The 55519-nt window shown below is 72.1% G+C and carries 53 protein-coding genes and 8 tRNA genes (2 of these 61 cut by a window edge); 18 read left to right on the top strand and 43 right to left on the bottom strand.

Annotation, left to right across the window (positions count from 1 at the left end; genetic code table 11):
- The 3 genes in view from alaS to AB5J54_RS07820 are tightly spaced (at most 6 nt apart) and all read right to left on the bottom strand, a layout consistent with a single transcriptional unit that may run on beyond the window.
- On the bottom strand, positions 1-39 hold the beginning of the coding sequence (gene alaS / locus AB5J54_RS07810; RefSeq protein WP_369143163.1) for an alanine--tRNA ligase. 2631 nt of this gene lie to the left of the window's left edge; the window shows 39 of its 2670 coding nt (coding positions 1-39); the start codon lies at positions 37-39; the stop codon falls past the left edge of the window.
- Positions 39-392: a DUF6167 family protein gene (locus tag AB5J54_RS07815; protein WP_369143164.1), complete on the bottom strand. Its 354-nt coding sequence runs from the start codon at positions 390-392 to the stop codon at positions 39-41. The genes alaS and AB5J54_RS07815 overlap by 1 nt, the downstream gene beginning before the upstream one ends.
- A 6-nt stretch (positions 393-398) precedes the next feature.
- The gene (locus AB5J54_RS07820; RefSeq protein ID WP_369143165.1) at positions 399-836 is read right to left on the bottom strand and encodes a DUF948 domain-containing protein; all 438 of its coding nucleotides are present in this window, start codon (positions 834-836) and stop codon (positions 399-401) included.
- A gap of 157 nt (positions 837-993) precedes the next feature.
- Between AB5J54_RS07820 and AB5J54_RS07825 the strand changes: the two genes are divergently transcribed.
- Positions 994-3210, top strand: a complete 2217-nt coding sequence (locus AB5J54_RS07825; RefSeq protein ID WP_369143166.1) for an AAA family ATPase — start codon at positions 994-996, stop codon at positions 3208-3210.
- A gap of 34 nt (positions 3211-3244) precedes the next feature.
- Here AB5J54_RS07825 and rpsD read toward each other — a convergent pair whose 3' ends face one another.
- The 5 genes from rpsD to AB5J54_RS07850 form a co-directional block, all read right to left on the bottom strand.
- Positions 3245-3859, bottom strand: coding sequence for a 30S ribosomal protein S4 (gene rpsD / locus AB5J54_RS07830; RefSeq protein ID WP_015032311.1), 615 nt, complete (start codon positions 3857-3859; stop codon positions 3245-3247).
- A 373-nt stretch (positions 3860-4232) separates the two neighbouring features.
- Positions 4233-5585 carry a replication-associated recombination protein A gene (locus AB5J54_RS07835; RefSeq protein ID WP_369149256.1) on the bottom strand — a complete coding sequence of 451 codons (1353 nt, stop codon included), beginning with the start codon at positions 5583-5585 and terminating at the stop codon, positions 4233-4235.
- Between the two features lie 42 nt (positions 5586-5627).
- Positions 5628-6254, bottom strand: coding sequence for a vitamin K epoxide reductase family protein (locus AB5J54_RS07840; protein ID WP_352021688.1), 627 nt, complete (start codon positions 6252-6254; stop codon positions 5628-5630).
- A 132-nt stretch (positions 6255-6386) separates the two neighbouring features.
- A complete protein-coding gene (gene hisS / locus AB5J54_RS07845; protein WP_369143168.1) occupies positions 6387-7649 on the bottom strand; it encodes a histidine--tRNA ligase in 1263 nt (420 codons plus the stop codon).
- Between the two features lie 10 nt (positions 7650-7659).
- Positions 7660-8367, bottom strand: coding sequence for an MBL fold metallo-hydrolase (locus tag AB5J54_RS07850; protein WP_369143169.1), 708 nt, complete (start codon positions 8365-8367; stop codon positions 7660-7662).
- A gap of 162 nt (positions 8368-8529) precedes the next feature.
- On the opposite strand from AB5J54_RS07850, the gene AB5J54_RS07855 reads away from it, so the two are divergent.
- Complete coding sequence (locus AB5J54_RS07855; protein WP_369143170.1) at positions 8530-9324, top strand: peptidylprolyl isomerase; 795 nt, start codon at positions 8530-8532, stop codon at positions 9322-9324.
- A gap of 199 nt (positions 9325-9523) precedes the next feature.
- Positions 9524-10753: a DUF349 domain-containing protein gene (locus AB5J54_RS07860; RefSeq protein WP_369143171.1), complete on the top strand. Its 1230-nt coding sequence runs from the start codon at positions 9524-9526 to the stop codon at positions 10751-10753.
- Between the two features lie 64 nt (positions 10754-10817).
- Here AB5J54_RS07860 and AB5J54_RS07865 read toward each other — a convergent pair whose 3' ends face one another.
- From AB5J54_RS07865 to pgsA, 16 genes are all read right to left on the bottom strand, one after another.
- Positions 10818-13268, bottom strand: coding sequence for a bifunctional (p)ppGpp synthetase/guanosine-3',5'-bis(diphosphate) 3'-pyrophosphohydrolase (locus tag AB5J54_RS07865; RefSeq protein ID WP_369143172.1), 2451 nt, complete (start codon positions 13266-13268; stop codon positions 10818-10820).
- A 229-nt stretch (positions 13269-13497) separates the two neighbouring features.
- Positions 13498-14049: an adenine phosphoribosyltransferase gene (locus tag AB5J54_RS07870; protein WP_369143173.1), complete on the bottom strand. Its 552-nt coding sequence runs from the start codon at positions 14047-14049 to the stop codon at positions 13498-13500.
- Positions 14046-15116, bottom strand: coding sequence for a protein translocase subunit SecF (gene secF / locus AB5J54_RS07875; protein ID WP_369143174.1), 1071 nt, complete (start codon positions 15114-15116; stop codon positions 14046-14048). Before secF ends, AB5J54_RS07870 begins: the two co-directional genes overlap by 4 nt.
- 1 nt (position 15117) lies before the next feature.
- Positions 15118-16878, bottom strand: a complete 1761-nt coding sequence (gene secD, locus AB5J54_RS07880) for a protein translocase subunit SecD (RefSeq protein ID WP_369143175.1) — start codon at positions 16876-16878, stop codon at positions 15118-15120.
- A gap of 144 nt (positions 16879-17022) precedes the next feature.
- Positions 17023-17505 (bottom strand): preprotein translocase subunit YajC, encoded by a 483-nt coding sequence (gene yajC / locus AB5J54_RS07885; protein ID WP_369143176.1) that lies wholly within the window; start codon positions 17503-17505, stop codon positions 17023-17025.
- A 165-nt stretch (positions 17506-17670) separates the two neighbouring features.
- Entirely contained in the window at positions 17671-18762 is a 1092-nt protein-coding gene (gene ruvB, locus AB5J54_RS07890; RefSeq protein WP_369143177.1) for a Holliday junction branch migration DNA helicase RuvB, read from the bottom strand.
- A 32-nt stretch (positions 18763-18794) separates the two neighbouring features.
- Positions 18795-19427, bottom strand: coding sequence for a Holliday junction branch migration protein RuvA (gene ruvA / locus AB5J54_RS07895; RefSeq protein WP_369143178.1), 633 nt, complete (start codon positions 19425-19427; stop codon positions 18795-18797).
- Positions 19424-19975 carry a crossover junction endodeoxyribonuclease RuvC gene (ruvC, locus tag AB5J54_RS07900; protein WP_189804416.1) on the bottom strand — a complete coding sequence of 184 codons (552 nt, stop codon included), beginning with the start codon at positions 19973-19975 and terminating at the stop codon, positions 19424-19426. Before ruvC ends, ruvA begins: the two co-directional genes overlap by 4 nt.
- A 123-nt stretch (positions 19976-20098) precedes the next feature.
- Positions 20099-20851: a YebC/PmpR family DNA-binding transcriptional regulator gene (locus AB5J54_RS07905; RefSeq protein ID WP_030204558.1), complete on the bottom strand. Its 753-nt coding sequence runs from the start codon at positions 20849-20851 to the stop codon at positions 20099-20101.
- Positions 20852-20913: 62 nt separating this feature from the next.
- The gene (gene pdxT / locus AB5J54_RS07910; RefSeq protein ID WP_369143179.1) at positions 20914-21501 is read right to left on the bottom strand and encodes a pyridoxal 5'-phosphate synthase glutaminase subunit PdxT; all 588 of its coding nucleotides are present in this window, start codon (positions 21499-21501) and stop codon (positions 20914-20916) included.
- Positions 21502-21507: 6 nt separating this feature from the next.
- Positions 21508-22422, bottom strand: coding sequence for a pyridoxal 5'-phosphate synthase lyase subunit PdxS (gene pdxS, locus AB5J54_RS07915; RefSeq protein WP_184932491.1), 915 nt, complete (start codon positions 22420-22422; stop codon positions 21508-21510).
- A 114-nt stretch (positions 22423-22536) separates the two neighbouring features.
- Entirely contained in the window at positions 22537-23079 is a 543-nt protein-coding gene (locus AB5J54_RS07920) for a hypothetical protein (RefSeq protein WP_369143180.1), read from the bottom strand.
- 11 nt (positions 23080-23090) lie between these two features.
- Positions 23091-23726, bottom strand: a complete 636-nt coding sequence (locus AB5J54_RS07925; RefSeq protein ID WP_369143181.1) for an MBL fold metallo-hydrolase — start codon at positions 23724-23726, stop codon at positions 23091-23093.
- Between the two features lie 356 nt (positions 23727-24082).
- A complete protein-coding gene (locus AB5J54_RS07930; RefSeq protein WP_369143182.1) occupies positions 24083-25237 on the bottom strand; it encodes a glycosyltransferase family 4 protein in 1155 nt (384 codons plus the stop codon).
- Positions 25234-26148, bottom strand: coding sequence for a phosphatidylinositol mannoside acyltransferase (locus AB5J54_RS07935; protein ID WP_369143183.1), 915 nt, complete (start codon positions 26146-26148; stop codon positions 25234-25236). Before AB5J54_RS07935 ends, AB5J54_RS07930 begins: the two co-directional genes overlap by 4 nt.
- Positions 26145-26807, bottom strand: a complete 663-nt coding sequence (gene pgsA / locus AB5J54_RS07940) for a phosphatidylinositol phosphate synthase (RefSeq protein ID WP_369143184.1) — start codon at positions 26805-26807, stop codon at positions 26145-26147. Before pgsA ends, AB5J54_RS07935 begins: the two co-directional genes overlap by 4 nt.
- A gap of 269 nt (positions 26808-27076) precedes the next feature.
- Here pgsA and AB5J54_RS07945 point away from each other — a divergent pair, with 269 nt between their 5' ends.
- On the top strand, positions 27077-29293 hold the full coding sequence (locus tag AB5J54_RS07945; RefSeq protein WP_369143185.1) for an elongation factor G-like protein EF-G2: 2217 nt from the start codon (positions 27077-27079) through the stop codon (positions 29291-29293).
- A 176-nt stretch (positions 29294-29469) separates the two neighbouring features.
- On the top strand, positions 29470-31125 hold the full coding sequence (locus AB5J54_RS07950) for a hypothetical protein (protein WP_369143186.1): 1656 nt from the start codon (positions 29470-29472) through the stop codon (positions 31123-31125).
- 28 nt (positions 31126-31153) lie between these two features.
- On the opposite strand, the gene AB5J54_RS07955 is transcribed toward AB5J54_RS07950, so the two are convergent.
- A complete protein-coding gene (locus tag AB5J54_RS07955) occupies positions 31154-31717 on the bottom strand; it encodes an HIT domain-containing protein (RefSeq protein WP_369143187.1) in 564 nt (187 codons plus the stop codon).
- Between the two features lie 65 nt (positions 31718-31782).
- Here AB5J54_RS07955 and AB5J54_RS07960 point away from each other — a divergent pair, with 65 nt between their 5' ends.
- A complete protein-coding gene (locus tag AB5J54_RS07960) occupies positions 31783-32469 on the top strand; it encodes a potassium channel family protein (protein ID WP_369143188.1) in 687 nt (228 codons plus the stop codon).
- 12 nt (positions 32470-32481) lie between these two features.
- Here the strand turns inward: AB5J54_RS07960 and thrS are convergent, their stop codons facing one another.
- From thrS to AB5J54_RS07975, 3 genes are all read right to left on the bottom strand, one after another.
- A complete protein-coding gene (thrS, locus tag AB5J54_RS07965) occupies positions 32482-34458 on the bottom strand; it encodes a threonine--tRNA ligase (RefSeq protein ID WP_369143189.1) in 1977 nt (658 codons plus the stop codon).
- Between the two features lie 147 nt (positions 34459-34605).
- On the bottom strand, positions 34606-35919 hold the full coding sequence (locus tag AB5J54_RS07970) for a hypothetical protein (protein WP_369143190.1): 1314 nt from the start codon (positions 35917-35919) through the stop codon (positions 34606-34608).
- On the bottom strand, positions 35919-36485 hold the full coding sequence (locus AB5J54_RS07975) for a DUF4365 domain-containing protein (RefSeq protein WP_369143191.1): 567 nt from the start codon (positions 36483-36485) through the stop codon (positions 35919-35921). The genes AB5J54_RS07970 and AB5J54_RS07975 overlap by 1 nt, the downstream gene beginning before the upstream one ends.
- Before the next feature lie 121 nt (positions 36486-36606).
- On the opposite strand from AB5J54_RS07975, the gene AB5J54_RS07980 reads away from it, so the two are divergent.
- A complete protein-coding gene (locus AB5J54_RS07980) occupies positions 36607-37335 on the top strand; it encodes a 3'-5' exonuclease (RefSeq protein WP_369143192.1) in 729 nt (242 codons plus the stop codon).
- A 52-nt stretch (positions 37336-37387) separates the two neighbouring features.
- On the opposite strand, the gene AB5J54_RS07985 is transcribed toward AB5J54_RS07980, so the two are convergent.
- Both AB5J54_RS07985 and AB5J54_RS07990 read right to left on the bottom strand, forming a co-directional pair.
- Positions 37388-37459: transfer RNA gene (locus tag AB5J54_RS07985), tRNA-Val, on the bottom strand.
- Positions 37460-37498: 39 nt separating this feature from the next.
- Entirely contained in the window at positions 37499-37945 is a 447-nt protein-coding gene (locus tag AB5J54_RS07990) for an SRPBCC family protein (RefSeq protein WP_369143193.1), read from the bottom strand.
- A 93-nt stretch (positions 37946-38038) separates the two neighbouring features.
- Between AB5J54_RS07990 and AB5J54_RS07995 the strand changes: the two genes are divergently transcribed.
- Entirely contained in the window at positions 38039-40657 is a 2619-nt protein-coding gene (locus tag AB5J54_RS07995) for an SCO7613 C-terminal domain-containing membrane protein (protein WP_369143194.1), read from the top strand.
- 50 nt (positions 40658-40707) lie between these two features.
- On the opposite strand, the gene AB5J54_RS08000 is transcribed toward AB5J54_RS07995, so the two are convergent.
- Both AB5J54_RS08000 and AB5J54_RS08005 read right to left on the bottom strand, forming a co-directional pair.
- Positions 40708-40782, bottom strand: a tRNA-Val gene (locus tag AB5J54_RS08000).
- Positions 40783-40836: 54 nt separating this feature from the next.
- A complete protein-coding gene (locus AB5J54_RS08005; RefSeq protein ID WP_369143195.1) occupies positions 40837-41259 on the bottom strand; it encodes a TIGR02611 family protein in 423 nt (140 codons plus the stop codon).
- Positions 41260-41449: 190 nt separating this feature from the next.
- On the opposite strand from AB5J54_RS08005, the gene AB5J54_RS08010 reads away from it, so the two are divergent.
- Positions 41450-41863, top strand: coding sequence for an SsgA family sporulation/cell division regulator (locus AB5J54_RS08010; protein WP_015032345.1), 414 nt, complete (start codon positions 41450-41452; stop codon positions 41861-41863).
- A 189-nt stretch (positions 41864-42052) separates the two neighbouring features.
- Positions 42053-42610 (top strand): CGNR zinc finger domain-containing protein, encoded by a 558-nt coding sequence (locus AB5J54_RS08015; RefSeq protein WP_369143196.1) that lies wholly within the window; start codon positions 42053-42055, stop codon positions 42608-42610.
- A gap of 10 nt (positions 42611-42620) precedes the next feature.
- On the opposite strand, the gene AB5J54_RS08020 is transcribed toward AB5J54_RS08015, so the two are convergent.
- Together AB5J54_RS08020 and AB5J54_RS08025 are read right to left on the bottom strand one after the other, a co-directional pair.
- Positions 42621-42785: a hypothetical protein gene (locus AB5J54_RS08020; RefSeq protein WP_369143197.1), complete on the bottom strand. Its 165-nt coding sequence runs from the start codon at positions 42783-42785 to the stop codon at positions 42621-42623.
- A gap of 122 nt (positions 42786-42907) precedes the next feature.
- Positions 42908-43321: a hypothetical protein gene (locus tag AB5J54_RS08025; protein WP_369143198.1), complete on the bottom strand. Its 414-nt coding sequence runs from the start codon at positions 43319-43321 to the stop codon at positions 42908-42910.
- A 147-nt stretch (positions 43322-43468) separates the two neighbouring features.
- Here AB5J54_RS08025 and AB5J54_RS08030 point away from each other — a divergent pair, with 147 nt between their 5' ends.
- Positions 43469-43987 (top strand): DsbA family protein, encoded by a 519-nt coding sequence (locus tag AB5J54_RS08030; protein WP_369143199.1) that lies wholly within the window; start codon positions 43469-43471, stop codon positions 43985-43987.
- A gap of 3 nt (positions 43988-43990) precedes the next feature.
- Here the strand turns inward: AB5J54_RS08030 and AB5J54_RS08035 are convergent, their stop codons facing one another.
- The 3 genes from AB5J54_RS08035 to AB5J54_RS08045 are packed head-to-tail and all read right to left on the bottom strand — an operon-like array spanning position 43991 to position 46785.
- The gene (locus AB5J54_RS08035) at positions 43991-44830 is read right to left on the bottom strand and encodes a GNAT family N-acetyltransferase (protein ID WP_369143200.1); all 840 of its coding nucleotides are present in this window, start codon (positions 44828-44830) and stop codon (positions 43991-43993) included.
- Positions 44831-44872: 42 nt separating this feature from the next.
- The gene (locus AB5J54_RS08040) at positions 44873-45703 is read right to left on the bottom strand and encodes an aminotransferase class IV (protein WP_369143201.1); all 831 of its coding nucleotides are present in this window, start codon (positions 45701-45703) and stop codon (positions 44873-44875) included.
- Entirely contained in the window at positions 45700-46785 is a 1086-nt protein-coding gene (locus AB5J54_RS08045; protein ID WP_369143202.1) for a chorismate-binding protein, read from the bottom strand. The genes AB5J54_RS08040 and AB5J54_RS08045 overlap by 4 nt, the downstream gene beginning before the upstream one ends.
- Positions 46786-47041: 256 nt before the next feature.
- Here AB5J54_RS08045 and AB5J54_RS08050 point away from each other — a divergent pair.
- From AB5J54_RS08050 to AB5J54_RS08075, 6 genes are all read left to right on the top strand, one after another.
- Positions 47042-47114 (top strand) — tRNA-Gly (locus AB5J54_RS08050).
- Positions 47115-47153: 39 nt separating this feature from the next.
- Positions 47154-47227: transfer RNA gene (locus AB5J54_RS08055), tRNA-Cys, on the top strand.
- Position 47228: 1 nt separating this feature from the next.
- A tRNA-Val gene (locus AB5J54_RS08060) sits at positions 47229-47300 on the top strand.
- 39 nt (positions 47301-47339) lie between these two features.
- A tRNA-Val gene (locus tag AB5J54_RS08065) sits at positions 47340-47414 on the top strand.
- A gap of 27 nt (positions 47415-47441) precedes the next feature.
- Positions 47442-47513 (top strand) — tRNA-Val (locus AB5J54_RS08070).
- A 28-nt stretch (positions 47514-47541) separates the two neighbouring features.
- Positions 47542-47616 (top strand) — tRNA-Val (locus AB5J54_RS08075).
- A 91-nt stretch (positions 47617-47707) separates the two neighbouring features.
- Here the strand turns inward: AB5J54_RS08075 and AB5J54_RS08080 are convergent.
- The 3 genes from AB5J54_RS08080 to AB5J54_RS08090 all read right to left on the bottom strand — a co-directional run bounded on the left by AB5J54_RS08080 (position 47708) and on the right by AB5J54_RS08090 (position 49381).
- Positions 47708-48001: a zf-TFIIB domain-containing protein gene (locus AB5J54_RS08080; RefSeq protein ID WP_116161966.1), complete on the bottom strand. Its 294-nt coding sequence runs from the start codon at positions 47999-48001 to the stop codon at positions 47708-47710.
- 67 nt (positions 48002-48068) lie between these two features.
- Entirely contained in the window at positions 48069-49031 is a 963-nt protein-coding gene (locus tag AB5J54_RS08085) for a phosphotransferase family protein (RefSeq protein ID WP_369143203.1), read from the bottom strand.
- A gap of 182 nt (positions 49032-49213) precedes the next feature.
- The gene (locus tag AB5J54_RS08090) at positions 49214-49381 is read right to left on the bottom strand and encodes a hypothetical protein (RefSeq protein ID WP_369143204.1); all 168 of its coding nucleotides are present in this window, start codon (positions 49379-49381) and stop codon (positions 49214-49216) included.
- 501 nt (positions 49382-49882) lie between these two features.
- Here AB5J54_RS08090 and AB5J54_RS08095 point away from each other — a divergent pair.
- Positions 49883-51070: a serine/threonine-protein kinase gene (locus AB5J54_RS08095; RefSeq protein WP_369143205.1), complete on the top strand. Its 1188-nt coding sequence runs from the start codon at positions 49883-49885 to the stop codon at positions 51068-51070.
- 63 nt (positions 51071-51133) lie between these two features.
- Here the strand turns inward: AB5J54_RS08095 and AB5J54_RS08100 are convergent, their stop codons facing one another.
- From AB5J54_RS08100 to cobT, 3 genes are all read right to left on the bottom strand, one after another.
- Entirely contained in the window at positions 51134-51952 is an 819-nt protein-coding gene (locus AB5J54_RS08100) for a TrmH family RNA methyltransferase (RefSeq protein ID WP_369143206.1), read from the bottom strand.
- A gap of 62 nt (positions 51953-52014) precedes the next feature.
- Positions 52015-53271, bottom strand: a complete 1257-nt coding sequence (cobA, locus tag AB5J54_RS08105; protein WP_369143207.1) for a uroporphyrinogen-III C-methyltransferase — start codon at positions 53269-53271, stop codon at positions 52015-52017.
- A 183-nt stretch (positions 53272-53454) separates the two neighbouring features.
- Positions 53455-55519 carry the 3' portion of a nicotinate-nucleotide--dimethylbenzimidazole phosphoribosyltransferase gene (gene cobT / locus AB5J54_RS08110; protein WP_369143208.1) on the bottom strand. Its footprint extends 1340 nt past the window's final position, so only the last 2065 of its 3405 coding nucleotides appear in the window; its start codon lies beyond the right edge, outside the window; its stop codon occupies positions 53455-53457.

The following is a 55519-nucleotide window of genomic DNA, read 5'->3' on the forward strand; positions in this document are numbered from 1 at the left end:
GAAGCTCAGCCAGCGGCGGCGGATTTCAGCCGACTCCATCAGTGGTCCTCATTCCGGTTGTACGAACTCGTAGGCATCTTGGAAAACGAATAGGTGGTCGGGTGCGCGGCGGGGTCGAGCGCGGCCCTCCGGCGCGGCTCCGGGAGCTCCCGGACCTGGTCCACGGGGGCGTCCAGGCCGAGCGCCTCGCCCAGCTCGGCCTCCCGCTGGACCATGCCCGCACGGACGTCGAGGGCGAAGTCCTTGAGGCGGTGGCCGGTCTCGAGTGCCTTGTTCGCGGCCTGGGCCGCGAGGCTCTCGGGGGTCAGCTGCTTGAGCTTCCGGTTGACCTTGGTGGTGGCCCACACGCCGGCGGCTGCGCCGGCCGTGAACCAGAACGTGCGGCGGAACATCGCGGCTCAGCCCTTCTGCTTCCGGCGTCGCGAGGACGGCACGGTTCGGCCGACGATCACAGTACGGCGGACGGCCTCCCGCGGCGCGTCCTCCGCGTCACGGCCCCGGCCGAGCGCCTTGCGGACGCCGTAGCCGAAGGCGGCCACCTTGACGAGCGGGCCGCCGAAGGTGGAGGCGACGGTCGTGGACAGCGCGGAGGCGTTGGAGGTGACCTCCTGGACGTCCGAGGCGATGGCGTCGACCCGGTCGAGCTGGGTCTGCGCCGAGCGGACGGTCGCGGAGGCGTCGGCCAGCAGGGGAACGGCCTGTTCGGTCACGTCCGCCACCAGCTTGGTGGTCGCCCTGAGCGTCTGCGCCAGCCTCACCAGCACCACGGCGAGGAAGGAGACGAGGATCGCCCAGAACACGGCCACCAGGATCCCGGCAACCTCTCCACCGGTCACTGTGCACCGCTCTCTGCTGTCGTTGGGCCTTGTGAAAGTCGTCCCCCGACCCTATCGCGCCCGGGCTGTCCTGCCGTACCGCATTACCGCCCGTGGGACGGGAGTTACGGCAACCCGATTGTACGGAGCGCGCGCGGGTGAGTACGCTCCGTGTCCCATGCGACGGAGCAATCTCCCGGCGGAGCTGAACCGGTTCGTCGGACGGGCCGCCGAGCAGGCCGCACTGACGGCGCTCCTCGAGACATCCCGCCTGGTCACGGTCGTGGGCGTCGGCGGGGTCGGCAAGACACGCCTCGCGCTGCGGGCTGCCGCGGGAGCGCAGAATCGCTACGGCGAAGGGGTGCGCCTCGCCGAGCTGGCGCCGTTGCGCGACCCCGACCTGGTCGCGTACGCCCTGGTCGAGGCCCTCGGTCTCACCGACCACACGCCGAAGGCCCCGCGCGAGGTCCTGCTCGATCACCTCGCGGAGCGGCGGATGCTGCTGGTCGTGGACGGTTTCGAGCACCTGGTGGAGAGCTGCGCGCCGCTGGTGCGCGAGCTCCTCGCGCACGCGCCCGGTCTCACCGTGCTCGCGGTGGGCCGTCGGCCGCTGCGGGTGGCGGGCGAGGCGGTGTTCCCGCTGGCCCCGATGGACGAGGCGGACGCGGTGGCGCTGCTCGCCGAGCGGGCCGCGGAGGCGGGCGCGCCGGTGGTGCCGGTGAACCGGGCGGCGTCGCTCGTCCCGGGTACGGGGACGGTCCTGGCCCCGGAGCCCGGCGCGGCGGCCGTACGGGAACTGTGCCGACGGCTCGACGGCATCCCGCTCGCCCTCGAACTCGCGGCCGGCCGCCTCCCCCTCCTCTCCGTGGAGCAGATGCTGCACCGTCTCGACGACCGCTTCCGGCTGCTGACGGACGGCGAGCGCGGGGCCCTCCCCCGCCATCAGACGCTGCGGACCGCGATCGGCTGGAGCCACGAGCTGTGCACCCCCGAGGAGCGGCTGCTGTGGGCGCGCCTCTCGGTGTTCGCCGGGCCCTTCGACCTGGAGGCGGTGGAGTACGTGTGCGGGAGCAGGGAGCTGCCGCCCGAGCGGATCCTCGACCGTCTCGGGGGCCTGCTCGCGCAGTCGCTGGTGTCCCGGGAGGACACGCCCGCGGGCCCGGCCTACCGGCTCCTGGACACGGTCGCCGCGTACGGGGCGGAGTGGCTGGCGGCGCTCGGCGACACGGAGCGGATGCGGCGGCGGCACCGCGACTGGTACATGGGGCTCGCCACCTGGTGCGAGCTGGAGTGGTTCAGCCCCCGCCAGCCGGAGGTCGCGGCCCGTACGGAGGCGGCGCTGCCCAATCTGCGGGCGGCCCTCGACGTGTGCCTCGAATTCCCTGACGACGCCCACCTCGCCCAGCACCTGGCGGGCACGCTCTGGTTCGCCTGGGTCGGCTGCGGGCGTCTCTCGGAGGGGCGGCACTGGCTGGAGCGGGCGCTCGCGCTGGAGTCCGGGCACGAGGAGGCCCGGCTCAAGGCGCTGTGGGTGCTCGGGTACGTGGCGGTCCTCCAGGGCGACGGCACGGCGGCGGTGGCCGCGCTGCACGAGTGCGGGGAGCGGGCCAGGTCCACGGGGAACGCGCTGGCGGAGGCGTACGCGACGCACCGGATGGGCTGTCTCGCGCTGCTCTCGGACGATCTGCCGCGGGCCGAGTCGCTGATCGGGAGGGCCCTCGACTCGTACCGGGAACTCGGCGAGCTGAACAGCAACGTGCTGATGGGCCAGGTCGAGGTGGCGATGGCCCGGGCCTTCCGGGGCGACCTGGAGGGGGCGGTCGCGATCTGCCGGGAGGTCCGGGAGGTCTGCGAGGAACGCGGGGAGCAGTGGACCCGGGCCTACGCCCTCTACGTCCTGGCGTACTCGGCGTGGACCCGGGACGCCTTCGCGGAGGCGCGGGAGCTGCTCACCGAGTGCGTCTCGATCAACCACACCTTCCGTGACCTGGTCGGTCTCGTCCTGGCGATCGAGCTGCTCGCGCTCGTGACGGTCAGCGAGGGGGATCCGGCGGAGGCGGCGGTCCTCCAGGGGGCCGCGGTGCCGGTGTGGGACACGGTGGGCATCCGGCTCTTCGGCTCGGAGGCCTTCGACGGGCCGCGGGCGCTGTGCGAGCAGCGGGCGGCGGAGGCCCTGGGCACGGAGGCCTTCGATCACGCGGTGCGGGAGGGCCGGTGCCTGCCGCTCGACGCGGTCGTGGAGCGCGCGCTCGCCGGGCGCCGGGATCCGGCCCTCGCCGGCCCGGCCGATCCGACGGCCCCGCGTCCGTTCCGTACGGCCAGGTCGGCGGGGGTCCCGGGAACGCGGAAGCCCGCCGGCTCCCCCACCGGAAAGGGCGGGGAAGCGGCGGGCTGAACACCGCGGGGGTGGTACTGCGCCGTTGCTGAGATCAGCGGGCGTAGTACTCGACGACCAGCTGCTCGTCGCAGATGACCGGGATTTCCTTGCGGTTCGGGTCGCGGTCGAGGCGGAAGGCCAGGGCCTTCAGGTTGACCTGCAGGTAGCGCGGGGTCTCGCCGTCGGCGGCGAAGCCACCCTCACGGGCCATCTCGAACAGCGGCTTGGTGCGGCTGCGCTCGCGGACCATGACGACGTCGTCCGGACGGACACGGAACGACGGCTTGTCGACCTTGCCACCGTTGACCTGGATGTGACCGTGCACGACCATCTGGCGGGCCTGGTAGATGGTGCGGGCGATGCCCGAACGCAGGACCAGGGCGTCGAGGCGACGCTCGAGCTCGACGACCAGCGCCTCGCCCGTCTTGCCCTCGGCCTTCTTGGCACGGTCGTAGGCGCGCGCCATCTGGCGCTCGCTGATGTCGTACTGGGCGCGCAGACGCTGCTTCTCGAGCAGACGGACCTTGTAGTCCGAGTTCTGCTTGCGGCCACGGCCGTGCTCGCCCGGCGGGTAGGGGCGGGCCTCGAAGTACTTGACGGCCTTCGGGGTCAGCGCGATGCCGAGGGCACGCGACTTCTTGACCTTGGGACGGGACTGGTTCGGCATGAACCAACCTCTCTATCTGTACGAATACGGCTTCACCAGGGTTAGGGGAGGTCGCATCCGCAGCCCGGGAAACCCGTCTGGTCCGTACGGGACGGACGTGGCGGGCAGCCGCTCCCAGGTCTGGGCACATACGTGCAGCACGCGAACGACCCATCGCCGCTCCCGGGAATCCGGGTGGTGATGGGTGGCCCGCGACACCTTCGAAGGTGCGCGACGCTCCTGGAAACCCCGCCCGAGGGCCGGGTCTCCGGCTGACTGTCCCGTTCTGGTGGTGCCGACCGGAGTCGGACACGGGACGCAGCGATCCGGACCAGTGTACCGGCTTCGCGGTGTGCCTTCGCACCGGCCCGTCAGGCAGGGCCCGCGGCCGGGTCTAGCCGTCCCCCTTCAGGCGTTCGCGCACGCGCTCCACGACGTCCGCGTATCTCGCCTCCGCTCCGTACCGCGTCGGTTCGTAGTACTGGCGGCCGTGGATCGAGTCCGGGGCGTACTGCTGGGACGCGATGCCGCCCGGTACGTCGTGGGGGTACACGTACCCCTGCGCGTGGCCGAGCTTGGCCGCGCCCTTGTAGTGGCCGTCCCGCAGGTGCGGCGGGACCGAGCCCGCGAGGCCGTTGCGGACGTCCGCGAGGGCGGCGCCGATCGCGGTCGTCGCGGAGTTCGACTTCGGGGCCAGGGCCAGGGCGATGGTGGCGTGGCTCAGGGTGAGGGCCGCCTCGGGGAAACCGATCATGGCGACGGCCTGGGCGGCGGCGACGGCGATCGGCAGGGCGTTGGGGTCGGCGAGGCCGATGTCCTCGCTCGCGGAGATCATCAGCCGGCGGGCGATGAAGCGCGGGTCCTCCCCCGCCTCGATCATCCGCGCCAGGTAGTGCAGGGCCGCGTCCACGTCCGAGCCGCGGATGGACTTGATGAGCGCGCTGGCCACGTCGTAGTGCTGGTCGCCGTCCCGGTCGTACTTCACGGCCGCGCGGTCGACGGTCTCCTCGACGGTCTGGAGGGTGATCTCCGCCTCGCCCTTGGCGATCGCGGCGCCCGCCGCCGCCTCCAGGGCGGTCAGGGCGCGCCGGGCGTCGCCGCCGGCGACGCGCAGGAGGTGCGCCTCGGCGTCCTCCGGCAGGGTCACGGCCCCGCCGAGTCCCCGCTCGCCGGTGAGCGCCCGGGCCATCAGGCCCTTCAGGTCCTCGTCGGTCAGCGGTTCCAGGGTGAGGAGCAGGGAGCGGGAGAGGAGCGGGGAGATGACGGAGAAGTACGGGTTCTCGGTGGTGGCGGCGATCAGCGTCACCCAGCGGTTCTCGACGGCCGGAAGGAGCGAGTCCTGCTGGGCCTTGGAGAAGCGGTGGATCTCGTCGAGGAAGAGGACGGTCTCCTTGCCGTAGCCGCCCACCGCGCGCCGGGCGCCGTCGATGACGGCCCGGACCTCCTTGACGCCAGCGGTGATCGCGGACAGCTCCACGAAGCGCTTGTTCGTCGCCTTCGACACGACGTACGCGAGGGTCGTCTTGCCGATTCCCGGCGGGCCCCAGAGGATCACCGAGGAGGCCCCGGCGGGGCCGCCGTCCCCGTCCCCGACGAGTCGGCGCAGCGGCGATCCGGGCTTGAGCAGGTGCTGCTGCCCCACCACCTCGTCGAGGGTGCGGGGGCGCATCCGGACGGCCAGCGGGCTGCTGGCAGGGTCCTTCTCCTGGCGGTCTTCGGCTGCTGCGGTAAAGAGGTCGGGCTCCACAGTCATGAAGCCTAAGTCAGGGCACTGACAGAGTTGCCCGGCTCAGCTGGTCCAGAAGTCCCACCAGCGGGTCAGGATCAGCATGCCGATGATCCCGATGTGCAGGACCGGCAGGATCCAGGTGAACTCGTCGAAGAAGGTCTTCAGGCCGCCGGGGGCGGGGATCACGCCGAGGCGCACGTTGTGCGAGGTCACGTACCAGAACATGACGATGGTGGCGACCCAGGCGAGGCAGCACCACAGGCAGAGCGAGTTGATCTCGTACAGCGACTGGTACATCAGCCAGGTGCAGAAGCCGACGCCGAAGAGGGTGCCGGCGTTGAGGCCGAGCCAGTACCAGCGGCGGTAGCGGGCTCCGGCGAGCAGGCCCACGCCGATCGCGATGACCATGGCGTACGTGACGAGGCCGAGCATCGGGTTCGGGAAGCCGAAGACCGAGGCCTGCTCGCTCTTCATGATGTTGCCGCAGGAGACGATCGGGTTGAGGCTGCAGCCCGGGGTGAAGTTGGGGTCTTCGAGGAGCTTGAACTTGTCGATGGTGATGACCCAGGCGGCGAGCAGTCCGGCCGCCCCGGTGATCACGAGGAGCCACGAGAAGGCCCGGCTCGCTCCGATCGTGCCGCCGCCGTCCCGGCCGGAGCCGACCTCGTCCACCGCTGCCTTCGCCATGTCACCTTTTCCCTCGCTCGACCGGCCTTGTGGGCACGGTCATTCTGCAACACGGACCTGTCGTCCGGCCGTTCGCGGGAGATAAGGAAGGGCCCGGACCAGGGTGCGGTCCGGGCCCTCGAGTACGGCGGATCAGGCCAGCTTGGCCCGTACGGCGTCGACGAGCTCGTCCAGGGAGACGGCCTGCTGCTCGCCGGACTCCATGTCCTTGAGCTGCACGACGCCCTCCGCGAGGTCGCGCTCACCGGCGACGACGGCGAGGCGGGCACCGGAGCGGTTGGCGTCCTTCATGGCGCCCTTGAGTCCCTTGCCGCCGAAGGAGAAGTCGGCGGCGACGCCGGCCCTGCGGAGCTCGGTGACCTTGCCGAAGAGGAGGCGGCGGGCCTCCTCGCCGATGGCGACGGCGAAGACGCTGGTGGCGGCGGGGATGTCGAGCTCGACGCCCTCCGCCTCCAGGGCGAGGACCGTACGGTCCACACCGAGCGCCCAGCCCACCGACGGCAGCGCGGGGCCGCCGATCATCTCGGAGAGGCCGTCGTAGCGGCCGCCGCCGCCGACCGCCGACTGCGAGCCGAGACCGCCGTGGACGAACTCGAAGGTGGTGCGGGTGTAGTAGTCGAGGCCGCGGACCAGCTTGGGGTCGTCCTCGAAGACGACGCCCGCCGCGGTGATCAGGGCGCGCACCTCCTCGTGGTACGCCTTGCACGCGTCGCACAGGTAGTCGCGCAGGAGCGGCGCGTCGACCAGCTGCTTCTGGACGTCGGCCCGCTTGTCGTCGAGGACGCGCAGCGGGTTGATCTCGGCGCGGCGCAGGGTGTCCTCGTCCAGGTCGAGGCCGCGCAGGAAGGTCTGCAGGGCCTCCCGGTAGACGGGGCGGCACTCCTTGTCGCCGAGCGAGTTCAGCAGGATGCGGAAGTTCCGCAGGCCCAGCGAGCGGTACGCCTCGTCGGCCAGGATGATCAGCTCGGCGTCGAGCGCCGGGTCCTCGGCACCGATGGCCTCGGCGCCGACCTGGGAGAAGTGCCTGTAGCGGCCCTTCTGCGGGCGCTCGTAGCGGTAGTACGAGCCGGAGTACCAGAGCTTGACCGGCAGGTTGCCCTGCTTGTGGAGGTTCGCCTCCAGGGCGGCGCGCAGCACGGAGGCGGTGCCCTCGGGACGCAGGGCGAGCTTGTCGCCGCCCTTGGTCTCGAAGGCGTACATCTCCTTGCTGACGATGTCGGTGGACTCGCCGACGCCGCGGGCGAAGAGGTTCACGTCCTCGAAGCCGGGGGTCTCGACGTAGCCGTAGCCGGACCTGCGCAGCGGTCCGGAGATCGCGTCCCGGACCGCCAGGTACTTGGCGGAGTAGGGCGGGATCAGGTCGTACGTGCCCTTGGGGGCCTTGAAGGTGCTCACGAAAATCTCGTCACATTCCTCGTCGGGGAGCGTCCGTGCTCCCAAGGCCGGCCGCCACGTCCCGCAGATAGGGGTTCGTGGCGCGCTCCTGGCCGATGGTCGTCTGGGGACCGTGTCCCGACAGGACCACGGTCGAGTTGTCGAGCGGCAGGCACACGCGGGCCAGCGACGCGAGCATCTCGTCCATGTCACCGCCGGGAAGGTCGGTGCGTCCGATGGAGCCGGCGAACAGCAGATCCCCGGAGAAGAACACGGAGGGGATCTCCGTGGTCTCGGGCATCCGGAAGGTCACCGACCCCTTGGTATGACCGGGCGCGTGGGCGACGGAGAACTCCAGACCGGCGAGCTTCAGCTGGGAGCCGTCGGTGAGCTCGCGCACGTCGTCGGGCTCTCCCACGGTCAGCTCGCCCATGAGGGGCATCCCGATGGAGCGGCCGAGGGCCTTCTCCGGGTCGCTCATCATGTAGCGGTCGGACGGGTGGATCCACGCGGGGACGTCATGGGCGCCGCACACCGGAACGACGGAGGCGACGTGGTCGATGTGTCCATGGGTGAGGACGACGGCGACGGGCTTGAGCCGATGCTTCTTCAGCGTCTCCTCGACACCCTGCGTGGCCTGGTGGCCCGGGTCGATGATCACGCACTCCTCGCCTGCGGCGGGGGCGACCAGATAGCAGTTGGTCCCCCAGGCCCCGGCGGGGAACCCGGCAATCAGCACGTTCGTCCTTAGTTGTCGTCCGGCACGCGGGCGCGGAACTCGTGGAAACACGGAATGCGGCAGATCAGAGCCTACCGGCGGTGCCGGTTCCACAGCCAACCCGTATACGGTACGGGCACATCCGGCCAGGACAGGAACAACCGAGCGACAGGAGCGGACCCGGTGGTCACCAGCGATCAGCGGCGGCGGCAGCTTGCCAGGGAGAAGTACGCGCGGCAGCAGCAGCGGCGGGAGGAGAACCGGCGCAAGGCGAAGCGCCGCAGCACCGTCATCGCGGCCTCCCTCGCGGTGGTGCTCGCCGCGGGCGGCGCCGTCTACGCCTCCGTGGCGCTGACGGACGACTCCTCGAAGGGCTCGGACAACACGGCGAGCGACACGCCCACCACCCCGGCGCCCACGGAGAGCGAGTCGGCGAGCCCGGAGCCGAAGCTGACCGTGGACCAGAAGGCCACGTACGCCATGGCCCTCAAGACGAACGAGGGCGAGATCACGATCACCATGGACGCGGCCAAGACGCCGCACACGGTGAACTCCTTCAAGCACCTCGCCGACAAGAAGTACTTCGACGGGACCAAGTGCCACCGCCTCACGACCGAGGGCATCTACGTGCTCCAGTGCGGCGACCCCAAGGGCGACGGCACCGGCGGCCCCGGCTACACGATCCCCGACGAGAACCTGACCGCCCTCGGCAAGGCGGGTGCGGACGGCACGGTGACCTTCCCGGCCGGCACCGTCGCCATGGCGAACACGGGGCAGCCGGGCACGGGCGGCTCGCAGTTCTTCCTCGTCTACAAGGACACCAAGCTGCCCCCGAGCTACACCCCCTTCGGGAAGATCGACCCGGCGGGCCTGAAGGCGGTCCAGGACGTGGCGAAGGCCGGTGTCCAGGGCGGCGCCACCGACGGCGCCCCGAAGAAGCCGGTCACCATCGAGAAGGCGACCGTCGCGAAGAAGTGAGCCCGCTCGTCCGCACGCGCGCGTGACCGTCCAATCTCGGTCGCGCTGAGTGCGGACAGCCGGGCCGCGGTTCGCCTAGATTGGCGTTGTGCAGCGTGGGCCGTCGGCCGCGCTGCGATGGCGGGCGAGGCCCGCCGGGAAACTGTGGACGATGCCCGGGGGGTACGACCCCGCGACGGCATCATGGTGAGGAGGCGCTGTGAGCAGCGACCCGTGGGGCCGTGTCGACGAGACGGGCACCGTGTACGTGCGGACGGCCGAGGGCGAGAAGGTCGTCGGATCGTGGCAGGCCGGCACCCCTGAGGAGGCCCTGGCCTACTTCGAGCGCAAGTACGAGGGCTTGGTTGTCGAGATCGGCCTCCTCGAGAAGCGGGTGAGGACCACCGACCTCTCGGCGAAGGACGCCACCGCGGCGATCGAGCACATCCGCCAGCAGGTCGACGAGCACCACGCCGTCGGCGACCTGGCCGCGCTCGCGACCCGTCTCGACAAGCTCGTCGAGACGGTCGACTCGCGCCGCGAGGAGCGCAAGGCCCAGAAGGCCAAGCAGACCGACGAGGCGCGCTCCGCCAAGGAGAAGCTCGTCACCGAGGCCGAGGAGCTGGCCCAGAGCGAGCAGTGGCGCTCCGCCGGCGAGCGGCTGCGGGCGCTCGTGGACACCTGGAAGGGCCTTCCCCGGCTCGACCGCAAGTCCGACGACGAGCTGTGGCACCGCTTCTCGCACGCCCGCTCGGCGTTCTCGAAGCGGCGCAAGGCGCACTTCGCGTCGCTCGACGCCCAGCGCGAGGACGCCCGCAAGGCGAAGGAGCGTCTGGTCGCCGAGGCGGAGTCGCTGTCGAACTCCACCGACTGGGGCAACACGGCGGCCCGCTACCGCGAGCTGATGGCGGAGTGGAAGGCGGCCGGCCGCGCCCAGCGCGAGCACGAGGACGACCTGTGGAACCGCTTCCGCGGCGCTCAGGACGTCTTCTTCGCGGCGCGCGGCGAGGTCTTCGCCGAGCGGGACGCGGAGCAGACCGAGAACCTCAAGCTGAAGGAGGATCTCGCGACCGAGGCCGAGAAGCTGGTGCCGGTGACGGACCTGAAGGCGGCGCGCGCGGCCTTCCGTTCCCTCAACGAGCGCTGGGAGGCCATCGGCCACGTCCCGCGTGACGCCCGTCCCAAGGTCGAGGGCCGGATGCACACGGTGGAGCGGGCGATCCAGGAGGCCGAGGAGACCGAGTGGCGCCGGACGAACCCGGAGGCGCGTGCGCGCGCCGCGGGTCTGACCGGTCAGCTGCAGGACGCCGTGGAGAAGCTGCGCAAGCAGATCGACGCGGCCCGCGCCGCCGGCAACGACGCCAAGGCCGACAAGCTGTCCCGTGAGCTGGAGGGCCGCCAGGCCCTGCTCGACCAGGCGCTGAAGGGCCTGGAGGAGTTCGGCGGCTGAGACCCGCACCCGCGTACGAGGAAGGCCCCCGGCATCGCGCCGGGGGCCTTTCTCGTACGCGCCGCTACGGCCTGCGGGCCGAGGTCACGCGGTAGACGTCGTACACGCCCTCCACGCCCCGTACGGCCTTCAGGACGTGGCCCAGGTGCTTCGGGTCGCCCATCTCGAAGGTGAAGCGGGAGGTGGCCACCCGGTCGCGGGAGGTCTGGACGGCCGCCGAGAGGATGTTGACGTGCTGGTCCGAGAGGACCCGGGTGACGTCGGACAGGAGCCGGGAGCGGTCCAGGGCCTCGACCTGGATGGCGACGAGGAAGACCGAGGACTGGGTCGGGGCCCACTCGACGTCCAGGATCCGCTCCGGCTCCCGCGACAGCGACTCCACGTTGACGCAGTCGCTGCGGTGAACCGATACGCCGCTGCCCCGGGTGACGAAGCCGATGATCGGGTCGCCGGGCACGGGCGTGCAGCAGCGGGCCAGCTTCACCCAGACGTCCTCGACGCCCTTGACGACGACACCGGGGTCGGCGCTGGAGCGGCGCTTGGAGCGGCCACGCGTCGGCGGTGCGGCCTCGTCGATCTCCTCGGTGGCGGCCTCCTCGCCGCCGAGCGCCTGGACCAGCTTCTGCACGATGGACTGGGCCGTGACATGGCCCTCGCCGATCGCCGCGTACAGCGAGGAGATGTCGCTGTAGCGCATCTCGTGGGCGAGGGTGACGAGGGAGTCGCCGGTCAGGATCCGCTGGATCGGCAGGTTCTGCTTGCGCATGGCCCGCGCGATGGCGTCCTTGCCCTGCTCGATGGCCTCGTCGCGGCGCTCCTTGGAGAACCAGGCGCGGATCTTGTTCCGGGCGCGCGGGGACTTGACGAAGCCCAGCCAGTCGCGGGAGGGCCCGGCGCCGGCGGCCTTGGAGGTGAAGACCTCGACCAGGTCGCCGTTGTCGAGGGTCGATTCGAGCGGCACGAGCCGCCCGTTGACCCGCGCCCCTATCGTGCGGTGGCCGACCTCGGTGTGGACCGCGTACGAGAAGTCGACGGGGGTGGCGCCGGCGGGCAGCGCGATGACGTCGCCCTTCGGCGTGAAGACGAAGACCTCGTTGCGGGAGAGGTCGAAGCGCAGGGACTCCAGGAACTCGCTGGGGTCCTCGGTCTCCTTCTGCCAGTCGAGGAGCTGGCGCAGCCACGCCATGTCGTTGAGGTGGTCGTCCTTGCCGGCCTTCTTGGGCACGTCGGCGCGGACCTTGGAGGCGCCGGCGACGGCCTCCTGCTTGTACTTCCAGTGCGCGGCGATGCCGTACTCGGCGCGCCGGTGCATGTCGAAGGTCCGGATCTGGAGCTCGACGGGCTTGCCGTTGGGCCCGATGACCGTCGTGTGCAGCGACTGGTACATGTTGAACTTCGGCATCGCGATGTAGTCCTTGAACCGGCCGGGGACCGGGTTCCATCGCGCGTGGACGGTGCCGAGGGCCGCGTAGCAGTCGCGGACGGTGTCCACGAGGACGCGGATGCCGACCAGGTCGTAGATCTCCGCGAAGTCACGGCCGCGGACGATCATCTTCTGGTAGACGCTGTAGTAGTGCTTCGGGCGGCCGGTGACGGTCGCCTTGATCCGGGCGGCCCGCAGGTCGGCCTGGACCTCGTCGGTCACTATGGCGAGGTACTCGTCCCGCTTGGGGGCGCGCTCGGCGACGAGCCGGACGATCTCGTCGTACATCTTGGGGTAGAGGATCGCGAAGGCGAGGTCCTCCAGCTCCCACTTGATGGTGTTCATGCCCAGGCGGTGGGCCAGGGGCGCGTAGATCTCGAGGGTCTCGCGGGCCTTCTTCTCCTGCTTCTCCCGCTTGAGGTAGCGCATGGTGCGCATGTTGTGCAGGCGGTCGGCGAGCTTGATGACCAGAACGCGCGGGTCCTTGGCCATGGCGACGACCATCTTGCGGACGGTCTCGGCCTGCGCGGCCTCGCCGAACCTGACCTTGTCGAGCTTGGTGACGCCGTCGACGAGCAGGGTGACCTGGTCGCCGAAGTCACGGCGCAGGTCCTCAAGGCCGTACTCGGTGTCCTCGACGGTGTCGTGGAGGAGACCGGCCATCAGGGTCGCCGGGTCCATGCCGAGCTCGGCGAGGATCGTGGTGACGGCGAGCGGGTGCGTGATGTACGGGTCGCCGCTCTTGCGCTTCTGGCCGCGGTGCCAGCGCTCGGCGACCTGGTAGGCCCGCTCGACCTGGCGGAGCGTCGCCGTCTCGATCTTGGGGTCGTTGGAGCGGACGATCCGCAGCAGTGGTTCGAGGACCGGGTTGTACGGGGAGGAGCGCTGGACGCCGAGCCGGGCGAGGCGGGCGCGGACGCGGTTGGACGAGCCGCCCGAGCGGGCGGGCGCGGGCCGCTCGGGGGCGGCGGGCGCAGCAGGCGTGGGCCTGGTCTCCGCTGGCTTGTTCTGGGGCGTGCCGGTCCCCGGCGCGGCCTTCTCGGCCTTCGGGTCGGGCTGCGCGGCGGAGAGTGACTGAGCCTCGTCTGGCAAGAAGCGCTCCTCTGGGGGGTTCCCCCGGACGGAGTCTGGGGGAGGTTCCGGGTCCCCCGGTCAGGCCCGGAAAGGCCATGGTATCGAGCCATGCGTGCCCGTGCTCACGTGCCCGGGTTTCGGACGGCTCCCGGAGGGGCAGCGCCGTGCGGCCCGGGGGACATAGGGGGAACGCGGAGGGGCGCCCCGGGGATTCCCCGGAGCGCCCCGATCGGGGTGAACCCCGATGTCAGACCGTGATCAGCGCCGTGAGCGGCGCCCCGCCCAGGGCCGGCTCCAGCCGGGAGCGGCCCGGGAGGAAGCCGAGCTCCATGAGGACGGCGACACCGGCGACCTCGGCGCCCGCGCGGCGGATCAGCTCGATGGAGGCCTCGGCCGTGCCGCCGGTGGCGAGGACGTCGTCGATGACCATGACGCGGTCGCCCGCGGCGAGGTCCTCGGCGTGCACCTCGATCTCGGCGGTGCCGTACTCCAGCTCGTACGCCTGGCGGAGCGTGGCCCCGGGGAGCTTGCCGGCCTTGCGGACCGGGACGAAGCCCAGGCCCGCGCGGACGGCCACCGGGGCGGCCAGGATGAAGCCGCGGGCCTCCAGGCCGACGATCTTCGTCGCGCCGTGCGCGGAGCACAGCCCGGCGAGGGCGTCGGTGAGGGCCGTGAACGCCACCGGGTCCGCGAGCAGCGGCGTGATGTCCTTGAACAGCACGCCCGGCTTCGGGTAGTCGGGGACGTCACGGATGCGGCTGAGCAGGAGCTCGGTGACGCCCTGGGCCTCGGCGGTCATCCTCGGTGCTCCTGGGTGCCGCGACGGCCGGACCGGGGGCCCACGACGGCGGCCTCGGCGGACAGGTCGTCCGCCGCGTCCAGCGACTCGCCCTTGGCGGCGGCGCTGGCGCGCTTGGCCATGATGCGCTTCCTGAGCGCCTTGATCGAGGGCTCGCGCTCCTTGAGATCGGCCACCAGCGGGGTGGCGATGAAGATCGAGGAGTACGCACCCGCGGCGAGGCCCACGAAGAGCGACAGCGAGATGTCGTTGAGCATGCCGGCGCCGAGGACGCCGCCACCGATGAAGAGCAGGCCGGCGACCGGAAGGAGCGCGACGACGGTGGTGTTGATCGAACGGACCAGGGTGCCGTTGATCGAGCGGTTGGCCAGCTCGCTGTAGGTGAAGCGGGTCTGCTTCGTGATGTCCTTCGTCTGCTCCTTGAGGGAGTCGAAGACGACGACGGTGTCGTACAGCGAGTAACCGAGGATCGTCAGCAGGCCGATGACCGTACCGACGGTGACCTCGAAGCCGACCAGGGAGTAGATGCCCACCGTGATCGTGAGGTCGTGGATGAGGGCGACGAGTGCCGCGACCGCCATTCTCCACTCGAAGGCGATGGCCAGGTAGATCACCACGAGGATCATGAAGACCCCGAGGCCGGTCCAGGCCTTGGTGGCGATCTGCTCGCCCCAGCTCGGGCCGACGAGCTCGGCCGCGATCTTCGCCTCGGGGACGTTCAGGTCCTTGGAGAGCTCCGCGCGGACCTGGTCGGACTTGTCGGTGTCGAGGCCGCCGACCTGGATGCGCAGGGAGCCGTTGCCGAGCTTCTGGACGATCGCGTCGTGGCCGGAGGCCTCTTCCGCGAACTCCTGGGCCTGGCTGACGGAGACGTCCGACTTCGGGGTGGTGAAGACGGCGCCGCCCTGGAACTCGATGCCCATGTTGAGGCCGCGGACGGCCAGGGCGACGATGGCGGTGATGGTGATCAGGATGGACAGGCCATACCAGATCTTGCGGTTGCCGATGAAGTCGTAACCGACCTCACCGCGGTGGAGCCGGGCGCCGAGACCGCCGAGCTTCGACATCTCACGCCTCCTTCGCGTCGACGGGGGCGTGGGCACGGCGGGTGCGGCGCAGCGGCGGCTTGGCGCCGAGCCGCTTCGGGTCCAGGCCGGACCACTTGTGACCGTTGCCGAAGAACTTGGTCCGGGCGAGCAGCGTCATGACCGGCTTGGTGAAGAGGAACACCACGACGATGTCGAGCAGGGTGGTCAGGCCGAGCGTGAACGCGAAGCCCTGGACCTTGCCGACGGTGACGATGAACAGCACGGCCGCGGCCAGGAACGACACGAAGTCGGAGACCAGGATCGTGCGGCGGGCGCGCGGCCAGGCGCGCTCGACGGCCGGGCGGAGCGTGCGGCCCTCGCGGAGCTCGTCGCGGATGCGCTCGAAGTAGACGATGAACGAGTCGGCGGTGATACCGATGGCGACGATGGCACCACAGACGGCCGGCAGGTTCAGCGCGAAGCCGATGGCCGGGCCGAGCAGGGCCATGAGCACATAGGTGAGGAGCGCCGAGACGGCGAGGCTGAGGATGGCGATCAGCGACAGGCCGCGGTAGTAGGCGACCAGGTAGATGATGACCAGGCCGAGACCGATGGCGCCGGCGATGAGACCCGCCTGCAGCTGGTCCCCGCCGAGCGCGGCGGTGACGGTGTCGACGCTCTGGGTCTGGAAGGCGAGCGGCAGGGCGCCGTAGGACAGGACGTTGCCGAGGTCCTGGGCGGACTGCTGGTTGAAGCTGCCGGAGATCTGGGCGCTGGCGCTCAGCGTGGTCTGGACGCGGGGCGCGGAGACGACCTCGCCGTCCAGGACGATCGCGAACTGGTTCTGCGGCTCGGTCTGCTGCGACAGCTTGCTGGTGATCGACTGGAACTTCTTCGAGCCGGCGTCCGTGAACTCCATGTCCACGATCCACTGACCGGTCCGCTGGTCCAGGCCGGCCTTGGCCTTGTCGACGTCCCTGCCGTCCACCTCGGCCGGGCCGAGGAGGTACTTCTCCCACTGGCCGATCGCGTTCTTGCCACAGGCCACGGTGGGCTCGGAGGACTTGACGCCCTGGCCGGCGGCGGCGCGGGCCTTGGGGTCGAGGCAGTTCAGGGTGGCGAACTTCTGCTGGAGCGCCGCCGTGGCGGGGTCCGGCTTCGGGGTCGCCTGCGGGGTCCCGGTGGCCTTCGGCTTCGCGGAGGAGGAGGCGCTCGCGGTGGGCGTCGGGCTCGGGGCCTTGAGGGCCTCGGTGAGCGCACGGCCCTGCGGGGAGGCGGTGGCCGTCGGGGTCGCCGACTTCTCACCGACCTTCGCACCGGAGGAGGCCGAGGCGGACGGCTTCGGCGAGGCCGAGCCGGAGGGCGTGGCGCTCGGCGCCGTCTGCGGCGACGCGGCCGCGACGGCGAGAACGGGCCGGAAGTAGAGCTGGGCGGTGGTGCCGACCTGCTCGCGTGCCTGCTTCTCGTTCGTCCCGCGGGGGATGTTGACGATGATGTTCTCGTCACCCTGCGTCTGGACCTCGGCCTCGGAGACACCCAGACCGTTGACACGGCGCTCGATGATGCCGACCGCCGTGTTCATGTTGGTCGGGTTGATCGCCGAGTCCTGGCCGGGCTCGGCCTTCGCCTTGAGCGTGATCGACGTGCCGCCGGCGAGGTCGATGCCGAGGCGCGGGGTGGTGTGCCCCGACCAGAACATCCCGCCGGTGAGCGCGACCATGGCGATCAGGATGAGTGCCAGGGCGCGGCCCGGACGGCTCTGTCCCCCCGCCGGCCTTCGGCCCTTCTTCGGTGCTGCCACCTGTCGTATCTCCCTGTCCAACCGCCTCACGCCGGGTATGCGTGAGACGGCCACGAAGTGTGTGTGGGGACCTGCCCCCGCAGACGTGGAACCGTTCCGGGGACCGCGCTCGCCGGTGGGCGTGCGCGCGGTCCCCGGCCGCGACTACTTCGCGTCGGTCTCGCCGTCGGCCTTGCCGTCCTTCTGACCCTCGGCGGCGGCCTCGGCCGCGTCCGACTTCTTCGTCAGGTCGGCCTTCGGCGCGTCCTCGACGGTCTCCGCGTCCTTGGCCTCGGCGGCCTCGGCGGCCTCGGTCAGCGAGGAGGCGTCGTCCGGGACGACGGTGTCGGTGTCCGACTCCTCGTCGTCGCCGTGGACGATCCGGTTGTACTCGGAGTCCTCCAGGACCGCGCCGATCGCGTTCTTCGCGTAGACCGCGTGCACGCCGGGCGCGACCTCGAGGAGAACGGTCTCGTCGCCGATCTCCTTGACGGTGGCGTACATCCCCCCGATCGTCCGTACGCCGGTGCCGGGCTGCATCTCATTGCGCATCTGCGCCGCCGCCTGCTGCTTCTTCTTGGCAGAGCGGGTCATCAGGAACATGGCCCCGATGAGGACGATGAAGGGGAGGAGGGTCACGATGCTCACGGGACGGGTTTCCTTCGCACGGTCGCGGAGAACCCGCGGCCTGATCTTCGGGGGTGGGCGCGCCGACCGGAAAGGGCGGCATCGGCGGAGTCTAGGCGAGTCCGCATCGATGGAACAACGTCCAGCATCGCACCCCGGTTCCGGTCCGGGCGAGTGTCCGCACCGTCACGCCCCGAAGAGCCCCTGTTGTCCCGATCCCATGCCGTACCCTGCGCTCCCCGGGCCCGCTGCCTGCGGCGGAACGAGTCCGAGGTGCGTCCATGCCGCGGGTGTGGCGACCCGGCCACGGGGGGTGCGCGCCAGCAGACCTTCGCGTACGAGGAAGGGTTCGGCGACCTCCTCGACCGTCTCGCGCTCCTCCCCCACGGCGACCGCGAGGGTGGACAGACCGACCGGTCCGCCGCCGAAGAGCTTGAGCAGGGCCTCCAGGACCGCGCGGTCGAGCCGGTCGAGACCGCGGCTGTCCACCTCGTACACGCTGAGGGCCGCCTCGGAGACCTCCCGGGTGATCACTCCGTCGGCCCTGACCTGGGCGTAGTCCCGGACCCGGCGCAGCAGACGGTTGGCGATGCGGGGGGTGCCGCGGGAGCGGCCGGCGATCTCGGCGGCGCCGTCGGGGTCGATCTCGACGTCGAGGAGTCCGGCGGAGCGGTGGATCACGCGCTGGAGCTCGGCCGGGTCGTAGAACTCCATGTGGCCGGTGAAGCCGAAGCGGTCGCGCAGCGGGGGCGGCAGGAGTCCGGCCCGGGTGGTGGCGCCGACCAGGGTGAAGGGCGGGAGTTCCAGGGGGATGGCGGTGGCGCCGGGGCCCTTGCCGACGATGACGTCGACACGGAAGTCCTCCATCGCCATGTAGAGCATCTCCTCGGCAGGCCGGGACATCCGGTGGATCTCGTCGAGGAAGAGGATCTCGCCCTCCTGGAGGGAGGAGAGGATCGCGGCGAGATCGCCGGCGTGCTGGATGGCGGGGCCCGAGGTGATGCGGATCGGCGCGTTCATCTCGGCCGCGATGATCATCGAGAGGGTGGTCTTGCCGAGGCCGGGGGCGCCGGAGAGCAGCACGTGGTCGGCGGTGGCACCGCGCTGGCGGGCGGCCTTGAGGACGAGGTCGAGCTGCTGGCGGACCTTCTCCTGGCCGACGAACTCGCTGAGGTCCTTGGGGCGCAGGGCCGCCTCGACGGCCTGGTCGTCGCCCTCGGCGGAGGCGCCGACGATCCGCGCGTCCGGCTCGGCGGTGCTGTCGTCGTCCCAGTTCACGGTGGTGGTTGCCTTCTCGTTCGTACGGGCGGTCAGCGGGCGCGGTTCAGGGTCTGCAGCGCGGCGCGCAGCAGCTGGGGCACGGGGGCGGAGCCGGTCTCGGCGAGGGCGGCCTCGGCCTGCGGCGTGACGGCGCTGACGGCCTCCTCGGCCTCGCGGCTCGCGTAGCCGAGGCCGATCAGGGCGGCGGACAGCTGCTCGGTCCACGGGGCGGGGCCCGTGGCCGCGGCACGCTGGGCGCCGACGAGACCGCTGCTGCCGAGCGGGGCGCCGAGCTTGTCCTTCAGTTCGAGGAGGAGCTTCTGCGCGCCCTTCTTGCCGATGCCGGGGACGGCGGTGAGGGCCTTCTCGTCGCCGGTGGCGACGGCGAGGCGCAGCGCGTCGGGGCTGTGCACCCCCAGCATGGCCTGGGCGAGGCGGGGGCCGACGCCGCTGGCGGTCTGGAGGAGCTCGAAGACCTGGCGCTCGTCGTCGTCGGCGAAGCCGTACAGCGTGAGGGAGTCCTCCCGGACCACCAGGGAGGTGGCGAGCCGGGCGTGCTCACCGAGGCGCAGCCCGGCGATGGTGTTCGGGGTGCACTGGACGGCCATGCCCACTCCCCCCACCTCGACGACGGCGGTCGTGGGGGCGAGTGCGGCGACCGGGCCGCTCACGAAGGCGATCATCGGGTACGGCCTTTCAGCGCGGTGACGGGCCGGGCAGCGGCGTGCTGGGCGACGGCCTGTTGCAGACGGTTCTGGGCGGGGGCCCGCCAGATGTGACAGATGGCGAGGGCGAGGGCGTCGGCGGCGTCGGCCGGCTTGGGCGGGGCGGAGAGCCGCAGGAGCCGGGTCACCATCGCCCCGACCTGGGCCTTGTCGGCGCGGCCGCTGCCGGTGACGGCGGCCTTGACCTCGCTGGGGGTGTGCAGGGCGACGGGGATGCCGCGCCGGGAGGCGCAGAGCATGGCGACCGCGCTGGCCTGGGCCGTGCCCATCACCGTACGGACGTTGTGCTGGCTGAACACCCGCTCCACGGCGACGAGTTCGGGCGAGAAGCGGTCGAGCCACTCCTCGATGCCGCGCTCGATGCCGACCAGGCGCACGCCGATGTCGGCGTCCGCGGCCGTGCGGACGACACCGACGCCGAGCATGGTCAGGGGCCGGCCGGCGACGCCCTCGACGACGCCGACGCCGCACCGGGTCAGCCCGGGGTCCACCCCGAGTACGCGCACCGCCGCCCCCTCCCTGATCACCAGCTGATCGCAAGTCTGTTTGTGCAGGCTATCGGCTGCCACTGACAACGCAGCGGGCCGACGGGGTGTGTCCCCGTCGGCCCGCTGCTGAGACGACCGCGATCAGGCGTCGACCTTCTCCATGACCTCGTCGCTGACGTCGAAGTTGGCGAAGACGTTCTGCACGTCGTCGCTGTCCTCCAGCGCGTCGATCAGCTTGAACATCTTGCGCGCGCCCTCTTCGTCGAGCTCGACCTGCATGGTCGGGACGAAGCTGGACTCGGCGGAGTCGTAGTCGATACCGGCCTCCTGGAGGGCGGTACGGACCGCGACCAGGTCGGTGGCCTCGCTGATGATCTCGAAGGACTCACCGAGGTCGTTGACCTCCTCGGCACCGGCTTCGAGCACCGTCTCCAGGACGTCGTCCTCGGACAGCTCGCCCTTGGGGAGCACGACGACGCCCTTGCGGTTGAACAGGTACGAGACGGAGCCCGGGTCCGCCATGGAGCCGCCGTTGCGGGTCATGGCCACGCGCACGTCGGAGGCGGCGCGGTTGCGGTTGTCGGTGAGGCACTCGATGAGCACCGCGACACCGTTCGGGCCGTAGCCCTCGTACATGATCGTGGCGTAGTCGGCGCCGCCGGCCTCGAGACCCGCACCGCGCTTGAGCGCGGAGTCGATGTTCTTGTTCGGGACCGACTGCTTCTTCGCCTTCTGGACGGCGTCGAACAGCGTCGGGTTACCGTCCAGGTCGGCGCCGCCCGTGCGGGCCGCGACCTCGATGTTCTTGATCAGCTTCGCGAAGAGCTTGCCGCGCTTGGCGTCGATCACGGCCTTCTTGTGCTTCGTCGTAGCCCATTTAGAGTGGCCGGACATCTGCCTGTCTCCTTCGCGTAACCCATTTCTGAACGAACCCCAGAGATCCTACCGGGATCGTGTCACCGTTCGGCGCGCACCATGTCCACGAACAGCTCGTGGATGCGGTGGTCGCCGGTGAGCTCGGGGTGGAAGGAGGTCGCGAGGGCCCGGCCCTGGCGGACGGCGACGATGTGGCCCTCGTGCTCGGCGAGCACCTCGACCTGGGCGCCGACGGACTCCACCCACGGGGCGCGGATGAAGACGCCCTCGACGGGAGTGTCGATCCCGGTCACGGTCACACCGGCCTCGAAGGACTCGTTCTGTCGCCCGAAGGCGTTGCGGCGGACGATCATGTCGATGCCGCCGAAGGTCTCCTGGCCCGAGCGCGGGTCGAGGATCTTGTCGGCGAGCATGATCAGGCCGGCGCAGGTGCCGTACACGGGCATGCCGGCGGCGATGCGCTCGCGCAGCGGCTCCATCAGGCCGAAGAGGACGGCCAGCTTGGAGATCGTGGTGGACTCGCCACCGGGGATGACCAGACCGTCGACCTCGGCGAGTTCCTCGGGGCGCCGGACCGGCCTGGCCACGGCGTCAGCCGCGGCCAGGGCGATCAGGTGCTCCCGTACGTCGCCCTGGAGGGCCAGGACACCGATCACGGGCGTGCTCATGGGTGCTTACCAGCCCCGGTTCGCGTAGCGCTCGGACTCGGGGAGGGTGTCGCAGTTGATGCCGACCATGGCCTCGCCCAGGTTGCGGGAGGCGTCCGCGATGACCTTCGGGTCGTCGTAGAAGGTGGTGGCCTTCACGATGGCGGCGGCGCGCTTGGCCGGGTCGCCCGACTTGAAGATGCCGGAGCCGACGAAGACGCCCTCGGCGCCGAGCTGGCGCATGAGCGCGGCGTCGGCGGGGGTGGCGACACCACCGGCGGAGAACAGCACGACCGGCAGCTTGCCGAGCTCGGCGACCTCCTTGACGAGCTCGTACGGGGCGCGGAGCTCCTTGGCGGCGGCGAACAGCTCGTTGTTGTCGAAGCCGCGCAGCTTGGCGATCTCGTTCTTGATCTGGCGGAGGTGACGGACGGCCTCGACGACGTTGCCGGTGCCGGCCTCGCCCTTGGAGCGGATCATGGCCGCGCCCTCGGCGATGCGGCGCAGGGCCTCGCCCAGGTTGGTGGCACCACAGACGAAGGGGGTCGTGAAGGCCCACTTGTCGGAGTGGTTGATCTCGTCGGCCGGGGTCAGGACCTCGGACTCGTCGATGTAGTCGACGCCGAGGGACTGCAGGACCTGGGCCTCGACGAAGTGGCCGATGCGGGACTTGGCCATGACCGGGATGGAGACCGCGCCGATGATCTCTTCGATCATGTTCGGGTCGGACATGCGGGCGACGCCACCGTCCTTGCGGATGTCCGCGGGGACCCGCTCCAGGGCCATGACGGCCACGGCGCCGGCGTCCTCGGCGATCTTCGCCTGCTCGGCGTTGACCACGTCCATGATCACGCCGCCCTTGAGCTGCTCGGCCATGCCGCGCTTCACGCGCGCGGTGCCGGTCTCGGGGGACTGGAAGGTGGTGGAAGGCGTGGTGGACACGGATACCTCACTCGTGACAACGGGGGTTGACGACAAGATGAGGAAACAGGCCACCTGCGGTCCACATCAAGGGCCAATGTGGACCCGGTGGATCGTTTTCCCAGGCTACGGGCGTCAGGCCGGGCGATCAGCAAGGGCCACGGGCGGCTCGTCGTCCATTTCGAAGGCCAGCGGGAAGGGCGCGTGGCCCGCGAGCCGGAACCAGCGGACCTTGCGGTGCCGGCGCAGGGCGCGGGCGGCACGGACGGCGTCGTTGTGGAAACGGCGGGCCATCGGGACCCGGCGGACCGCCTGCGCGAGCTCCCCCGCCGCCTCCTCGCCACCGGGCGCCGCACGGACGAGCTCCACCTGCTCGGGCTCGCCGAAGACGGCCCGCAGCGCCTGGCTCAGCTCGCTCTCGGCGACCTCCCGCTGGTCCTCCTCGGCCTGCCGGGCGGCGTGCGCGGCCTCGTACAGCACGATCGAGGCGGCGGGGTCGAGCACGCCGGAGGTGGCGAGCTCCTGGGTGACCGAGGCCCGGCGCAGGAGCTGCGCGTCCAGGGCGGCGCGGGCGGCGTCGATGCGCGAGTGCAGGCGGTCGAGCCGCCCGGCGGTCCAGCTCAGATAGACGCCGATGAGGATCAGCGCGACGACGGTCCAGATCAGGGTTTCGGTCACGGGCGCACAGGCTACCGGGGCGGCGGCAGCACACCTTCCCAAAGGTCACGGTCGTGGGCGAACAGGACTCGTGCGGGGCGGCCGTCCGCGAGCTCGCCGAGCCGGTCGAGCCAGGGGAGGTACGGGCTGCCGAACTCGTGGGCGAAGTCGTACGCCTGACCCGCGAGGACCGTGACGCGGTCGCCGTGGTCGAGGACGAGGGACTGATGGCCCTCGGTGTGCCCGGGTGTCGGCACGATCCGCACGCCCGGCGCGAGCTCGTGCTCGCCGTCGAGCTCCTCGTACCGGACGCCGGGCAGCAGTTCGTCGATCGTGTACGCGCCGGCGCGGGCGACGGCGAGCTCCTTGCGCTGGACGAGGACGGGTGTGGTGGGGAAGAGCTGGTTGCCGCCGATGTGGTCGAAGTGCAGGTGGCAGTTGACGACGACGTCGACGTCGCCGGGGCCGACGGTCAGGGGGTGCCGGACGGGTCGGTAGTGCGCGTCGGTCTCGGGAGAGCCGGTCCCGATCCCGGTGTCGAAGAGCAGCCGCACGCCTGCGTGCCGCACGAGATACCCGAGAACGGGCTCCACGCGGGCGCGTGGGCCGCCCCACTCCTGGGCGGGGCGGGTGAGGTGTCCGAGGTCGAGCCGGGTGATCGTCTCCATGGAGCCACCATGCCTGCGCCCCCGCGTTGTGGGCAGGCGTTCCGCAAAGGACGGTGCCCACCCCCGTTGTGGGCATGCGTTCCGCCGGGGCGGTGCCCACCCCCGTTGTGGGCATGCGTTCCTCCCCCAGACTTCGTCCGGGAGGTGCCCCCAGGGCGGAACGGGTGGGCACAACGGACCCGCGCTTTGCCGGCGCCAGAGGCTCCCGCGCCCTGACCCGCACCGGATGTGCGCCGCGCATCGGGGTGCGGGTCCAGGCCCGGAAGACGGAGGCGCCGCTGAAGGGCGCCGTCCCGTGTGCCCACCCGTCCCGCCCAGCGGGACGATTGCCCACACGGGGCGCGGGCGCGGGCTCGCTACAGGCCCAGGCGGGCTCGTAGGCCGCCCGTGCGTTCGTCCGTGTCCACCGCCGCCGCCCCGTCCGTCACCGTCTCGTACACCGCGAGGATGTCCGCCCCGACCGTCGACCAGTCGAAGCGCCGCACATGGGCCGAGCCCCGCGCGCTCAGCTCCTTGCGTCGCGGAGCGTCCCCGAGGAGCGCGATCGCGGCGTCCGCCAGCGCGTCGGCGTCCTCGTTGGCGAAGAGCTCGCCCGCCGCCCCCTGGTCGAGGACCTGCGCGAAGGCGTCCAGGTCGGAGGCGAGGACCGGCGCACCGGCCGACAACGCCTCGACGAGGATGATGCCGAAGCTCTCGCCGCCGGTGTTGGGCGCCACGTACACGTCGACGCTCCGCAGCAGCCGCGCCTTGTCCTCGTCGCTGACCATGCCGAGGAACTCGACGCGCGAGCGCATCTCGGCCGGGAGCGAGGCGACCGCCTCCTCCTCGTCGCCGCGTCCGGCCACCAACAGCCGCGCGCCCGGCCGCGCGGCGAGGATCTTCGGGAGGGCCCGCATGAGGACGGGCAGGCCCTTGCGCGGTTCGTCGATGCGGCCGATGAAGCCGAGGGTCTCGCCCTGCCACTCCTTCTTCGGTTCGGCGCGGGCGAAGAAGTCCACGTCGACGCCGTTGGGGATGACGACGGCGTCGCCCCCCAGGTGCTCCACCAGCGTCCGGCGCGCGTACTCGCTGACCGCGATGCGGGCGCTGATCTTCTCCAGGGCCGGCTGGAGGATCGGATACGCGGCGATCATGGCCCGGGAGCGCGGGTTCGAGGTGTGGAAGGTGGCGACGATCGGCCCCTGCGCCGCCCAGCAGGTGAGCAGCCCGAGCGACGGGGAGGTCGGCTCGTGGATGTGGACGACGTCGAAGGTGCCGTCGTGCAGCCAGCGGCGGACCCGCGCGGCGGAGAGGAAGCCGAAGCTGAGCCGGGCCACCGAGCCGTTGTACGAGACCGGGACGGCCCGCCCGGCCGAGACGACGTACGGCGGGAGCGGGGTGTCGTCGTCGGCGGGGGCGAGGACGGAGACCTCGTGGCCCAGCCGGACGAGGTGCTCGGCGAGGTCGCGGATGTGGAACTGGACGCCGCCCGGCACGTCCCAGGAGTACGGACAGACGATCCCGATCTTCACGCGCCCGGCTCCTCCCGCTTCTCCAGGTCCGAGAGCCACAGTCGTTGCAGCATGTGCCAGTCCTCCGGATGGTCCGCGATGCCGCCGGCGAAGGCGTCGGCCAGGTCCTGTGTCATCAAGGACGTCTTCTCGGCCCGCGTACCTGACTCGGGGGCGTCGATCGGTGCGTGGATCCGGCCCTTCATGACCTGCGTGTCGTCGTACCAGAGCGTCACGGGCAGCAGCAGCGCGCCGGTCTGCTGGGCGAGGATCGCCGGGCCGGCCGGCATCCGTGCCGTGTCCCCGAAGAACTCGACCTCGATGCCGGAGGCCGACAGGTCCCGGTCGGCGACCAGGCAGACCAGGCCGCCGGCCCGCAGCCGTCGGGCGAGGGTGCCGAAGGCGGAGCCGCCGGTGTGCGGCAGGACCTCCATGCCGAGGGACTCGCGGTAGGCGACGAACCGGTCGTACAGCGACTCCGGCTTGAGCCGCTCCGCGACCGTGGTGAACGGCACGCCGACCGAGCGGGTCACCCACACGCCCGCGAGGTCCCAGTTGGCCAGGTGCGGCAGGGCGAGGATGACGCCGCGCCCGGAGGCGAGGCCCTCCTCCAGATAGTGGCGGTCCTTGATGTCGATGGACCGCTCGACCCGCTCCTTGCTCCAGGTCGGCAGCCGGAAGGACTCCATCCAGTACCGCATGTACGAGCGCATGCCGGCCCTCGACAGCTCGGCGAGCCGCTCGGGCGTGGCGTCCGGCACCACGCGCGCGAGGTTGGACTCCAGACGCAGGACGCTCTTGCCGCGCCGCTTCCACGCGAAGTCGGCGATCCGCCGTCCGAGGCCCGTCGCCACCGGGTCCGGCAGCTTCTTCACGGTCGCCCAGCCGGCGCCGTACAGCCCGTCGCTCAGGCGCTCCTTGAGGGTGCTCACGAGGCCGCCCCGCCGCCCCCGGCCGTGGCGGCGTCCGCCTCGGCCGATTCCCGGCGCACGGTCACGACCCGCTGGCCCAGGGTGACGGCGCTGCCGACGGCCACGATCCACAGGGCGATCGGGAGCAGGACCTCGACGCCGGGCACGCCGAACGTGTGGAGTCCGGCGAGGCCGGCGGCGACCAGCGAGATCACCAGGCGCTCGGCGCGCTCGACCAGGCCGTTCACCGCGACGGGCAGGCCAATCGATTCGCCTCGGGCCTTGGTGTACGAGACGACCTGGCCGCTCGCGAGGCAGAAGATCGCCACGGCGCACAGGATGTTGTCGTCGCCCTTGCCGGCGTACCAGAGCGCGAAGCCGCCGAAGATCGCGCCGTCGGCGACCCGGTCGAGCGTCGAGTCGAGGAAGGCGCCCCAGCGGCTGGAGATCCCCGCCTGCCGGGCCATGTTTCCGTCGACGAGGTCGGAGAAGACGAACAGGGTGATGACGATCGTGCCCCAGAAGAATTCTCCGCGGGGGAAGAAGACCAGCGCACCGGCCATCACCCCCGCCGTGCCGATGAGCGTGACCGCGTCGGGGCTGACGCCCCGCCGGAGCAGAAACGCGGCGAACGGTGTGAGGACACGCGTGAAAAAGGCACGCGCGTACTTGTTCAGCATGGCCTTCCCGAGGTTCGGTGGGCCGCGCGGCCCCTATGACCACCGGCTCACCCATCGTAGCCACGAGCGTCCCGGCGTACGGGCGGGCACCCGCCCCGCCGCGTCGGCGTCCCTCCCGGAGCCTCCGGGGTGTACGACGTATGGACGCTTCCTGGCGTCGGTGCAAAGCTCGAAGGACCACCGCGGGCACCGCTGGAGCCGTACCGCGACACACCACTCCCCCGCGCCCGCGTCCCGCCGCACCGTGCGAGCAGTCGGGAGGAAACATCATGGGTGACAAGGCGAAGACCCCCGCCGGAGCCGCCGGCAGGGCTCCTACGGCCGACCGGCCCTCGGCCGTGCGGAACGTGGTGCTGGTCGGCCACAGCGGATCGGGCAAGACGACGCTCGTCGAGGCCCTCGCGCAGACCGCCGGGGCGCTCAACCGGGCCGGGAGGGTCGAGGACGGCGCGACCGTCTCCGACTACGACGAGATCGAGCACCGCCAGCAGCGCTCCGTACAGCTCTCCCTCGTCCCGGTCGGCTGGGACGGGTACAAGATCAATCTCCTCGACACCCCCGGGTACGCCGACTTCGTCGGGGAGCTGAGGGCCGGTCTGCGCGCGGCGGACGCGGCCCTCTTCGTCGTCTCGGCCGCCCAGGAGGCCGACGCCGTCGCCGGGTCCACCCGCATGATCTGGGAGGAGTGCGCCGCCGTCGGGATGCCGCGCGCCATCGTCGTCACCCACCTCGACACCGCCCGCACCGACTTCACCGAGCTCACCGCCGTCTGCGCCGGGCTCTTCGGCCGGGACGACCCCGACGCCGTCCTCCCGCTGTATCTGCCGGTGCGCGGCGCCGAGGGCGCCGACGGGCACGCGCCCGCGACCGGCCTGGTCGGCCTGCTCTCGGAGCGGATCTTCGACTACTCCTCCGGAGTGCGCCGGGAGAACCCGCCCGACGAGGCGCAGCGGGAGCTCATCGCGGAGGCCCGGGCCCGGCTCATCGAGGGGATCATCGCCGAGAGCGAGGACGAGACCCTGATGGACCGCTATCTCGGCGGCGAGGACATCGACGTGAAGACCCTCGTCGACGACCTGGAGAAGGCCGTCGCCCGGGGTGCCTTCCATCCGGTGCTCGCGGCCGCTCCCGCCGCCGACGGCGGGACGCAGGGCCTCGGCACCCTGGAACTCCTGGAGCTGATCACCGGCGGCTTCCCCTCGCCCCTGGAGCACGAGGCGCCCGCCGTCACGACCCCCGACGGCCGCTCCCGGCCGCCGATCACCTGCGACCCGGAGGGGCCGCTGGTCGCCGAGGTCGTCAAGACGGCCGCCGACCCCTATGTGGGAAGGATCTCCCTGGTCCGGGTCTTCTCCGGCACGCTGCGTCCCGACGAGACCGTGCACGTCTCAGGGCACGGCCTCGCCGACGGCTCCCGCGACGGCCATGAACTCCACGAGGCGGAGGAACGGATCGGCGGGCTCACCTCGCCGTTCGGCAGGCAGCAGCGCCCGCTGGCGGAGTGCATCGCCGGGGACCTCGCCTGTGTCGCCCGGCTCGGCCACGCGGAGACCGGGGACACCGTCTCCGCCAAGGACGATCCGCTCCTGATGGAGCCGTGGACCATGCCGGAGCCACTGCTGCCGCTGGCCGTCCAGGCCCACGGCAAGGCCGACGAGGACCGGCTCTCGCAGGGCCTCGCCCGGCTGGTCGCCGAGGATCCGACCCTGCGGCTCGAACAGAACCAGGACACCCGGCAGGTGGTGCTGTGGTGCCTGGGCGAGGCCCACCAGGACGTCGCCCTGGAGCGGCTGCGCGGCCGGTACGGGGTGCAGGTGGACGCCGTGCCGTACAAGGTGGCGCTGCGCGAGACCTTCGGCGGCCCCGCCTCGGGCCGCGGCCGGCACGTCAAGCAGTCCGGCGGCCACGGCCAGTACGCCATCTGCGAGATCGACGTGGAGCCGCTGCCGCCGGGCAGTGGCGTCGAGTTCGTCGACAAGGTGGTCGGCGGGGCGGTCCCGCGCCAGTTCGTCCCCTCGGTGGAGAAGGGGATCCGGGCGCAGGCCGCGCGGGGGCTCGCGACCGGTCATCCGCTCGTCGACATCCGGGTCACCCTGCGGGACGGCAAGGCCCACTCGGTGGACTCCTCCGACGCGGCCTTCCAGACCGCCGGGGCGCTGGCGCTGCGCGAGGCGGCCGCCGAGGTGCCGGTCCATCTCCTGGAGCCGGTCGCCCAGGTCGAGGTCCTCGTCCCCGACGAGTACGTCGGCCCGGTGATGAGCGATCTGTCGGGGCGGCGCGGCCGGGTCGTCGGCACGGACCAGGCCGGTCCGGGGCGGACCGTGGTCAGGGCCGAGGTACCGGAGATCGAGATCGGACGGTACGCGATCGACCTGCGCTCGATCTCGCACGGCACCGGCCGGTTCGACCGCTCGTACGCCCGGCACGAGCCGATGCCGCCGCACCTGTCGGAGAAGATCCGCGAACAGGCCGAAAAAGGCTCCTAGTTGACGGAGGGACAGGGGCCCACGTCCGCCCGGCACTCGCCGGGCGGACGTCATTCGGCCGTCGCCGTCCACAGGCAGTGACGCATCCGGCCGTACCCGGTTACGCTGTGGTGCCCAGCTCAGAAGGTGTGCGGGGCGCGGCAGTTGGGAACAGCCCGCACAGGTACTCGCGCGCGATGGGGGCGGCAGTGGCGATCGACGGTTTCGGACCCGGGGCACAGATCCCCCTCCAGAGCACGGGAGGCGGCACGGGCGCGACGAACGCGCTCGCCTCCGCCGCGTACCGCGACAGTCCGCTGAAGACGATCCAGGAAGCCGACAACGACCTCTACAAGACCACGGTCAAGGAGGGGAAGTGGGGGCTCTTCAGCCCCGACCTCGGCGAGGCCTTCTCCCGCGCGGTGCAGGTCCGGATGCTCGGCGGCGCCCGCAAGGCCCTGATCCAGTCCTTCGGGGCCGAGCCGCAGCCGGTCGTCGAGCACTGCCTGGCCGCCACCCACCTGCGCCGGCAGCGCGACATCAAGCTGACCCTGGTCACCTTCTTCTGCGGCGTCCTCTTCCTGCCCGGTCTGCTGCTGTGGCTGGGCGTCATCCAGCTCCGCCGTCTCCTCACCGGCTCCGAGAACAAGCGCAACGGCGCCGTCGGCACCGTCCTGCTCTGGGGCGCCGGGATCTTCGCCGCGCTCGTCCTGATCAAGCTTCCCTTCAACGGGATCCTGCCGAACTACCTGCGCGCGATGGTCGTCGCCCCGGTCGTCGGCTGGTACCTCGCGAGCCGGATCTGCCTGAAGGCCGCCGTCGACCTGCGCGCGCGCTGGACCGGCCTGCTCGGCGGCGGCGGGATCGGCCCCCATGTGCCGAAGTCCGTCCCGCAGGACCCGGGCGAGAAGTCGGCCGAGGCGCTCCGGGTCAACCTGGAGAAGCTCGCCGCGGAGCAGCAGTCGAACATCGTCTTCTACGCCGGCACCAAGGGGATCCTCGGCCTGGGCACCCGCTGGGGCAGCTGGACGCTCGCCGAGGAGCTGGTCCCGCAGGCCGGCAAGGAACTCCACGCCTTCCGCGCCTGGGACGTCATCCGCAGGATCCACGACGAGCTGGCGCTCCTGGAGCGCGGCTCCCTGAAGACCGGCTTCCCCAAGCCGACCGTCAAGCACTGGATCGTCTCCCCGGTCGGCGAGGGCGCCGACGAGGTCACCCGCCCCGAGGGCGACAACATCGTGCACTACCAGGTCAAGCCGCACGAGATACAGCGCATCTGCAACGACCAGCAGTTCGGCGCGGGCAACCGCCACTACCTCGGCGTGCAGTTCATCCTCTGGGACGGCAATCTCGTCCTCACGATGATGGTGACGGTGACCTCGCTGCACCACACGCTCCGGATCGAGGTCACCGGCCACGCGCTCGGCCCCGTCCACGGCCTCTTCACCACGAAGCCGAAGGCGAAGACCAAGGAGGTCTCGAAGACGGTCCGCTTCTGGGAGACGAAGGAGATCCAGCAGCCGCTGCTCACGACCCAGGACATCGTGCGGCTCGCGGTGCGCGCCCCGCTCACCTGGTACCCGCCGGTGCTGGAGTTCCTCGGCGGCAAGATGAGCCTGCCCGAGCCGTTCGGCCTGCGGCACGTCTGGGCGGGGCCGCTGTGGAAGAACCGCTTCATGGCCGACGACGCCATCCGCATGGCCACGCCCGTGCTGCGGGCCGTCCACGCCGCGACGCTCAGGGTGCTCGACGAGCACAACGTGGAGACGGAGCGCTTCACCAACCGCTCGCTCGTGCTCAGCGGCGGCATCCAGGACCCGGGTCCGAAGAAGGCCGACGCCTACGACGCCTGACCCGGGTCCTCCGCGGGATCCAGGAGTCTCAGAGGGTGGCCGGCCAGGCGTCGGCCAGCATCTTCCGGGTGTCGGCGAGCAGCTGGGGCAGCACCTTGGTGTGCCCCACGACCGGCATGAAGTTGGTGTCCCCGCCCCAGCGGGGCACCACGTGCTGGTGCAGGTGCGCGGCGATGCCGGCGCCCGCGACGGCACCCTGGTTCATGCCGATGTTGAAGCCGTGCGCGCCGGAGGCCGCCCGCAGCGCGACCATCGCCCGCTTGGTGAAGGCGGCGAGCTCGACCGTCTCCGTCTCGTCGAGGTCGGTGTAGTCGGCGACGTGGCGGTACGGGACGACCATCAGGTGACCGCCGTTGTACGGGTAGAGGTTGAGCACCGCGTAGACGTGCTGGCCGCGGGCGATGACCAGGCCGTCCTCGTCCGACTTCGACGGAATCACACAGAACGGACAGCCGTCCTCGGCCCCCGGCCCGGTGGGCTTGTTCTCGCCCTGGATGTACGCCATCCGGTGAGGCGTCCACAGGCGCTGGAACGCGTCCTGCGTCCCCACTCCGATCTGCTGCTCCGGCTCAGTCGTCATGCTGAGCAGCATATTGCGTCGTCCGTTCGGAACGTGTCGCCGGGGCGGAAGATCCGTTCAGGGGCCATGCTGATCGGATGAGAGAAAGGCCCCCCGACCAGCCCGCGCAGGAGCGCTGGGACCGCTGGATGGAGACCCCGCTGACGGTGATGGCCCTGGTCTATCTCGCCGCCTACGCGGTGCGGATCCTGGGCCACCACCTGCCGGAGTTCGTGAAGGACCTCTGTCTCGTGCTGACGTTCGCCTCCTGGGCCGTCTTCCTCGTGGACTATGTCGTACGGGTCAGGCTGAGCGGCCTCGGCCTCCTGCGCTTCGTGCGCCACCACTTCCTCGACACGGTGGTGGTGATCCTGCCGCTGCTGCGCCCCCTGCGGGTCGTGAGTGTCTACGACCGGATGCAGCGCCGCCACGACAAGCCCCGGCTCACGCTCTACGCCCGGGTCATGACGTACGCGGGGATGACGGCGGGCCTGCTCGGCTTCGCGGGGGCACTGACCGTCTACCACTTCGAGTACCAGGCGCCCGGCGCGACGATCCGCACCTTCGGGGACGCGGTGTGGTGGGCGTGCGCGACGCTGGCGACGGTGGGCTACGGGGACGTGACCCCGGTGACACCGATGGGACGTCTCACGGCGGTGGGCATCATGGGGGTCGGTCTGGCCCTGCTCGGCGCGGTGACGGGTTCGTTCTCGTCCTGGCTGATCCAGGCGTTCACCCGGGAGGACGAGAAGGGGCCCCCGGGGAACACCCCGGGGGCCTCCTGAAGGCTCAGGTCATCAGACCTGGACGCGGTCCTCGACGACCTTGGCGAGCTTGGCGATCGCCTCGTCGACGGGGATGCCGTTCTCCTGCGAACCGTCGCGGTAGCGGAAGGAGACGGCGCCGGCGGCCATGTCCTCGTCACCCGCGATGATCATGAACGGGACCTTCTGCTTCTGCGCGTTCCGGATCTTCTTCTGCATCCGGTCCGAGGAGGAGTCGACCTCCACCCGCAGGCCCTGCTTCTTCGCCTTGACGGCGAACTCGTGCAGGTAGTCGACGTGCGCGTCGCCGATCGGGATGCCGGTCGCCTGGACCGGGGCCAGCCACGGCGGCATCGCGCCCGCGTAGTGCTCCAGGAGCACGGCGAAGAAGCGCTCGATCGAGCCGAACAGCGCGCGGTGGATCATGACCGGGCGCTGCTTGGTGCCGTCCGGGGCGGTGTACTCCAGGTCGAAGCGCTCCGGCAGGTTGAAGTCGAGCTGGACGGTCGACATCTGCCAGGTACGGCCGATGGCGTCCCGCGCCTGCACCGAGATCTTCGGGCCGTAGAACGCGGCGCCGCCCGGGTCGGGGGTCAGCGGGAGGCCCTGCTTCTCGGCGACCTGCTGGAGGACCGCGGTGGCCTCCTCCCACACCTCGTCCGAGCCGACGAACTTCTCCGGGTCCTTGGTCGACAGCTCCAGGTAGAAGTCGTTCAGACCGTAGTCGCGGAGCAGGTTCAGGACGAAGGTGAGGGTCTTGTCCAGCTCCTCCGCCATCTGCTCGCGGGTGCAGTAGATGTGCGCGTCGTCCTGGGTGAAGCCACGGGCGCGGGTCAGACCGTGCACGACGCCGGACTTCTCGTACCGGTACACGGTGCCGAACTCGAACAGGCGCAGCGGCAGCTCACGGTAGGAGCGCCCGCGCGCGTCGAAGATCAGGTTGTGCATCGGGCAGTTCATGGGCTTGAGGTAGTAGTCCACGCCCTCGTCGAGCTGCATGGGGGGGTACATGCCCTCGGCGTACCAGTCGAGGTGGCCCGACTTCTCGAACAGCTTGCCCTTGGTGGCGTGCGGCGAGTAGACGAACTCGTAGCCCTCCTCCTCGTGGCGCTTGCGCGAGTAGTCCTCCATGACCCGGCGGATGATGCCGCCCTTGGGGTGGAAGACCGCGAGGCCGGAGCCGATCTCGTCCGGGACGGAGAAGAGGTCGAGCTCGTTGCCCAGCTTGCGGTGGTCGCGCTTCTCGGCCTCGGCGAGGAAGTCGAGGTGCGCCTTCAGCTCGTCCTTCGACGGCCAGGCGGTGCCGTAGATGCGCTGGAGCATCGGGTTCTTCTCGCTGCCGCGCCAGTAGGCGGCGGCGTTGCGCATCAGCTTGAACGCCGGGATGTTCCGGGTGGTGGGCAGGTGGGGACCACGGCAGAGGTCCTTCCAGCACAGCTCGCCGGTCTTGGCGTCGAGGTTGTCGTAGATGGTCAGCTCGCCGCCGCCCACCTCGACGTTCGCGCCGTCGTCGGTGGACGCGGAGCCCTTGATGCCGATGAGCTCCAGCTTGTACGGCTCGTCCGCCAGCTCCTCGCGGGCGGCCTCGTCGGTCACCACGCGGCGGGCGAAGCGCTGGCCGCGCTTCTGGATCTCCTGCATCTTCTTCTCGATGACCTTGAGGTCCTCGGGAGTGAAGGGCTTCTCGACGTCGAAGTCGTAGTAGAAGCCGTCCCGGACCGGCGGGCCGATGCCCAGCTTGGCCTCGGGGAAGAGCTCCTGCACGGCCTGGGCCATGACGTGCGCGGTCGAGTGGCGCAGGATGTCGAGACCGTCCGGGGAGGAGATCTCGACGCCCTCGACGACATCGCCGTCGGCGAGCACGTACGACAGGTCCTTCAGCTCGCCGCCCACGCGGGCGGCGATGACGGTGCGGTCGTCGGCGAACAGGGCGCCGGCGGTGGTGCCCGCGCTCACCGCCCTCTCCTCTGCCTCCGAGGCGGACTGGACGGTCACACGGACATCAGACACGGGTACTCCATACATAAGGGCGCTGGCAGACACGAGGTGCCCGCGCCGGCGACGCGCGGCAGAGACGAGGTGCCGCGTCGTCACCGATCCTACCGAGCGGTTCGCACCCCCCGCGAAAGGGATTCCCGTGCCTCCGCTCCCCCGCCCCTACTCCTCCTCGGGACCGCACGCCTCCTCGAAGAAATCGAGGTTCTCGTGCAGGGCCTTGAGGAGCCGGTCCCGTTCCGTCTCGTCGACCTGGACGGGGACGACCCCGGTGGCGTCGGTGAGACGGCGGAAGCCGCCCCGGCTCTCCAGGCGCCCCACCACCCGGATGGGGAGGCCGACGAGGTGGGCGTGGCCGGCCGTGCGGTACGCCTCCTCGTCGAGGGCGACCCGGACGTGCGGGACCTCGGCGCCGCCGAGCACCCGGAGCCGTACGATCCCCTCGCCGCCCGGCCCCGAGCGGCGCATGCGGACGACCGCGCCGGTGAGCCGGACCGGCACGGAGGGCTCGTCCGTCAGATAGCGGGCACTGGCCTCCCGCAGCGCGGGCAGGTCGCCGGGCGAGAACTCGACCGGTTCGGGCCGGGCGGCGCACCCCTCGGGCGCCCCGGCGGCCGGGGCCCACTCCAGGGCGACGCGGGCGCCCTCGGTGCCCCGGACGAGGGCGACGAGCGCCTCGGTGAGCTCGCGGCTGACTCCCGCCTCGACGGCCGCGTCGAAGGCCTCCATGCCGCCGGTGGCCCGCTGGTAGTCGACGGCCTCGCGGGCCGCGTACAGCGCGTGGTAGAGCCGTACGGCGATCGGGCGGCCCGGTTCGACCGGCAGGAAGGCGGTCAGGCCGCGCCCGCCGGGCGCCGCGCCGACGACGACGGTCTCCAGGGACGCCTGGGCGGCGCGCCGGTGCCGGGCCCCGTAGTAGCCGGCCCGGCCGCGCACGGCGAGGGCACCGGCCAGCAGCAGCTGGCGGGCGGCGGACCTGAGCTGCTCCTGCACGGTCCAGGGGACGGTGCCGGCCGGGCCCGGGGGCACGTCGCGCCACCAGCGGATCTCGTCGCTGGGCACGGAGAGGCCCGTGAGGACCTCGCGGGCGGACGGCGTGGCGCTGCGGGCGAGGGCGGTGAGCGCCTCGCCGAGCAGGTCCTCGCAGTCGGGGAAGGCGCGGCTCTCCGGGACGAGGAGGCTGGTGCCGGTGCCGCTGCCGGGCGGGGTCCAGCGGCTGTAGCGGCCGACGGCGCCGCCGCGCCGCCGCCAGCCGTGGCGTGCGAGCAGGGCGCCGAGGACCCGCGGGTCGACCCTGCCCGGGTCGGGTGTCCCCTGGATGTCGGCCCAGGGCCCGATGGGCGGGGCGGGGACGCCGGTCCAGGGCCCCGGGGTCTCGCCGGGTGCCGGATGGGGCCGGTAGGGCGGGGGGACGGGGCCGCGCCCGGCCCCGCCCCCCTCGTGCCCGAACCCGGGTTCGTCGATCGGCCGGTGCATCAAGGTCTCCCTCCCACGCCGACCCGGGTCATGATCTCGCAGAGCGCCCGGTCGTCGAAGATCCGCGCCGTCGGGATGCGCACCGTGGTCCGGCGCCGCCCCGTGACCGGGTGTCCGGCCAGGTTGATCCAGTAGCAGCAGTGCCGCAGGTCGAGCCGGTCGTGGCTCGCTCTCAGCCAGTCGTCCTGCGCCCTCGGGACGAGCATCACGACCAGGATCTTGTGCACGGACACCGGCGTCCGGGCGAGTTTCACCAGGTGGTCGTTGTCGAGGGTGAACGAGAAGGCGTTCCCCGGCGGGCGGGGCGGTATCTGGTAGGTGCACTTGAGCTGCACCTTGATGGTCACTTCGTCGTCGACGGTGTGCCCGGGAGCGCTGTGGCTCACGTGCCAGTCGATGCCGTTGTCCGGAAAGGGCTGGGACAGCGAGCAGCCGGCCGCGGCGGCGACGGCGTGCAGGTATCCCACCTGAAGGGTCTCCATGCAGGCGGTGGTGGCGAGTGAGCCGCGCGTCGGTGCCACCCGCTGGGGCGGCAGCCCTCCCGACTCGGGCTGGGCGAGCGCCATGTCTTCTTCCTTCCCCGTCCCTTGTGTTGTGACCGGTCCGCGTACGACGCAAACAGTCCGGGTATCACCGTTTCGGGGCAGGGGGTTGGCCATCTGCCGCACGTGTGCAGGGAGTTCGGGGATGTCGATGCACTGGTACGAAGGGCCCCTGGCCGCTTTCGACACGGAGACCACAGGAGTTGACGTCGAGGAGGACCGGATCGTCTCGGCCGCCCTCGTCGTCCAGGACACGGAGGGGGCGCGCCCGCGGGTGACGCGCTGGCTGGTCAACCCCGGCATACCGGTGCCGGAGGGGGCCACCGCCGTCCACGGCCTGACGGACGATCACCTCCAGCGGAACGGCCGGTGGCCGTCCCCCGTGATGGAGGAGCTGGCGCGCGCACTGGCCGAACAGTCGGCGGCGGGGCGGCCGCTGGTGGTGATGAACGCGCCGTTCGACCTGACGATCCTGGACCGGGAGCTGCGCCGGCACCGGGCGTCGTCGCTGGGCAACTACACGGCGGGCAGCCCCCTGACGGTCCTCGACCCGCGGGTCCTGGACAAGCACCTCGACCGGTACCGGAAGGGCCGCAGGACGCTGACGGACCTGTGCGCGCACTACGAGGTGGAACTGACGGGCGCGCACGACGCGGCGGCGGACGCGACGGCGGCGATGGACGTCGTACGGGCGGTGGCGCGGCGCTTCTCGTCCCGCCTTGAGCGACTGACGCCGGCCGAGCTCCACACGCTGCAGGCGGTGTGGCACGCGGCGCAGGCGCGCGGGCTGCAGGCCTGGTTCACCCGGCAGGGGACGCCGGAGACGGTGGACCCGGCGTGGCCGCTGCGGCCGGAGCTGCGCACGGCGGCCTGAGTCCGGGAATGCGGAAGGCCGGTCCGTCTTTCGACGGACCGGCCTCTCCCGGTGGGCGATACTGGGATCGAACCAGTGACCCCTTCGGTGTGAACGAAGTGCTCTCCCGCTGAGCTAATCGCCCGGGAACGGGTTGAACCATACAGGTCTTCGCGCCCCTGGTTCAAACCGCGCGCAGGCGGGCCGCGAGTCCGCGCCGGCCGCCGCGCATCATCAGGGCGTGGTTGGCGCGGAAGACGGGCCGTCCGGGGACGGCGAGGACCCGCAGCAGCCGGGCCCGGACCTCGACCTCCTGCTCGTACAGGGCGTGCGTGCCGTCGCCTTCCGGGGTGAGGGTCCAGCGGGCCCATCCCTCCAGGTCCCCGCCGAGGCCGATCTCCAGGACGCCGGCGGCCGGATCGCGGCGCAGGGCCCGGGCGGCGACGACGAGCTCGTACGGGAGGAGGGAGCGGAAGCGTGCGGTGCCGGTGGCCTCGTCGACCGGGACGACCTCGCGGACCTGGGGCCACCAGAGGGGGTACTCCTCGGCGCGTTCGAGGACCGCGTAGACGGCCTCGGGCGGGGCGGCGAGCCGCCAGACGCAGCGGAAGCGGTACCGGCACCAGTCCATGCCCCCAGTGTGGACGTACTCAGGCGGGAATTACGGGAATCTGAGTACCGGGACGCATTCCCGCCCGCTGTGGCCGGGGCCACACTCCGATACATGGACAACTCCCTGCCACCCGCGGACGAGCTGGTGCTCGTCGACCGCGAGCTGGTGCAACTCGACGCGCGCCGCTCCCAGTTGCTGGCCCGCCGCGCCTGGCTGATCCAGGTGCTGTACCCGACGGTCGCGACAGCGGCCCCGGCGCACCCGCTGCGTCCGGTCGCGGACTCGACGCCGCGGAGCGCGCAGAACGTGCTCCTCACGCTCGGCGGCACGCTCCTGACGATCGCCGCTGTCGCCTTCACCCTGGTGAGCTGGGGCTCGATGGGGATCGGCGCCCGCGCGACGGTCCTGGCCGTGGTGACCGGCGCGGCGCTCGCGGCGCCGGTGGCGCTGCTGCGCAAGGGCCTGGCGTCGACGGCCGAGGCGGTGGCGGCGCTGGGCCTGGTCCTGACGGTGCTCGACGCGTACGCGCTGCACCGGGTGGCGCTGTCGGAGACGGACGGCCTGGGGTACACGGCGGTGGCGTCGGCGGTCCTGGCCGGCGCGTGGACCGCGTACGGCTCGGCCCTGTCCCGGCTGCGGCACCCCCTGCCGGTGGCGGTGGTCGCCGCGCAGCTGCCGCTGCCCCTCGGTGTCCTCGCGGCCGGCGGTGGGTCGACGGCCTTCGCCTGGGCGGCGCTCCTCACGGCGACGGCGGACGCCGCGGTCGTCCTGTGGACCCGCCCGGCGGCGGTCCGGATCACGGCGGGCACGGCCGCGGCCGCCCTGGGCGGCTGGGCCCTCCTCACGGGCGGCTGGCTGTCCCTCGTCTCCCCCTGGACCGGCGCGCCACTCCTCCTGGCGGGCGCGGCGGTGACGCTCTACGCGGCATGGCGCGCCCCCTCCTTCGCGACGGCGGCCTCGGCGACAGCGGGCCTGGCGACCCTGACGGCCGTGGGCGGCCTCCTGCGCGCGGCAGTCCCCGACGACTGGGCGGTCCCGGGCTATGTCCTGTGCGCGCTGGCCCTGACGTCGGTGTGGCGCCTGGGCGGCACGGTGACGGACGAGGACGGCGCCGCCCCGGGGACGGCGGCCCGTGGTGTGCGCCTGCCGCACGGCATCCGGCTCGGTCTCGCCGGCGCGGGCGCCGGTGTCGCGGCGCTGGGGGTCGTCTGGGCGCTGCCGCCGGCGGTGGCGGGGCTCCTCGGGCCGGTGGCCCGGACGACGGACGTCTGGTCGGGCGAGCACGCCCCGCGGGCCCTGGCCTCGTACCCCGCGACGGCCGTCCTCGTCCTGGCGGTGGCCGTCGCCGCTCTCGCGGCCCTCCCCCGGCTCTGGGCCCGGTGCGGGGCGCTCGTCCTGGCCTGGGCGCTGCTCACGGCCCTCCCGGTCCCGCTCGGCCTCCCGTACGCGGCGACACTCGCCCTCCAGCTGCTCACGACGGCGGCGGCCCTGGTCCTCGCGGTCCGCCCGGGTCCGCTGACGCGCGGCCTGCGCGCGGTCACCGCTCCGGCCGGGCACGCCGACGCGCCCGGTACGGCCACGCGGGACCCGCACGACGCCTCCCGGGAGGCCGGCCCGGCCACGCCCGAGGCCCCCGCGCCCACGGCCCCGGCCGCCGCCTCCGCGCCGACGACCGCCAGTGCGGCCGTCCCGCCGGTCCCCGGCTCCGGAACCCCCTGGCCCGCCTGGGCCCCCTCCCTGCCCCGGACGCAGGCTCCGGCCGAGCCCCGGACCGTTCTCGGGTGGATCGCGTACGGGGGCGGTCTCGCGTCCGCCGCGAGCGCGGTCGCGGCGGCCCTGGACGTCCGGGCAGCCACGTTCACCGCCCTCGGCGTGCTCCTCGCGCTCTTCACGGGGGTCGCGGTGCTCGGCACGGACGCCCGCCGCGTGGTCTCCGCCTGCACGGCCGTGCTCACGGCGACGGGGCTCGTGTTCGCGGTGGCGGCCGCCGGCGGCTTCGAGGACCACTGGACGGCGCTCACGCTGCTGCTCGTCCCGGCGGCGACGGCCGCCGTCGGCTCCCGGGCGCCGCGTCCGGTGGCCCTGGCGGTCGAGATCACGGGCGGGGCCGTGGGGCTGCTCGCCCTCGGGATCGCCGCGTCCCGGCCCGCCTTCCTGGCGCTCGCGCTGGCCCTGGGCGGGGTGATCGCGGCGGCGACGGCCGTGCGGCCGGAGCGGCGGCGGTTCGCCTCGTGGACGGCGGCGGCGCTGTTCCTGCTCGCCACGTGGGTGCGGCTCGCGGTCTGGGACGTGACGACCCCGGAGGCGTACACGCTGCCGGTGACGCTGCCCGCGCTGGCCGTCGGGTTCCTGCGGCGCCGCCGGGACGCGGAGGCCTCGTCCTGGACGGCGTACGGCCCCGGTCTCGCGGTGACGCTGGTGCCGAGCCTGTTCGCGGCCTGGACGGACCCCGAGTGGGCCCGCCCACTGGCCCTGGGCGTCGCGGCGCTCGTGGTGACGCTGCTCGGTGCCCGCTTCCGGCTCCAGGCGCTGCTGGTCATCGGCGGGGCGGTGCTCGCCCTGGACGGGCTGCACGAGCTGGCGCCGTACGTGGTGCAGGTGGTGGGCGCGCTGCCGCGCTGGCTGCCGCCGGCCCTGGCGGGGCTGCTGCTGCTCGGGGTGGGCGCCACGTACGAGCAGCGGCTGCGGGACGCCCGGCGGCTGCGGGAGCGGCTCGCGCGGATGCGGTGAGACGCCGAAGGCCCGGAGACGGTGTTCCGTCTCCGGGCCTTCGATCCGGGTGGTGGGCGATACTGGGTTCGAACCAGTGACCCCTTCGGTGTGAACGAAGTGCTCTCCCACTGAGCTAATCGCCCGGGCGCACCGCAAACATTACCCCATGTCAGCGGGGCTCCCGAACCACCGGAAGGTCACTGGTCGATCTTCCACGGCATGACGAAGCCGAACTTCCAGAAGTAGACGGCGAGCAGTGCCGCGATGATCACCAGACCGATGGTGGTGAGGATGATGTTCCGGCGGCGGACCTTGGGGTCCAGGGCGCGCTGGGCCGCCTCCGTGACCTTGCGCTTGGTCCAGCGGAGGACGAGCTGGGCCCAGACGAACTCGGTCGCCCAGATCGCCATGCCTCCGAAGATGACCAGCCAGCCGGGCCCCGGGAGCGGCAGCATCACCACTCCGGCGCCGACCACGGCGAGTCCCACGATGAAGACGCCGACCTGCCAGCTCAGATGCAGGCCTCGGCGGGACTTGATGAACTCCGGTGCGCGGGATCCCAGTTCGGCTTCCTGGCCGTCTGCGGACTCCCCGGTACGCTCGTCACTCTCCGCATTCATACTCCCCAACCTACCGGACGGGGAGCCCCCACCGGAATGGCGGTATTACCGCAGGTCACACACGCCCATACGAGCTACCTGAACGATCACAAAACCGACAGAGGGGTTTACAACGGCACCGGAGGTGGCATGTCGATTTCGCCGACGTGCGAATCCCCGAGCGCACACTGAGCGAAAGGCCCTGGCGCTTATGAACACCACGGTCAGCTGCGAGCTGCACCTGCGCCTCGTTGTGTCGAGCGAGTCCTCACTGCCTGTACCCGCGGGCCTGCGGTATGACACGGCCGATCCGTATGCCGTGCACGCCACCTTCCACACCGGAGCCGAGGAGACGGTCGAGTGGGTCTTCGCCCGCGACCTTCTCGCCGAGGGGCTGCACCGGCCCACCGGCACGGGCGACGTCCGCGTCTGGCCGTCCCGTAGTCACGGTCAGGGAGTCGTCTGCATCGCGTTGAGCTCCCCCGAGGGAGAAGCCCTGCTCGAGGCCCCGGCGAGGGCCCTGGAGTCGTTCCTGAAGAGGACCGACGCCGCCGTGCCACCTGGCACCGAGCACCGGCACTTCGATCTCGATACGGAGCTCTCCCACATCCTGGCCGACAGCTGAGCCAGGCCGAGAGCCGCACGGCGCCGTCCGACTCGGGGCGACGGCGCCGCGCGGGCAGTCACTAGGCACGAGATCCGGCGCTCCCCCCGCGCAGCCGGCGCGGTGGGAGCGCCGGTGTCGTTTTCCGGGGCGCGCTAAAGTCAGCGCCATTCCGCGGGCACCCGCCCGCGGCCGGCCAGGGAGCGAATCGTGCTGATCCCCCACGACACCCGGATCGCCCTCGACACCGTCGTCGATCTGATGAACACCGCGCCGCAGGGCGAGCGGGCCGACGAGCTCGCGGACGTCCAGGAGCTCCATGCCTTCCTGGACGCGCACAAGGTCAGCGGCGTGGGCGAGCTCGGGTCCGAGGACCTGCGCGCGGTGCGCGAGGTGCGCGAGAAGTTCGCGGCGGTCTTCTCCGCCCCCGAGGCCCGGATCGCGGCCCCCCTGATCAACCAGCTGGTGGCGGGCGCGGGCACCACCCCGCAGCTCACGGACCACGACGGCTACGACTGGCACGTGCACTACTTCGCGCCCGGCGCCTCGGTGGCGGACCACCTCGCGGCCGACTGCGGCATGGCCCTCGCGTTCATCGTCGTGGCCGGCGAGCAGGAGCGGCTGCGGCGCTGCGAGGCGCCGGACTGCGGCCGGGCCTTCGTGGACCTCTCGCGCAACCGCTCGCGCCGCTACTGCGACAGCCGCACCTGCGGCAACCGTCTGCACGTGGCCGCGTACCGGGCGCGCCGCAAGGAAGCCGCGGGCTGACCCTGCGCCGTCACAGCACGAAGAGATCGTGCAGGGCCGCCATCAGCAGCAGACAGCCGATCACCCCGAGGAAGATCATCAGCGGCGGCTGGGAGAGCGCGAACAGACAGCCGCGCGGCTCTTCGGCAGGGGCGTCGGTGGCGGCGGGCACGGGCTCCCGCGAGGTATCCAGCATCTCGGGGGGATGATGACGCACCCCGGACCCGGCGAATCCCGCAACACGCCCCACCGCGGGGGCCGTTCACCCCTTCCCGTGGATCACGGAACGGGGACGGACACCGGAAGCGCCAGAAGTGATCAGATTCCGTGCTTCTTCAGAATCGCCTCGATGTCGCTGAAGTCCTCACCCGCGGCCTGACCGGCCTTCGGCTTCGCCGTCACGGCGCGGGAGGGCGCCGACGCGGCCGGGGCCACGGCTCTCGTCCCGGCTCCTCCGGTCGTCACCTCCCGGCCGGCCCGGCGCCGCTCCACGGCCCGGGTGGACAGGAAGAGCAGCCAGGCGACACCGAGCACGCCGAAGCCGGCCCAGGCCACCGGACTGAAGGCCGTGTCGGCGATCCACTCGACCGCACCCGTCATCACCAGGCCGAGCGGCACCAGGGCGTAGGCCGCGATCCGGGCGGCGGACAGGAACTTCTTCCGGTACGCCGAAATCGCGGCGATGCCCAGGCCCGCCGCGGACACCGCGGAACAGATGGTCTCGGCGAGCATGCGATCCTCCAGGTGCCGGGCGATACGTCCCTTCCATCCTGCACCGCCGGTACCGTCCGGGGCCATGCCCCGAGCCCCGTCTCAGGGAGATCTCCGGGTCTCCCCCACCGGGATCTCCTCCCCAGGTCCCAGTGGGAGACTGCTGCCATGAACGACTCCACCACCGCACCCGCCTCCCCCGTCGTCCTGGAGGCCTGGTTCGACCTCCAGTGCCCCGACTGCTTCCAGGCCCTCGACGACGTCCGCGCGCTCCGCGAGAAGTACGGCGACCGGCTCGACGTACAGCTGCGCCACTTCCCGCTGGCCAAGCACAAGCACGCGTACGCCGCCGCCCAGGCCGCCGAGGAGGCCTTCGAGCAGGGCAAGGGCTGGCCGTACGCGGAGGCGCTGCTCGCCAGGACCGCCGAGCTCGGCGACCGGGGCGAGCCGGTCCTCCTGGAGGTGGCGACCGGACTGGGCCTGGACGCCGAGGAGTTCGACACCGCGCTGATCGACGGCCGGCACCTGCTGACCGTCGACGCCGACGAGGCCGAGGGCAAGGCGATCAAGGTCACCGGCACCCCGACCTACGTCATCGGCGGCGAGCGCCTGGACGGCGGCCAGAGCCAGGAGGGCCTGCGGGAGCGGATCGAGCAGATCACCGACCGGCTTCTGGCCGACCGGTAACCGTCAGAGCAACGGCTTGGCGCTGTTGTAGAGCGTCGTGCGGTAGCCGAGCGACTCGTAGAGCCGGATCGCCGGGGTGTTGCCCGCGAACACATGCAGCTCGATCAGGCGCTCCCCGGCCTCCAGGGCGATGTGCTCGGCGAGCAGCATGAGGGCCCGGCCGTAGCCCTTTCCGCGCTGCCCCTCGACGACCTCGATCTCGAAGACGAAGCCCGTCCCCTTCCCGGGCTCGCGCTCCAGCCTGCCCACCCACAGATAGCCGACGACCTGCCCGTCGTGCACGGCGACGGACACGGTGACGCCCGGGGTCGCGAGGCCCTGCGGCAGGAAGCGGCGGCGGCCGTCCTCGGCCTTGGCGAGCGCCTGCTCCTCCGGGACGCCCCGGTCGATCCAGCTCTGTGCGAAGGCGGCCATGGACTTCGCCGACCACTCCTCGAACTCCGCCTCGGTCACCGGCCGGTGCGCGAAGCCCTCCGGCAGCGGCGGCGACCCGGCCGGCAGCTCCTTGACCATGTTCCTGCTGCGCTCGGTGTACCCGAGGGAGCGGGCCATCCGCAGGGCCGCCTCGGCGTCGGCGGGCACGGAGATCTGCACCTCGCCGCAGCCCCAGCTCCGCAGGACCTCCTCCGCGGCGAGCGCCGCCACCGTGCCCCGGCCGCGGCCCCGGTCGGGCTCCTCGACCAGGAGGCGGTCGATCAGGCCCGAGGCGGAGCCGAAGGCCTGATCGGTCGCGAGGTGGACGGATCCGACCCGGCGGCTGTTCACACAGATGTCGAAGGTGCGGGAACGGCCGCCGTCGGCGGACTGCTGAAGCGGCTCGGACGGCCGCAGGGTGGTGGTCATCAGAGGTGTTCTACCCACCCGGGCGCCACCCGTCATCCGGATTTACGCGAGCCCCGGGTCCCGGTCCGCGGCGGCCCGCTCGTCGAAGATCCGCATCGCCTTGGCGGTGACGGGACCGGGCGCGCCCGCGAGCTCACGGCCGTCGACCCGGTGCACGGCCTGGACGTCGCGGAGGGTCGAGGTCAGGAAGATCTCGTCGGCGGACGCGAGGACGTCCATCGTCAGATCGGTCTCCGCGGCGCCGGTCCACTCCACGGCCAGGGCCCGGGTGATGCCCGCGAGGCAGCCGGAGGAGACGGGCGGGGTGAGGATCCGGCCGTCGACGACGACGAAGACGTTGGAGCCGGTGCCCTCGCAGAGCTGCCCCACGGTGTTGGCGAAGAGCGCCTCGGAGGCCCCCTGCTCGCGCGCCCTGGCGAGGGCGACGACGTTCTCGGCGTACGAGGTGGTCTTGAGCCCGGTGAGGGCGCCCCGCTCGTTGCGCGTCCAGGGGACGGTGATCACGGCGGTGGAGTCGGGGCGGCGGCTCGTCTCGCCGAGGGCGACGACCAGGCTCGTCCCGGCGTCGCCGCGCTCCGAGCCGAGCGGGGAGAGTCCGCCGGTGTACGTGATGCGGAGCCGGCCGAGCTCCATCGGGTTGGCCTCCAGGACGGCGGCGCAGGCCCGGCGGACCTCGTCGAGGTCCGGGTCGGGCAGGCCGAGGCCGCGGGCGGAGCGGGTGAGGCGCTCCAGGTGAAGGGTGAGAGCAAACGTTTCGCCGCGCTCCGCCTTGACCGTCTCGAAAATGCCGTCGCCGACGGTCAGTCCGTGGTCCAGTACGGAGACCCGGGCGGTCTCCGCGTCGTGCAGTCCGCCGTTGACCCAGAGTTTCATCGAGAAGTGGCCCTTCCGCTCGCCTCACGGACGTCCGACTCGTGGGCGCCCGATGCCTCGTAGGCGCCCGACGCTATCGCGACGAGCCGGTCCGCCTTCAGCTCGGTCTCGGCCCACTCCCGCTCCGGATCGGAACCCCAGGTGATCCCCGCGCCCGTGCCGAAGCGCAGCACGCCCTCGGGGCGGTCGATCCAGAAGGTGCGGATGCCGACGGCCAGCTCACCGGTGCCCGCGTCGGCGTCGACCCAGCCGATCCCTCCGCAGTACGGACCGCGGGGCGCGGTCTCCAGGGCCTCGATGATCCGCAGCGCGCTGGACTTGGGCGCGCCGGTGACGGAGCCGGGCGGGAAGGTGGCGGCGAGCAGCTCGGGCCAGCCGGCGTCCTCGCGGAGCAGGCCGGTGACCGTGGAGACGAGGTGGACGAGGCCGGGGTGTTCCTCCACGGCGCAGAGCTCGGGGACGGCGACGGTGCCGGTCTCGCTGACGCGGCCGAGGTCGTTGCGGACCAGGTCGACGATCATCACGTTCTCCGCGTGGTCCTTGGGGAGGAGGTCGGCGGCGGTGCGACCGGTCCCCTTGATGGGGCCGGAGGAGATCAGGGCCCCTTCCCTGCGCAGGTACAGCTCGGGGGACGCGGTGGCGATCTCCACGCCGTGGGCGGGCAGGCGGATCGTTCCGGCGTAGGGAGCGGGGTTGCCGCGGGCCAGCAGAGCGGTGAGGGCGTCGACGTCGGCGGCGGCCGGGTCCGGCAGCGGCGCGGTCAGCACCCGGCAGAGGTTCGCCTGGTAGACCTCGCCGCGCGCGATGTGCTCGCGCACGCGCCGTACGCCCGCCGTGTACGCGGCGCGGTCGAGCGAGGACGTCCAGTCACCGGCGGCGGGACCGCGCCAGGCCCCCGGGACGGGCGCGGGGACCGGATCGGGCCGGACGTCCCCGAAGCGCGCGCAGGTGAGGCGCCCTTCGAAGTCCGCGCAGACGGCCCAGAAGCCTGCGGAGTCCAGTGCCTCGGGGTCGTGGGTGACGTCCCGGAGGTCGGTCGCGACGAGGCCGCCGAAGCGGGCCAGGGGAGCAAGGTCGTGCACGCATCGAGTCTAGGTCGGGCGGGGCGGCGGCACGGGGTCGTGTACGGAGGGGGCGGGAGGGACGTGCGGGGTGGGGGCTCCGCGCCACCTCGGGGACACGGCGAGTGAACGCCACGCGAACCCTCCGGGAGGCCCGGCCGGGCACCGTGAAGGGCCCGCAGGTCAGCACGCTGCGGAAACGCGTTTTTGTACTGGCCCAGGAATCCGCTAGAGTTCAACACGTCGCCGGGACGCGCAAGCGAAACGGAAACGACAAGCGGACGTGGCTCAGTTGGTAGAGCATCACCTTGCCAAGGTGAGGGTCGCGAGTTCGAATCTCGTCGTCCGCTCGATGTGGGGGATCTTCCCGAACCCCCGTATTCACTCCTGGTGGAGTGGCCGAGAGGCGAGGCAACGGCCTGCAAAGCCGTCTACACGGGTTCAAATCCCGTCTCCACCTCCAAGCGCGATTAGCTCAGCGGGAGAGCGCTTCCCTGACACGGAAGAGGTCACTGGTTCAATCCCAGTATCGCGCACGCAGAACAATCGAAGATCCGGTCCGTACGGACCGTCCCGCGCGATTAGCTCAGCGGGAGAGCGCTTCCCTGACACGGAAGAGGTCACTGGTTCAATCCCAGTATCGCGCACCACAGTTCACGCACCCCTCGGGTGCGCCCGCGCGATTAGCTCAGCGGGAGAGCGCTTCCCTGACACGGAAGAGGTCACTGGTTCAATCCCAGTATCGCGCACGCAGTACGAGCACCTTCGGGTGTACCCGCGCGATTAGCTCAGCGGGAGAGCGCTTCCCTGACACGGAAGAGGTCACTGGTTCAATCCCAGTATCGCGCACCATCGGGAAGCCCCCGGTCGCAGCTCGCGGCCGGGGGCTTCTTCATGCCCGGGACGGGACGGGTCGGGACCGGTGGGCGCCGGTCCCGTTCGGTCAGGAGGAGAAGAGCATCCGCCCGAAGCCGCCCTTGCGGTAGTGGCCGCCGTGGTGACCACCGTGGTGGCCGCCGTGATGCGGGGCGCCCCAGGCGGGCGCGGCGGGGGCGGGCTGCGCCGGGTAGGCCGGCGGGGCGGGCGGGGCCTGCTGGACCCACTGGGACTCCAGGCGGGTCAGGGCCTCCAGCTCGCCGTAGTCCAGGAATATGCCCCGGCAACCGCTGCACTGCTCGATCTGGACGCCGTTGCGGTTGTACGTGTGCATGGCCGCATGGCACTTGGGACACTGCATGCTCGGCTCAACTCCCTGACATTGCCGTTCGAATGGTGGCTTCACCTTACGTGGACGCCGAAAGGGCCTACCCGGTTCGATGTCCGGCGATGCGGGCACAGGTGTCGATCATCACTTCCTCGACCTCGTCGAGGGGCCGGCGCTCGGCCGTGGACTTGGCGAGCGCGAGCGCGGCGGTCTGGACCGTCAGCGCCCGTGCGGGCACGTCGAGACGGTCCCATGGCTCGGCGCCCACGGCGGGGCCTCCCGCCTCCTGGTACGCGCCGAGGAAGCGGGACCAGACCTCCGGCGGCAGGATCCCGGCCGCGAACCACGCGGCGGGCCGGGCCAGATCCCACGCGGGGTCGCCGAGACCCAGGTCGTCGATGTCTATGAGCCGCCAGGGCCCCTGGGGTCCCGGGCCGGTGTCGCGGACGAGCTGACCCAGGTGGAAGTCGCCGTGGCAGAGGAGCCGGTACGCCGCAGGGGCGTCCGGGACCGTTCGCCAGGCGTCCAGGACGGTCGCGGCCGCCGGGTGGTCCGGGGCCGTGCGGCGCATCCGGTCCACGGCCAGGGCCACCTTCGCGGGGGCCCGCATGTCCGGGAGGCGCTCGGCCCAGCCGGGCGGCGGTGGGGTGCGGTGCAGCAGGGCGAGGAGCCGGGCCGCCTCCTCCCACGGTGCGGCGTCGGGGTCCTCCGGGGCGACCGGCGGACCGTACGGCCAGAGCGTGACGGGGCGGCCGTCGAGCACGTCGGGGCCGGGCTGCGGCGGCGGGAGCGGCGGCAGGAAGACACCGCCGACGTCCTGGTGCGCGGCCAGTGCCAGCCGTACGCGATGGGCCTCGGGATCCGTACCGGGCGCGTGCGCCTTCGCGACGAGGCCCCCGTGCCGTACGACGGTCCCGTCGTCCCGGTCGGCCAGCACCCCGACCAGGCCGCTCGCGCAACGGCAGGGATCGTCCGTCGGGTGAGCCGCCGTGTGAGCCATGGCCGTGAGGCGGTGGAGCGGGGGTGCGGCGGGGGTGGGGGGTGTCCTGGCTGCTGAGTCCACTCCCGGAGCGTACGGGGTGCTTCGACCGCCGCCGTCGGCCGGACCCGGTCCGGGGAATGCGCGAGGGCCGGTCAGCTCCCCAGCTGACCGGCCCCACGCTGCCGTCCGCCGCACCCCCGTCCCCACGGGGTTGATGGCCGGATGTCCCGACCCGGGCCGCTCTCCCGGGTCCGGGGCGCCGCTCAGCGCCCCAGCATCACGCCCACGGACGACGCCTGTGTGACCACCGCTTCCCAGCCGCCGAAGACGACCACGAGCAGGGCCGCGAGAGGGAGGACCATGGCCGTGGCCACCAGGGGGTGACGGCGGCTCGAAGGCCGGGGGGTCGTCCGGTGTGCCGTGTAGGCCATGGTTCCTCTCCTGTCGTGTCTGGCGCGGCGGGTGCGTGACCTCGGGGGACGAGTGCTGCACCCGCCGCTTGACCTCAACACTAGGGAGCGGGAAGCGCCGGGACGTCATGCCCGCGTATCGACTTCCGGGCCTCCCGGAGGATGAGGCCCCGCCGTGCGGCGTACTCCCCTGGGTGGAGACGGACACCCGGAACCCCGGGTCTTCCCGGAGGGGGCGCCCCGGGACGGCGTGGCGGCGTGACTTCGCTCACTTCCCCGGGTCCCGTGGTCGCGGGTGGGCCCGGTGGCCCCGGAGGCCGTCCTCCCGGGCGTCCTGCCGGATCCGGGACAGCTCGTCAAGTGGTGTTCCGCGAACGGGGGTTGAGGCCCCTCCTTGGTGCCGCCGGCCCCCGGTGTCCCCCTCAGCACTGACAATCGATCCCGCTGCGAGGGCGCGGCCTATGAGCGCGTACGGGCGCCACTACGTAAGCTGTGCCACGTCGAACGGACGAGGGGACGGACATGGCGATGATGCGGCTCCGGCGCGAGGATCCGCGGATCGTCGGGTCGTTCCGGCTCCACCGCAGGCTGGGGGCCGGCGGGATGGGCGTCGTGTATCTGGGATCCGACCGGCGCGGCCAGCGGGTGGCGCTGAAGGTGATCCGGCCCGACCTCGCCGAGGACCAGGAGTTCCGGTCCCGCTTCGCCCGCGAGGTCTCGGCGGCCCGGCGGATCCGGGGCGGCTGCACCGCCCGGCTCGTCGCCGCCGATCTGGAGGCCGAGCGCCCCTGGTTCGCCACCCAGTACGTGCCCGGTCCCTCGCTGCACGACCGGGTCGCCGAGGAGGGCGGGCTGCGCGCCGCCGACGTCGCCTCGATCGGGGCCGCCCTGTCGGAGGGCCTCGTCGCCGTCCACGAGGCGGGGGTCGTCCACCGTGACCTCAAGCCGTCGAACATCCTGCTGTCGCCCAAGGGGCCCCGGATCATCGACTTCGGGATCGCCTGGGCGACGGGCGCGAGCACCCTCACCCATGTCGGCACGGCCGTCGGCTCACCCGGCTTCCTCGCGCCCGAGCAGGTGCGCGGGGCCGCCGTCACCCCGGCCACCGACGTCTTCTCGCTCGGCGCCACCCTGGCGTACGCGGCCATGGCCGACTCGCCCTTCGGGCACGGCAGTTCCGAGGTCATGCTCTACCGCGTCGTGCACGAGGAGCCGCAGCTCCACGGAGTGCCGGACGCGCTCGCGCCGCTGATCCGCGCCTGCCTCGCCAAGGACCCGGAAGACCGGCCCAGCACCCTGCAGCTGTCCATGCGGCTCAAGGAGATCGCGGCGCGCGAGGCCCAGGGGCTTCCCGCCTCCCGGCCGCCGGTGCAGCGGGAGCGGGCCGAGGAGCGCAACACCGTCCGGCCCACCGAGCGGTACACCGAGCGGGACGTGCCCGGGCGTGGTCCCGAGCGGGGTTCCGAACGGGGTGGTGAGCGCGGGGCCGGGCGCGGGCCCGCTTCTTCCTCGCGTTCCTCCGCGGGGCCCCGGACCGGTGGTTCGCGCGGTCCCCAGTCCCGGCCCGGGACCCGGCCCGGTGCGCGGTCCACGTCGACCGGCCGCCGCCCCGCCAACCCTCGGCTGCTGCGGCAGCGGCTCTTCGTCTTCGTGGTCGTGACGCTGGTCGTGGCCCTCGGCATCGCCGCCGCGCAGGCCCTTCAGGGCTAGGCCGTCTCTTCCGGATCCTGCGCGACTCGCCAAGATCCGAGACGGCCCGGTGCCCGTCGGCGGTCAGGCCTCCGGGCGGCCCGTCGCCACCGCGTAGAACGCCACCGCCGCCGCCGCGCCCACGTTGAGCGAGTCGACGCCGTGGGCCATCGGGATCCTGACCCACTCGTCCGCGGCCCGCAGGGCCTGCGTGGACAGGCCGTCGCCCTCCGCTCCGAGCATCAGCGCCACGCGCTCCAGGCGGTGCGGGGCGGCCTCGTCGATCGAGGTCGCCTTCTCCGCCGGGGTCAGCGCGAGGAGCTTGAAGCCCGCCTCCCGTACCGCCTCCAGGCCTCGGGGCCAGGTGTCCAGGCGGGCGTACGGCACCGAGAACACCGCGCCCATCGACACCTTCACCGAGCGGCGGTACAGCGGGTCCGCGCAGTCCGGGGACAGCAGGACCGCGTCCATGCCGAGCGCGGCGGCGCTGCGGAAGATGGCGCCGATGTTGGTGTGGTCGTTCACCGACTCCATGATCACCACCCGGCGGGCGCCGGCGAGGAGCTCGCCCGCCTCCGGGAGCGGCTTGCGCTGCATGGAGGCGAGGGCGCCGCGGTGCACGTGGTAGCCGGTGACACGTTCCGCCAGGTCCGGCTGGATCGCGTACACCGGCGCCGGGACCTCGTCGATGACGTCCCGCATGACGTCCACCCACTTGGCGGAGAGCAGCATGGACCGCATCTCGTAACCGGCCTGCCTCGCGCGGCGGATGACCTTCTCGCCCTCCGCGATGAACAGGCCCTCGGCCGGCTCGCGCCTGCGGCGCAGCTCGACGTCGGTCAGCCCGGTGTAGTCGCGCAGGCGCGGGTCGTCGGGGTCGTCGATCGTGATGAGTTCGGCCACGAGGTGATACTGCCTTGTCCGGGGTGTGGTGCCAATGTGCGGGAAGGTTTGGTTACCCCTGGTTACTCCGGGGTGTCGCTTCCGTGGTTCTTCGTCAGCTTGTCGGGGCCCTCGGTCACCACGTCGCCGATGACGATGACCGCCGGCGGGCGGACCTCCTCGGCCCTGACCGTCTCCGCGACCGTCGCCAGCGTGGCGTCCACCCGGCGCTGCGTCGCCGTCGTGCCCTCCTGGATCAGGGCCAGGGGGGTGTCCGGGCTCTTGCCGTGGGCGATCAGCGCCTCGGCGATCTTCCCGATCTTGTCCACTCCCATGAGGATCACGAGCGTGCCCGTGAGCTTCGCCAGCGACGCCCAGTCGACCAGCGAGCGCGGGTCGTCCGGGGCCACGTGGCCGCTGACCACCGTGAACTCGTGCGCCACCCCGCGGTGCGTCACCGGGATGCCGGCCGCTCCCGGGACCGAGATCGAGCTGGAGATGCCCGGGACCACCGTGCAGGCGATGCCCTCGGCCGCCAGGGCCTGGGCCTCCTCCATGCCCCGGCCGAAGACGAAGGGGTCACCGCCCTTGAGGCGGACCACCGACCTGCCCTGCTTCGCGTGCTCGATCAGGGCGTTGTTGATGGCCTCCTGGGCCATGAAACGGCCGTACGGGATCTTCGCCGCGTCGATCACCTCGACGTGCGGCGGCAGCTCGTCCAGGAGGTCCCGGGGGCCGAGCCGGTCCGCGATGACCACGTCCGCCTCCGCGAGCAGCCTGCGGCCGCGGACGGTGATCAGGTCCGGGTCTCCGGGTCCGCCGCCCACCAGGGCGACGAAGGGGGTACGCGCGCGGTGCGCGGGCGCGGCGATCGAACCGTCGCGGAGGCCCTCGACGATCGCGTCCCGTACGGCCGCGGAGCGGCGGGGGTCATGGCCCGTGAGCACCGCCACGGTGATGCCCGCGTCGCGGCCCGTCGCCGGGGTCCAGGCCGACGCAGCTTCGGCGTCGTCCGCCCGTACGCACCAGGTCCTGGTGCGCTCGGCCTCGGCCGAGGCCGCCGCGTTCGCGGTCGGGTCCGTGGTCGCCACCAGGGCGTACCAGGCGTCCGCGAGGTCGCCGTCCTCGTACCTGCGCTTGATCCAGGTGATCTCGCCCGTCTCCGCCATCGCGTCCACGGACGGGGTCGCGGACGGGGAGATCAGGGTGATCTCCGCGCCCGCCGCGATCAGCGCCGGGAGGCGGCGCTGGGCCACCTGGCCGCCGCCGAGGACGACGACGCGGCGGCCGGCGAGGCGCAGTCCGACGGGGTAGGCGGGGTGCTCGGCGTTCTCTGCCATGGGTGAGCGGCTCCTCGGAGAGCGTGGCGGTGCGGGCGAGGGTGCCGCTGCTGCGGTGGAGCGGCTCGTTCATGGTCACGATAGCGGTGACCTGGGGTTTGCCGGGTGTGACGGATGTCCCCCGGCCGGTTCCCGCGCGTCCCCCACCCACTTCCCTGAGTGGATGGGGGACGCGCCGGGGTGCTACTTCTCGGTGACCCCCGCCGAGTCGAACGTCGCCACCTCGTGCATCGCGCGTGCCGCGCTCTGGACCAGCGGGAGGGCCAGGAGGGCGCCCGTGCCCTCGCCGAGGCGGAGGTCCAGGTCGACCAGCGGGCGCAGGCCGAGCTTGTTGAGCGCCGCCACGTGGCCCGGCTCGGCGCTACGGTGGCCCGCGATGCACGCCGCGAGCGACTCGGGCGCGATGGCGCGGGCGACCAGGGCCGCCGCGCCCGTGGACACGCCGTCCAGGATGACCGGGGTACGGAGCGAGGCCGCGCCCAGGATCAGGCCCACGAGGGCCGCGTGCTCCAGGCCGCCGACCGCCGACAGGACGCCGATCGGGTCCGCCGGGTCCGGCTTGTGCAGGTCCAGGGCGCGACGGACCACGTCCACCTTGCGGGCGTGCGTCTCGTCGTTGATGCCCGTGCCCCGGCCCGTGACCTCGGCCGCGTCCACCCCGGTGTAGACCGAGATCAGCGCCGCCGACGCCGTGGTGTTCGCGATGCCCATCTCGCCCGTGAGCAGGGCCTTGTTGCCGGCCGCCACGAGGTCGCGGGCCGTCTCGATGCCCACCTCGATCGCCGCCAGGACCTCTTCCCGGGTCATCGCCGGACCCGTGGTGAAGTCGCCCGTGCCCGGGCGGACCTTGCGGGGCAGGAGTCCCGGGGTGGCCGGGAGTTCCGACTTCACGCCCACGTCGATGACGCAGACCTCGGCGCCCACCTGGTTCGCGAAGGCGTTGCAGACCGCTCCCCCGCCGAGGAAGTTGGCCACCATCTGGCCCGTGACCTCCTGCGGCCACGGCGTGACGCCCTGGGCGTGGACACCGTGGTCACCGGCGAAGATCGCCACGGCCGCCGGCTCCGGGATCGGCGGCGGGCAGACCCGGGACAGACCCGAGAGCTGGGCGGAGATGATCTCCAGCATGCCCAGCGCCCCGGCGGGCTTCGTCATGCGCTTCTGGCGCTCCCACGCCTCGCCGAGCGCCTTCGCGTCCAGCGGGCGGATGTTCGCGACGGTCTCCTGGAGGAGGTCGTGCGGCTCCTCGCCCGGCAGGGCGCGGCGGCCGTACGTCTCCTCGTGGACCACCCAGGCCAGCGGGCGGCGCTTCGACCAGCCCGCCTGCATCAGCTCGGGCTCGTCCGGGAACTCGTCGACGTATCCCACGCAGAGGTACGCCACCACTTCGAGGTGCTCGGGAAGTCCGAGGGCACGGACCATCTCGCGCTCGTCGAAGAAGCTGACCCAGCCGACGCCGAGGCCCTCGGCGCGGGCCGCCAGCCAGAGGTTCTCCACGGCGAGGGCCGAGGAGTACGGGGCCATCTGCGGCTGCGTGTAGCGGCCGAGCGTGTGACGGCCGCCCCGGGTGGGGTCGGCGGTCACGACGATGTTCACCGGGGTGTCGAGGATCGCCTCGATCTTCAGTTCCTTGAACTGCTTCGCCCGGGCCTTCGGCAGCGACTTGGCGTAGGCCTCGCGCTGACGCTGGGCCAGCTCGTGCATCGTCTGCCGGGTCTCGGCCGAGCGGATCACGACGAAGTCCCAGGGCTGCGAGTGGCCCACGCTCGGCGCGGTGTGGGCCGCCTCCAGGACGCGGAGCAGCACCTCGTGCGGGATCGGGTCGCCGCGGAAGCCGTTCCGGATGTCGCGGCGCTCGCGCATCACGCGGAGCACCGCCTCGCGCTCGGCGTCGTCGTAGCCCGGGGCCGGGGCGGCCGGGCGCGTGTCGGCGTCGGTCGCCGCCTCGGTGGCCGTGTCGGCCTCCGCGTCGGCCTCCGGCTGTGCCTGTACCTGCGCCTCGGCTTCGGGCTCCGCCTGAGCCAGCGTCTCGGTCTCGGTCTCGGTCTCAGGCTGTGCCTGTACCTGCGCCTCGGCTTCCGGCTGTGCCTGAGCCTCGACCTGCGTCTCCGCCTCGGGCTCCTCGGCCACGACCGGGATCTCTTCGGCCACGGCCTCCACCGGGGCCTCCGTCGGCTCCTCGGCCTGCGGCTGAGCGGGGACTTCGGCCGGGGTCTCGGCCGGGGCCTCGGCGGGGATCTCCGCGGTC

It is taken from the genome of Streptomyces sp. R44 (assembly GCF_041053105.1).
Lineage (GTDB): Bacteria > Actinomycetota > Actinomycetes > Streptomycetales > Streptomycetaceae > Streptomyces.

What these genes read in the sequence shown, in the direction of transcription:
- AB5J54_RS07815 (WP_369143164.1), bottom strand. Translation starts at nt 392, where the DNA reads ATGTTCCGCCGCACGTTCTGGTTCACGGCCGGCGCAGCCGCCGGCGTG.
- AB5J54_RS07825 (WP_369143166.1), top strand. Translation starts at nt 994, where the DNA reads ATGCGACGGAGCAATCTCCCGGCGGAGCTGAACCGGTTCGTCGGACGG.
- rpsD (WP_015032311.1), bottom strand. Translation starts at nt 3,859, where the DNA reads ATGCCGAACCAGTCCCGTCCCAAGGTCAAGAAGTCGCGTGCCCTCGGC.
- AB5J54_RS07840 (WP_352021688.1), bottom strand. Translation starts at nt 6,254, where the DNA reads ATGGCGAAGGCAGCGGTGGACGAGGTCGGCTCCGGCCGGGACGGCGGC.
- AB5J54_RS07870 (WP_369143173.1), bottom strand. Translation starts at nt 14,049, where the DNA reads ATGACCGCCGAGGCCCAGGGCGTCACCGAGCTCCTGCTCAGCCGCATC.
- secF (WP_369143174.1), bottom strand. Translation starts at nt 15,116, where the DNA reads ATGTCGAAGCTCGGCGGTCTCGGCGCCCGGCTCCACCGCGGTGAGGTC.
- ruvA (WP_369143178.1), bottom strand. Translation starts at nt 19,427, where the DNA reads ATGATCGCCTTCGTGAGCGGCCCGGTCGCCGCACTCGCCCCCACGACC.
- AB5J54_RS07905 (WP_030204558.1), bottom strand. Translation starts at nt 20,851, where the DNA reads ATGTCCGGCCACTCTAAATGGGCTACGACGAAGCACAAGAAGGCCGTG.
- pdxT (WP_369143179.1), bottom strand. Translation starts at nt 21,501, where the DNA reads ATGAGCACGCCCGTGATCGGTGTCCTGGCCCTCCAGGGCGACGTACGG.
- AB5J54_RS07925 (WP_369143181.1), bottom strand. Translation starts at nt 23,726, where the DNA reads ATGGAGACGATCACCCGGCTCGACCTCGGACACCTCACCCGCCCCGCC.
- pgsA (WP_369143184.1), bottom strand. Translation starts at nt 26,807, where the DNA reads ATGCTGAACAAGTACGCGCGTGCCTTTTTCACGCGTGTCCTCACACCG.
- AB5J54_RS07945 (WP_369143185.1), top strand. Translation starts at nt 27,077, where the DNA reads ATGGGTGACAAGGCGAAGACCCCCGCCGGAGCCGCCGGCAGGGCTCCT.
- AB5J54_RS07950 (WP_369143186.1), top strand. Translation starts at nt 29,470, where the DNA reads ATGGGGGCGGCAGTGGCGATCGACGGTTTCGGACCCGGGGCACAGATC.
- AB5J54_RS07955 (WP_369143187.1), bottom strand. Translation starts at nt 31,717, where the DNA reads ATGCTGCTCAGCATGACGACTGAGCCGGAGCAGCAGATCGGAGTGGGG.
- AB5J54_RS07960 (WP_369143188.1), top strand. Translation starts at nt 31,783, where the DNA reads ATGAGAGAAAGGCCCCCCGACCAGCCCGCGCAGGAGCGCTGGGACCGC.
- AB5J54_RS07970 (WP_369143190.1), bottom strand. Translation starts at nt 35,919, where the DNA reads ATGCACCGGCCGATCGACGAACCCGGGTTCGGGCACGAGGGGGGCGGG.
- AB5J54_RS07975 (WP_369143191.1), bottom strand. Translation starts at nt 36,485, where the DNA reads ATGGCGCTCGCCCAGCCCGAGTCGGGAGGGCTGCCGCCCCAGCGGGTG.
- AB5J54_RS07980 (WP_369143192.1), top strand. Translation starts at nt 36,607, where the DNA reads ATGTCGATGCACTGGTACGAAGGGCCCCTGGCCGCTTTCGACACGGAG.
- AB5J54_RS07990 (WP_369143193.1), bottom strand. Translation starts at nt 37,945, where the DNA reads ATGGACTGGTGCCGGTACCGCTTCCGCTGCGTCTGGCGGCTCGCCGCC.
- AB5J54_RS07995 (WP_369143194.1), top strand. Translation starts at nt 38,039, where the DNA reads ATGGACAACTCCCTGCCACCCGCGGACGAGCTGGTGCTCGTCGACCGC.
- AB5J54_RS08005 (WP_369143195.1), bottom strand. Translation starts at nt 41,259, where the DNA reads ATGAATGCGGAGAGTGACGAGCGTACCGGGGAGTCCGCAGACGGCCAG.
- AB5J54_RS08010 (WP_015032345.1), top strand. Translation starts at nt 41,450, where the DNA reads ATGAACACCACGGTCAGCTGCGAGCTGCACCTGCGCCTCGTTGTGTCG.
- AB5J54_RS08020 (WP_369143197.1), bottom strand. Translation starts at nt 42,785, where the DNA reads ATGCTGGATACCTCGCGGGAGCCCGTGCCCGCCGCCACCGACGCCCCT.
- AB5J54_RS08025 (WP_369143198.1), bottom strand. Translation starts at nt 43,321, where the DNA reads ATGCTCGCCGAGACCATCTGTTCCGCGGTGTCCGCGGCGGGCCTGGGC.
- AB5J54_RS08030 (WP_369143199.1), top strand. Translation starts at nt 43,469, where the DNA reads ATGAACGACTCCACCACCGCACCCGCCTCCCCCGTCGTCCTGGAGGCC.
- AB5J54_RS08035 (WP_369143200.1), bottom strand. Translation starts at nt 44,830, where the DNA reads ATGACCACCACCCTGCGGCCGTCCGAGCCGCTTCAGCAGTCCGCCGAC.
- AB5J54_RS08040 (WP_369143201.1), bottom strand. Translation starts at nt 45,703, where the DNA reads ATGAAACTCTGGGTCAACGGCGGACTGCACGACGCGGAGACCGCCCGG.
- AB5J54_RS08080 (WP_116161966.1), bottom strand. Translation starts at nt 48,001, where the DNA reads ATGCAGTGTCCCAAGTGCCATGCGGCCATGCACACGTACAACCGCAAC.
- AB5J54_RS08090 (WP_369143204.1), bottom strand. Translation starts at nt 49,381, where the DNA reads ATGGCCTACACGGCACACCGGACGACCCCCCGGCCTTCGAGCCGCCGT.
- AB5J54_RS08095 (WP_369143205.1), top strand. Translation starts at nt 49,883, where the DNA reads ATGGCGATGATGCGGCTCCGGCGCGAGGATCCGCGGATCGTCGGGTCG.
- cobA (WP_369143207.1), bottom strand. Translation starts at nt 53,271, where the DNA reads ATGGCAGAGAACGCCGAGCACCCCGCCTACCCCGTCGGACTGCGCCTC.